The sequence below is a fragment of the Spirochaeta dissipatitropha genome, assembly GCF_054657935.1.
Genome location: NZ_BAAHXT010000005.1, coordinates 57672 through 115342, shown reverse-complemented (window position 1 = coordinate 115342; position 57671 = coordinate 57672). Strand labels below are relative to the sequence as shown.

At 48.3% G+C, this 57671-nt stretch carries 58 protein-coding genes (1 of these 58 only partly in view); 55 read left to right on the top strand and 3 right to left on the bottom strand.

What is annotated here, in order from left to right:
• The 47 genes from ACYQ2L_RS07475 to ACYQ2L_RS07245 all read left to right on the top strand — a co-directional run.
• A protein-coding gene (locus ACYQ2L_RS07475; RefSeq protein WP_460053522.1) for a UDP-N-acetylmuramoyl-tripeptide--D-alanyl-D-alanine ligase crosses the window boundary here: on the top strand, positions 1–1224 show its 3' portion. Its footprint begins 180 nt before the window's first position; 1224 of the gene's 1404 nt are visible here — the last part of the coding sequence; its start codon lies off the left edge, out of view; it ends in the stop codon at positions 1222–1224.
• Positions 1218–2297, top strand: coding sequence for a phospho-N-acetylmuramoyl-pentapeptide-transferase (gene mraY / locus ACYQ2L_RS07470; protein ID WP_460053520.1), 1080 nt, complete (start codon positions 1218–1220; stop codon positions 2295–2297). Before ACYQ2L_RS07475 ends, mraY begins: the two co-directional genes overlap by 7 nt.
• A 16-nt stretch (positions 2298–2313) precedes the next feature.
• On the top strand, positions 2314–3462 hold the full coding sequence (ftsW, locus tag ACYQ2L_RS07465) for a putative lipid II flippase FtsW (RefSeq protein ID WP_460053519.1): 1149 nt from the start codon (positions 2314–2316) through the stop codon (positions 3460–3462).
• The gene (locus ACYQ2L_RS07460; protein WP_460053516.1) at positions 3455–4336 is read left to right on the top strand and encodes a cell division protein FtsQ/DivIB; all 882 of its coding nucleotides are present in this window, start codon (positions 3455–3457) and stop codon (positions 4334–4336) included. The genes ftsW and ACYQ2L_RS07460 overlap by 8 nt, the downstream gene beginning before the upstream one ends.
• 3 nt (positions 4337–4339) lie before the next feature.
• Complete coding sequence (ftsA, locus tag ACYQ2L_RS07455) at positions 4340–5578, top strand: cell division protein FtsA (protein ID WP_460053514.1); 1239 nt, start codon at positions 4340–4342, stop codon at positions 5576–5578.
• A gap of 44 nt (positions 5579–5622) precedes the next feature.
• Complete coding sequence (gene ftsZ / locus ACYQ2L_RS07450; protein ID WP_460053513.1) at positions 5623–6807, top strand: cell division protein FtsZ; 1185 nt, start codon at positions 5623–5625, stop codon at positions 6805–6807.
• Entirely contained in the window at positions 6807–7751 is a 945-nt protein-coding gene (xerD, locus tag ACYQ2L_RS07445; RefSeq protein ID WP_460053510.1) for a site-specific tyrosine recombinase XerD, read from the top strand. The genes ftsZ and xerD overlap by 1 nt, the downstream gene beginning before the upstream one ends.
• Before the next feature lie 16 nt (positions 7752–7767).
• Complete coding sequence (locus ACYQ2L_RS07440) at positions 7768–8493, top strand: tetratricopeptide repeat protein (RefSeq protein WP_460053509.1); 726 nt, start codon at positions 7768–7770, stop codon at positions 8491–8493.
• Entirely contained in the window at positions 8490–9365 is an 876-nt protein-coding gene (gene dprA, locus ACYQ2L_RS07435; protein WP_460053506.1) for a DNA-processing protein DprA, read from the top strand. The genes ACYQ2L_RS07440 and dprA overlap by 4 nt, the downstream gene beginning before the upstream one ends.
• Positions 9355–10287: a tyrosine recombinase gene (locus ACYQ2L_RS07430; RefSeq protein WP_460053504.1), complete on the top strand. Its 933-nt coding sequence runs from the start codon at positions 9355–9357 to the stop codon at positions 10285–10287. Before dprA ends, ACYQ2L_RS07430 begins: the two co-directional genes overlap by 11 nt.
• On the top strand, positions 10284–10817 hold the full coding sequence (hslV, locus tag ACYQ2L_RS07425) for an ATP-dependent protease subunit HslV (RefSeq protein WP_460053503.1): 534 nt from the start codon (positions 10284–10286) through the stop codon (positions 10815–10817). The genes ACYQ2L_RS07430 and hslV overlap by 4 nt, the downstream gene beginning before the upstream one ends.
• A complete protein-coding gene (gene hslU / locus ACYQ2L_RS07420) occupies positions 10814–12199 on the top strand; it encodes an ATP-dependent protease ATPase subunit HslU (RefSeq protein WP_460053501.1) in 1386 nt (461 codons plus the stop codon). The genes hslV and hslU overlap by 4 nt, the downstream gene beginning before the upstream one ends.
• Before the next feature lie 37 nt (positions 12200–12236).
• The gene (gene flgB / locus ACYQ2L_RS07415) at positions 12237–12653 is read left to right on the top strand and encodes a flagellar basal body rod protein FlgB (RefSeq protein WP_460053499.1); all 417 of its coding nucleotides are present in this window, start codon (positions 12237–12239) and stop codon (positions 12651–12653) included.
• Positions 12654–12663: 10 nt separating this feature from the next.
• On the top strand, positions 12664–13125 hold the full coding sequence (gene flgC / locus ACYQ2L_RS07410; RefSeq protein WP_460053497.1) for a flagellar basal body rod protein FlgC: 462 nt from the start codon (positions 12664–12666) through the stop codon (positions 13123–13125).
• A 28-nt stretch (positions 13126–13153) separates the two neighbouring features.
• Positions 13154–13492 carry a flagellar hook-basal body complex protein FliE gene (gene fliE, locus ACYQ2L_RS07405; RefSeq protein ID WP_460053494.1) on the top strand — a complete coding sequence of 113 codons (339 nt, stop codon included), beginning with the start codon at positions 13154–13156 and terminating at the stop codon, positions 13490–13492.
• A 64-nt stretch (positions 13493–13556) separates the two neighbouring features.
• Positions 13557–15260 (top strand): flagellar basal-body MS-ring/collar protein FliF, encoded by a 1704-nt coding sequence (gene fliF / locus ACYQ2L_RS07400; protein ID WP_460053492.1) that lies wholly within the window; start codon positions 13557–13559, stop codon positions 15258–15260.
• A gap of 3 nt (positions 15261–15263) precedes the next feature.
• Positions 15264–16325, top strand: a complete 1062-nt coding sequence (gene fliG / locus ACYQ2L_RS07395; protein ID WP_460053491.1) for a flagellar motor switch protein FliG — start codon at positions 15264–15266, stop codon at positions 16323–16325.
• A gap of 14 nt (positions 16326–16339) precedes the next feature.
• Positions 16340–17251 (top strand): flagellar assembly protein FliH, encoded by a 912-nt coding sequence (gene fliH, locus ACYQ2L_RS07390; protein WP_460053489.1) that lies wholly within the window; start codon positions 16340–16342, stop codon positions 17249–17251.
• A gap of 1 nt (position 17252) precedes the next feature.
• Entirely contained in the window at positions 17253–18638 is a 1386-nt protein-coding gene (locus ACYQ2L_RS07385; protein ID WP_460053487.1) for a FliI/YscN family ATPase, read from the top strand.
• On the top strand, positions 18631–19095 hold the full coding sequence (fliJ, locus tag ACYQ2L_RS07380) for a flagellar export protein FliJ (protein WP_460053485.1): 465 nt from the start codon (positions 18631–18633) through the stop codon (positions 19093–19095). Before ACYQ2L_RS07385 ends, fliJ begins: the two co-directional genes overlap by 8 nt.
• Positions 19076–19702: a periplasmic-type flagellar collar protein FlbB gene (locus tag ACYQ2L_RS07375; protein ID WP_460053484.1), complete on the top strand. Its 627-nt coding sequence runs from the start codon at positions 19076–19078 to the stop codon at positions 19700–19702. The genes fliJ and ACYQ2L_RS07375 overlap by 20 nt, the downstream gene beginning before the upstream one ends.
• Positions 19703–19714: 12 nt before the next feature.
• A complete protein-coding gene (locus tag ACYQ2L_RS07370; protein WP_460053482.1) occupies positions 19715–21457 on the top strand; it encodes a flagellar hook-length control protein FliK in 1743 nt (580 codons plus the stop codon).
• A gap of 12 nt (positions 21458–21469) precedes the next feature.
• Positions 21470–21955: a flagellar hook assembly protein FlgD gene (gene flgD / locus ACYQ2L_RS07365; RefSeq protein ID WP_460053481.1), complete on the top strand. Its 486-nt coding sequence runs from the start codon at positions 21470–21472 to the stop codon at positions 21953–21955.
• 14 nt (positions 21956–21969) lie between these two features.
• Positions 21970–23403: a flagellar hook protein FlgE gene (flgE, locus tag ACYQ2L_RS07360; RefSeq protein WP_460053478.1), complete on the top strand. Its 1434-nt coding sequence runs from the start codon at positions 21970–21972 to the stop codon at positions 23401–23403.
• A 40-nt stretch (positions 23404–23443) separates the two neighbouring features.
• On the top strand, positions 23444–23641 hold the full coding sequence (locus tag ACYQ2L_RS07355; RefSeq protein ID WP_460053476.1) for a flagellar FlbD family protein: 198 nt from the start codon (positions 23444–23446) through the stop codon (positions 23639–23641).
• A gap of 6 nt (positions 23642–23647) precedes the next feature.
• The gene (locus ACYQ2L_RS07350) at positions 23648–24433 is read left to right on the top strand and encodes a motility protein A (protein ID WP_460053472.1); all 786 of its coding nucleotides are present in this window, start codon (positions 23648–23650) and stop codon (positions 24431–24433) included.
• Positions 24434–24465: 32 nt separating this feature from the next.
• Positions 24466–25191, top strand: a complete 726-nt coding sequence (gene motB, locus ACYQ2L_RS07345; RefSeq protein ID WP_460053468.1) for a flagellar motor protein MotB — start codon at positions 24466–24468, stop codon at positions 25189–25191.
• 49 nt (positions 25192–25240) lie between these two features.
• Entirely contained in the window at positions 25241–25786 is a 546-nt protein-coding gene (locus tag ACYQ2L_RS07340; RefSeq protein ID WP_460053464.1) for a flagellar basal body-associated FliL family protein, read from the top strand.
• A gap of 84 nt (positions 25787–25870) precedes the next feature.
• On the top strand, positions 25871–26899 hold the full coding sequence (gene fliM, locus ACYQ2L_RS07335; RefSeq protein ID WP_460053463.1) for a flagellar motor switch protein FliM: 1029 nt from the start codon (positions 25871–25873) through the stop codon (positions 26897–26899).
• 755 nt (positions 26900–27654) lie between these two features.
• Positions 27655–28005, top strand: coding sequence for a flagellar motor switch protein FliN (gene fliN / locus ACYQ2L_RS17265; protein ID WP_487247723.1), 351 nt, complete (start codon positions 27655–27657; stop codon positions 28003–28005).
• A gap of 123 nt (positions 28006–28128) precedes the next feature.
• Entirely contained in the window at positions 28129–28665 is a 537-nt protein-coding gene (locus ACYQ2L_RS07325; protein ID WP_460053459.1) for a flagellar biosynthetic protein FliO, read from the top strand.
• 33 nt (positions 28666–28698) lie between these two features.
• A complete protein-coding gene (fliP, locus tag ACYQ2L_RS07320; protein WP_460053457.1) occupies positions 28699–29481 on the top strand; it encodes a flagellar type III secretion system pore protein FliP in 783 nt (260 codons plus the stop codon).
• 11 nt (positions 29482–29492) lie between these two features.
• Entirely contained in the window at positions 29493–29762 is a 270-nt protein-coding gene (gene fliQ / locus ACYQ2L_RS07315; protein WP_460053455.1) for a flagellar biosynthesis protein FliQ, read from the top strand.
• Between the two features lie 3 nt (positions 29763–29765).
• On the top strand, positions 29766–30551 hold the full coding sequence (fliR, locus tag ACYQ2L_RS07310; protein ID WP_460053453.1) for a flagellar biosynthetic protein FliR: 786 nt from the start codon (positions 29766–29768) through the stop codon (positions 30549–30551).
• Positions 30548–31738: a flagellar biosynthesis protein FlhB gene (gene flhB, locus ACYQ2L_RS07305; protein WP_460053452.1), complete on the top strand. Its 1191-nt coding sequence runs from the start codon at positions 30548–30550 to the stop codon at positions 31736–31738. The genes fliR and flhB overlap by 4 nt, the downstream gene beginning before the upstream one ends.
• Positions 31731–33824, top strand: a complete 2094-nt coding sequence (gene flhA, locus ACYQ2L_RS07300) for a flagellar biosynthesis protein FlhA (protein ID WP_460053449.1) — start codon at positions 31731–31733, stop codon at positions 33822–33824. The genes flhB and flhA overlap by 8 nt, the downstream gene beginning before the upstream one ends.
• Positions 33825–33850: 26 nt before the next feature.
• Positions 33851–35107, top strand: coding sequence for a flagellar biosynthesis GTPase FlhF (gene flhF, locus ACYQ2L_RS07295; protein ID WP_460053447.1), 1257 nt, complete (start codon positions 33851–33853; stop codon positions 35105–35107).
• Complete coding sequence (locus ACYQ2L_RS07290; RefSeq protein WP_460053446.1) at positions 35100–35975, top strand: MinD/ParA family protein; 876 nt, start codon at positions 35100–35102, stop codon at positions 35973–35975. The genes flhF and ACYQ2L_RS07290 overlap by 8 nt, the downstream gene beginning before the upstream one ends.
• 92 nt (positions 35976–36067) lie before the next feature.
• A complete protein-coding gene (locus ACYQ2L_RS07285; protein ID WP_460053445.1) occupies positions 36068–36775 on the top strand; it encodes a hypothetical protein in 708 nt (235 codons plus the stop codon).
• 6 nt (positions 36776–36781) lie between these two features.
• Entirely contained in the window at positions 36782–37567 is a 786-nt protein-coding gene (gene whiG, locus ACYQ2L_RS07280) for an RNA polymerase sigma factor WhiG (protein WP_460053442.1), read from the top strand.
• 24 nt (positions 37568–37591) lie between these two features.
• Positions 37592–39532, top strand: coding sequence for a FapA family protein (locus ACYQ2L_RS07275; protein ID WP_460053441.1), 1941 nt, complete (start codon positions 37592–37594; stop codon positions 39530–39532).
• A gap of 2 nt (positions 39533–39534) precedes the next feature.
• Positions 39535–39858 (top strand): hypothetical protein, encoded by a 324-nt coding sequence (locus ACYQ2L_RS07270; protein ID WP_460053439.1) that lies wholly within the window; start codon positions 39535–39537, stop codon positions 39856–39858.
• 14 nt (positions 39859–39872) lie between these two features.
• On the top strand, positions 39873–40667 hold the full coding sequence (locus ACYQ2L_RS07265) for a hypothetical protein (protein ID WP_460053438.1): 795 nt from the start codon (positions 39873–39875) through the stop codon (positions 40665–40667).
• On the top strand, positions 40664–42337 hold the full coding sequence (locus tag ACYQ2L_RS07260) for an Hsp70 family protein (RefSeq protein WP_460053437.1): 1674 nt from the start codon (positions 40664–40666) through the stop codon (positions 42335–42337). Before ACYQ2L_RS07265 ends, ACYQ2L_RS07260 begins: the two co-directional genes overlap by 4 nt.
• Entirely contained in the window at positions 42324–42992 is a 669-nt protein-coding gene (locus tag ACYQ2L_RS07255) for a HEAT repeat domain-containing protein (RefSeq protein ID WP_460053436.1), read from the top strand. Before ACYQ2L_RS07260 ends, ACYQ2L_RS07255 begins: the two co-directional genes overlap by 14 nt.
• Positions 42992–44845: an ATP-binding protein gene (locus tag ACYQ2L_RS07250; protein ID WP_460053435.1), complete on the top strand. Its 1854-nt coding sequence runs from the start codon at positions 42992–42994 to the stop codon at positions 44843–44845. The genes ACYQ2L_RS07255 and ACYQ2L_RS07250 overlap by 1 nt, the downstream gene beginning before the upstream one ends.
• A 21-nt stretch (positions 44846–44866) precedes the next feature.
• Complete coding sequence (locus ACYQ2L_RS07245; RefSeq protein ID WP_460053434.1) at positions 44867–45820, top strand: aldo/keto reductase; 954 nt, start codon at positions 44867–44869, stop codon at positions 45818–45820.
• A gap of 182 nt (positions 45821–46002) precedes the next feature.
• Here ACYQ2L_RS07245 and ACYQ2L_RS07240 read toward each other — a convergent pair whose 3' ends face one another.
• Positions 46003–46998 carry a glycoside hydrolase family 5 protein gene (locus ACYQ2L_RS07240; RefSeq protein WP_460053432.1) on the bottom strand — a complete coding sequence of 332 codons (996 nt, stop codon included), beginning with the start codon at positions 46996–46998 and terminating at the stop codon, positions 46003–46005.
• Between the two features lie 81 nt (positions 46999–47079).
• Between ACYQ2L_RS07240 and ACYQ2L_RS07235 the strand changes: the two genes are divergently transcribed.
• The 4 genes from ACYQ2L_RS07235 to ACYQ2L_RS07220 all read left to right on the top strand — a co-directional run bounded on the left by ACYQ2L_RS07235 (position 47080) and on the right by ACYQ2L_RS07220 (position 50960).
• Positions 47080–48108, top strand: a complete 1029-nt coding sequence (locus tag ACYQ2L_RS07235; RefSeq protein WP_460053429.1) for a LacI family DNA-binding transcriptional regulator — start codon at positions 47080–47082, stop codon at positions 48106–48108.
• Between the two features lie 74 nt (positions 48109–48182).
• A complete protein-coding gene (locus ACYQ2L_RS07230) occupies positions 48183–49670 on the top strand; it encodes a glycosyl hydrolase (protein ID WP_460053425.1) in 1488 nt (495 codons plus the stop codon).
• 113 nt (positions 49671–49783) lie between these two features.
• Positions 49784–50500: a hypothetical protein gene (locus ACYQ2L_RS07225; protein WP_460053421.1), complete on the top strand. Its 717-nt coding sequence runs from the start codon at positions 49784–49786 to the stop codon at positions 50498–50500.
• Positions 50501–50609: 109 nt separating this feature from the next.
• Positions 50610–50960: a hypothetical protein gene (locus ACYQ2L_RS07220; protein WP_460053419.1), complete on the top strand. Its 351-nt coding sequence runs from the start codon at positions 50610–50612 to the stop codon at positions 50958–50960.
• A 136-nt stretch (positions 50961–51096) separates the two neighbouring features.
• Here ACYQ2L_RS07220 and ACYQ2L_RS07215 read toward each other — a convergent pair whose 3' ends face one another.
• Both ACYQ2L_RS07215 and ACYQ2L_RS07210 read right to left on the bottom strand, forming a co-directional pair.
• A complete protein-coding gene (locus tag ACYQ2L_RS07215) occupies positions 51097–51615 on the bottom strand; it encodes a hypothetical protein (RefSeq protein ID WP_460053417.1) in 519 nt (172 codons plus the stop codon).
• A gap of 12 nt (positions 51616–51627) precedes the next feature.
• The gene (locus tag ACYQ2L_RS07210; protein ID WP_460053413.1) at positions 51628–52752 is read right to left on the bottom strand and encodes a glycoside hydrolase family 27 protein; all 1125 of its coding nucleotides are present in this window, start codon (positions 52750–52752) and stop codon (positions 51628–51630) included.
• Between the two features lie 254 nt (positions 52753–53006).
• Here ACYQ2L_RS07210 and ACYQ2L_RS07205 point away from each other — a divergent pair, with 254 nt between their 5' ends.
• The 4 genes from ACYQ2L_RS07205 (at position 53007) to ACYQ2L_RS07190 (ending at position 57649) form a co-directional block, all read left to right on the top strand.
• Positions 53007–53627, top strand: a complete 621-nt coding sequence (locus ACYQ2L_RS07205; protein WP_460053409.1) for a hypothetical protein — start codon at positions 53007–53009, stop codon at positions 53625–53627.
• A gap of 74 nt (positions 53628–53701) precedes the next feature.
• Positions 53702–55114 (top strand): hypothetical protein, encoded by a 1413-nt coding sequence (locus ACYQ2L_RS07200; protein WP_460053406.1) that lies wholly within the window; start codon positions 53702–53704, stop codon positions 55112–55114.
• A 22-nt stretch (positions 55115–55136) separates the two neighbouring features.
• Entirely contained in the window at positions 55137–55721 is a 585-nt protein-coding gene (locus tag ACYQ2L_RS07195; RefSeq protein ID WP_460053403.1) for a hypothetical protein, read from the top strand.
• Between the two features lie 89 nt (positions 55722–55810).
• Positions 55811–57649 carry a discoidin domain-containing protein gene (locus ACYQ2L_RS07190; RefSeq protein WP_460053401.1) on the top strand — a complete coding sequence of 613 codons (1839 nt, stop codon included), beginning with the start codon at positions 55811–55813 and terminating at the stop codon, positions 57647–57649.
• The last annotated feature ends 22 nt before the right edge of the window (positions 57650–57671 follow it).

The following is a 57671-nucleotide window of genomic DNA, read 5'->3' as shown; positions in this document are numbered from 1 at the left end:
TTTATCGCACAGGCCTTGCAGTCGGGTGCCGAGCTCGTGTTGGTATCCGAGGAACGGGCGGAAGAGGTATTTCAGGCATTAAGCAGGGAGCAGCAGTCAAGATTGCTCATTGTAGAGAGTCCTCTGGCGGCACTGCATAGGCTGGCGCGTTGGTATATAAGCAGAAATGACCGTCTGATCAAGATTGCGATCAGTGGAAGCAACGGGAAAACTACTACCAAAGAAATACTATATTCTATTCTCTCCCGGGAATCGACGGTATTCAAGACTCCGGGTAATCATAATTCTGTCATAGGTCTGCCGGTGGCGTCCTTTGCCTTGACTGCTGAACATCGTTATGCAGTTTTTGAACTGGCTATGAGTGAGCGGGGAGAAATGGCAGATCTTGCCAGAATTGTTTTTCCTGACATTGCTGTTCTTACAAACATCGGGACTGCCCACATCGGTAATATCGGCTCTCAGCAGGGAATTGCTGAGGAAAAAAAACAGATTTTTTCCTGTTTTTCCGGCAGGGAACGCGCTTTTCTGCATGAAGATGAACTGTATTATGATTTTCTCGCTGAAGGGGTGAATGGACAGGTGATACCTTTCGGACTACACCACACCCCTGGAATCCGGAATATTGAAGCGGCCGGACTCGAAGGCTTTCGTCTTTCGTGGAACGGCAAGGAAATTCTGTTTCCGCTGCCTGGTCGCCACAATATGCAGAATATGCTCGCTGCAGTCAGCGTTGCTATGGAACTGGGCTTGTCTCCTGAATCGGTAGAATACGGCATTGCAAATGTTGAGAGTCCTTTCGGCAGGAATCAGGTAATACAAGGCGAGGTTGGTATTATTCTGGATTGCTATAACGCTAATCCTGACAGCATGAGTGCATCTCTGGAGTTTTTCGCTTCTCTGGAGTGGGAAGGTCGGAAGGTCGCGGTTCTGGGCGATATGCTCGAACTTGGTGATGTCAGTCAGGAAGAACACGGGAAAATTGTAGAACAGGCAGATCTCTGCGGATTTGATGAAATTTTCTGGGTCGGTAAAGAGTTCGCTGCTGCAGTCGGTCATGGAAGAGCCGGAAACTGCGCTGATAGTGCAAAGGAAATAATTCCTGCAGTTCAGAAATATATAGGAAAAGGTGATCTGCTCCTGCTGAAAGCCAGTAGAGGGATTGGTCTTGAGACAATTTCTGAAGCTCTTGCTGGTTTCAGGAATATGGGAGAAGAAAAATGCTGAAAGAGTTGCTGTTTCCATTAACAGAGTATTTTACCCCGTTCAATATTTTTCAGTATATAACATTTCGCGCCGCGTACGGGGCTGTAACTTCACTTCTGATCAGTTTTCTTTTTGGCCCCAAGGTCATTGAACTGCTCAGGAAACTGAAATTCGGCGAAGAAATCCGTTCCGATGGTCCGGAAAGTCATCAGATAAAATCCGGCACTCCTACTATGGGTGGGGTTCTGATTATTCTTTCCATGCTGGTAGCAATTTTCTTCTGGATGGATCCGCGTAATCCTTTCACCTGGATTGCTGTAACCGCGATTGTCGGGTTTGGTGCGATAGGGTTTATTGATGATTTTCAGAAAATCAAACGTAAAGAGACGGGCGGGCTTTCGGCCTCAATGAAGCTTCTTGGCCAGTTTACTGTGGCTGCTGTTGTTTCTTTTCTGGTTTTTCGTCTGGGAGGTGAGGAGTCCTCGCTGTTGTACATGCCAATGGTCAAGCAACCTCTTCTGGATCTTGGAATTCTGTATGTGCCTTTCGGGATTTTCTGGCTGGTCGGCTTTTCCAACGCAGTTAACCTTACTGACGGACTCGACGGTCTAGCTACCGGTCTGGTTCTTCTGGTCGCTCTGACCTTTGGAATGCTTGCATATGTGGCGGGTCGTGTGGATTTCTCTGCCTATTTACAGATTCCGTATGTGCAGGGGGCCGGAGAAATCAGTATTCTGGCTATGGCCGTCGTCGGAGCCTGCGTCGGCTTTCTCTGGTATAACGGACATCCGGCTGAGGTCATGATGGGAGATACCGGCAGCCTCGCGTTGGGCGGTATTCTTGCAACTATGTCTCTGATGATTAAACATGAAATTCTGCTCATAGTTGTGGGAGGGGTTTTTGTAATCGAGACATTGTCAGTAATTATTCAGGTCGGAAGCTACAAATTAACGGGCAAGCGTGTATTCAAGATGGCGCCTCTGCATCACCATTTTGAACTTGAGGGTTGGGCGGAGAGCAAGGTTGTTCTCCGATTCTGGATTCTCGGAGGGCTTTTTGCGATTTTGAGCCTTTCAACCATGAAGATAAGATGAGGATCAGATACATAGTATGAGCAGTATTTTTGCCCTAGAAACAGTACCAGGCAGGCGGAGCGACAGAGCATTACTCATGTGCACACTTCTGTTGACAGGGGTAGGTCTTGCCATGCTGTTTTCGGTGTCATATTCCAGGGCGGACATTCTGTTCCAGAATCCCTTTCACTTTGTAAAACGTCAGAGCATAATGCTGGCTGCCGGTTTGGCAGGAGCGCTTGTGCTGGCACGGATTGACCTGAAGATTGTCGAGAAGCTGTCTCCTTTTGCATCGATGGCTGGTATTCTACTGTTACTGCTTACCTTGGTACCCTTTTTCGGAGAGACTTATCTAGGGGCCCAGCGCTGGATTGTACTGTTCGGACACTCATTCCAGCCCTCAGAGCTGACCAAGATAACTATGACCGTTCATCTTGCATTTCTGCTTGGCAGGAAGCAGAGTCGCCTGGATGATGTCAAGAATACAATTCTGCCTCCTCTTTTTATTGCCTTTATTGTGCCAATGATTATTGTCCTTCAGAACGACTTCTCTACGTCAATTCTGGTGCTGGTTATTGCGATCAGTATTTTCTTCCTGGCAGGTGTGAAAATCAGATATTTTATCAGCGTTCTGATAATGAGTATTCCGACCATCGGGATCGTCGTGCTTTCGAAAGAGCACCGTGTTAACAGAATCATTTCCTTTCTGGCACCAGACCTTGATCCGCAAGGTGCAGGATATCAGGTTCTGATGTCGAGATCCGCCTTGCAGACCGGAGGATTCTGGGGTCAGGGGATAGGGATGGGTCGCTACAAGTTCGGTCTCCTTCCAGAGGCTCACAGCGATTTTATTTTCGCTATAGTCGGGGAGGAGCTTGGTTTCCTCGGTGTTCTACTTGTATTAATTCTTTTTCTGTATCTGGCATACCGAGGATATCTAATCGCCAGAGATGCAGATGACGGTTTCGTCAGGCTCTGTGCTGCCGGTCTCACCATATCAATTCTGTTTCAGGCATTAATGAACATGGCAGTTGTGAGCGGGACGATCCCTGCAACCGGGATAACCCTTCCTTTTTTCTCATCGGGCGGCACGTCGGCAATGGTGACATTATGGATGTGCGGTCTGCTGATCAATCTATCCCGAAATATGGTATATGAACGAACAGAAGGGGGACTGCGTGGCTGATTATATCTATCATCAGCAGTCATCTCTTCAGAACCAGAGCCAGAATGGCGGCAGCAGGCGGCACCCTGGGTCTTCCGGCAACACGGGTCGATCAGGTGCTGGCGGTACTGTATTCAAGATAATCCGCAGATTGATTTTCATCCTGATTTTTGCTGGTTCGGCCTTTGTAGTTGCTGAACTCCTCTTTCAGCTGGTTCTTGCTCCCCGCTTGCTCATTACCTCAATAATTATTGAAGGTGATGTCCCGATGGAGCTGGAGCGAGTTCTTGAAATAGCCGGGATATCCGAAGGCAATCTGTATTTTTCTCTGGATACCAGCAGAATAGAAAGTTTGTTGGCAGCAGTTCCCAGAATAAAACAGGTACAGGTGGAAAAGGATTTTCCTTCTACGCTGAGAATCCGTATGTTTGACAGAACCCCTACAGCTATTGCTCAAGGTCGACTAAGCGGACGCAGGCTGCCAGTAGTTGCCGATGAGGATGGTGTGCTGTTTTCCTGGGGCGTTCCTGATGATTACAAGAGTCTGCCGGTGATTTCCGGTTTTGAGATTGAAGATATCGAACTCGGAATGCGGTTGCCCTCTCAGGTTCGTAGAGTACTGCGTGATCTTGAATCACTGAGGATGCGTCATCCGGTTCTCTATAATCTGATTTCAGAGGTGCTGGTAAAACCGGTGCATGAACACAAGCTTGATCTAATAGTTTATTTCACTCATGTGCCCGTGCCGGTACTTGTCGGTGAAGATCTCAAGGCTGACCGGCTTATGAGTATCATTCGTATTATGGATGTACTCGCAGTTCAGGGGCAGCTTGATGATGTTACCGAAATTGATTTTCGTGGAAATGATGTGGTATATACCAGAAAGGAGGGATAGGCTGTGACTAAAGATGATATTATCGTCGGCTTGGACATCGGAACAACCTCAGTTATCGCTGTAATTGCAGAGTTCAACGAGTATGATAATCTTGAAATAATCGGCATCGGAAAAGCTCCCTCACGTGGTTTGCGTAAAGGTGTAGTTATTAATATTGAGTCTACCCTGCAGTCCGTAGGGCTCGCTATCGAGCGGGCTGAACAGATGGCCGGCCGTGAGGTTTATTCGGTCTTTACCGGTATTGCCGGGGGACATATCGAGGGCTTGAACAGCCGTGGTGTTGTAGCCGTTACATCCCGCGACCGGGAAATTACCAAGGTAGACTATGAGCGGGTTCTGGAAGCAGCCAAGGCTGTTGTAATCCCGATGGACAGAGAGCTGCTGCATGTGATCCCCCAGGAATTCATTGTGGATGATCAGGGTGGAATCAAGGATCCTATTGATATGATAGGAGTCAGGCTTGAAGCAGAGGTCCATATTATTACCGGTTCTGTGACCAGTGCCCAGAATCTTGTGAAATGTGTGAACCGGGCCGGTTTCAAGGTAGAAGAGATTGTGCTTGAGTCTTTAGCTTCAGGAGAAGCCGTGCTGACACGGGATGAGATGGAGCTCGGAGTCCTGCTCATTGATCTGGGCGGAGGGACAACTGATGCCTTGCTTTACATAGACGGAGCGCCATATTTCACTACTGTGTTGCCCATCGGTGGCACTCAGGTTACAGGTGATCTGTCATATGTCCTGAAAACACCGGTTGAAGCTGCTGAAAAAATCAAGATTGAATCAGCTGTCTGTCATGAGATGCATGTTGATCTGGATACTCCGGTAATAATTCCGGCAGTGGGAGGCCGGCCTCCAGTGAGTATTTCCCAGTCAGACATCTGTGCAATTGTACAGCCGCGGATGGCCGAAATATTTACCCTGGTCCGCGACAAGGTAGTTGCGAAGGGCTACCATGATCGCTTCGCTGGCGGTGTAGTCCTGACAGGTGGCGGAGCATTAATGCATGGAGCTGTGGAACTGGCTCAGGAAGTGTTCGGAACGGCTGCACGGGTCGGTCAACCCGGGGCTTACGGAGAAGTCACCGATCAGTATCGAAGTGCAGAATATGCATCGGCAGTAGGATTGGTACTGCACGGATCAAAACGGTTTCAGCATCTGGATTCAGCTGCTGTTGTCAAGAAAGCTCCGTCAAACAGCCTGTTCAAAGGTCTGGGCGGATGGATACGTAATTTTTTCGAATAGAAAACAACAAGGAATGAAGATCATACAAATCATGGGAGGGGAGTATGAAATTAGACGTAGTCGACGAAATGAATGACTTTGCACCGGACAGTCCTACGGTCATCAAGGTAATTGGTGTCGGTGGTGGGGGCAGTAATGCTGTAAACCGGATGATTGAGGCAGGACTGAGGAATGTTCAGTTCATTGCTGTTAATACAGACCTGCAGGCCCTGCAGCGCTGCCGGGCTCCGCGCAAGATTCCTCTCGGCAGGAAGCTTACCGGTGGATTAGGTGCCGGCGGCAAGCCCGAGGTTGGTGAATCAGCTGCACAGGAAGACCGTGAAGCAATTTCAGAGGCAATTCGCGGGGCTGATATGCTGTTTATTACTGCCGGTATGGGTGGTGGAACCGGAACCGGAGCCGCTCCGATTATTGCCCAGATTGCAAGAGAACTTGGTGTTCTTTCTGTTGGTGTTGTTACCAAGCCTTTTGATTTTGAAGGCAAGCGCAAGGCACGGCTGGCGGTTGAGGGAATCGAGAAACTACGGGACCATGTAGACACCCTTATAATTATCCCTAATCAGCATCTGCTGCGGGTTGTCGACAGGAAAACTCCGTACAGTGAAGCCCTCTTGATGGCCGATGATGTGCTTCGTCAGGGTGTTCAGGGTATTTCCGATCTCATTACCGTGCCTGGCGATATAAATATCGACTTTGCAGATGTCAGAACGATTATGAGTGGTCAGGGTGATGCTCTGATGGGAATTGGTGTCGGCGAAGGAGATAACCGTGCCGTGGATGCGGCAACCAACGCAATCAACAATCCGCTGCTAGAGGATGCTCATATCGAGGGAGCTGGCGGGATTCTTGTGAATATCACCGGTGGATGCGATATGGGGCTGACCGAAGTCGAAGAGGTGGTGAATATTATTGCCAATACAGCGGACGGCGATGCACTGATTATTCACGGCACCTGTATCGACAAGAATATGGATGGCAGTATCAAGGTAACCGTTGTTGCTACCGGTTTTCTGAAGGAAGGGCTTGTTGAAGAGCCTGTAGAAGATGAAGAGATGTCTGCTCCTGCTGTGGAAGAAAAGAACCCCCAGGATGAGGTAATGACGCTGGACAGCTGGAACAGGCTGCTGTCATCCCGCAAAGGCGGGGGATCTCATCATGAAGATGAAGGTCAGTTGGAGCTGCCAACAATTGTACGTCTGAGAAAAGCATCAGGTGAATCGAGAATCTGATGAAAAATGATCTGCTGGTTACCCGTTTTCGTGATTATCTCCTGGTGGAGCTGCATCTTGCAGAGGCCACGGTGGAAACCTACCATCGTGAGTGTATGCGCTTTGCTGCTTACCTGAATGATCAGGAGAGCACTATGGAAAGCGCGGATCCCCAGACAGTCGTTGACTACCTTATCCTGCGGCAGGATGAGAGTGGTATAGACGCCAGAACCGTCGCCAAGGTTGTCTCCAGTTTGCGGTCCCTGTTTCAGTACTGCATTCTCGAGCGAGTACGTGATGATAATCCAGCGATGGTGGTAGAGCTGCCGAAGACCAGAATGCACCTTCCTGGAGTACTATCGGTGGAGGAAGTGGAGCTGATTCTGGATGCTATTGATGTGAGTGACCCACTCGGGCTCAGGGACAGGGCCTTGTTTGAACTGCTCTACTCCTGCGGTTTGAGGATATCCGAGGTTGTTGATCTTGAACTCTCACAGGTGTTTCTGCGGGAGAATATGGTGCGGGTGTACGGGAAAGGGCGCAAGGAGCGCATTGTTCCGATGGGCGGAGAAGCAAATTACTGGCTGAAGCGTTATCTGGATACAGGCCGTCCTGAGCTTGCATCGCCAGCCCAGCTCAGCGTTTTTGTCGGCCGGCGTGGTTCCGGGTTATCCAGAAAGGGAATCTGGAAGCGGTTCAAGGAATTGACGGCCAGATCCGGAATCGAGGCCAAGGTGCATACCCTCCGTCATAGTTTTGCTACACATTTACTTGAAGGGGGGGCTGATCTTCGAGCTGTACAGGAGTTGCTGGGACATTCTGATATCAGCACTACCCAGGTCTATACCCATATAGATACCGGAGCACTTCAGGAGATACACCGCAGGTGCCATCCGCGGTCCGGGGCGGAAGTTCCGGCTGAATCAATGAAATCTCAAGGAATTGATGGAGAATCACAGTATTGAGTAATGGAGGTCTGCAATGAAACAGTTTATTTCTTTTCTCTTGATTACTGTGATTACCGCATCCGTTCTCTCTCTCGCTTCATGTGATTCCCGTGATCCGATAGTTGATACCCTGATTGAAATGGAGGCTGATCTGCTTCCCGGTCAGCAGGTCAGTGATGCCAGAATGCGGGAAATCGAACGTGAGGTTGCCAGATACCGGGATATTGTTGATTCAAAGGTTCAGGCTAACGGCCAATTGATGATCTATTACCGAATGCTTGGTATCCGCTACATGGAACGTGAAATGTTTGGACCTGCCATGGATGCTCTGGAACAGGCTCTGGCAATTACGCCTGCAAATGCTCACCTGCACAGCCACTATGCGACAGCAGCGGCTCAGAGTGCGAAGGCCCGTTACAATCAGGCTGAGCGGCAGCAACTCTTCACTCTGGCAGAAAAAGCGTACCTGAGAGCGATCGAGCTTGATCCGAATCATGTAAATTCACTGTACGGCATAGCTGTGCTTCTGGGTTTCGAGCTGGAGCGGCTGGCAGATGCCCTGCCTCATCTCAATCATCTGATTACCATCAGAAGGAATCATATTGAAGCAAGATTTGTCAGGGCGTATGTTCATGCAGGATTGGGGAATATGAGTGAGGCTATGGCTGATTACGATGCAATCATGGATATCTCTCCGAACCCGGAATACAAGCGTCAGGCTGCAGATTTGAGGGCTCAGTTAAGCGGAGGCGGACTATGATAGAGCTCGCTATGGCTTTACAGCGTCTGGGTTTTCTGAACAGCCGTGACCAGGGATTGCTGCTGGATGTGCTGGGGTCTGTTGAAGATTTACGGACATTGACAGCCCGTGATCTGCTGAAGATTGCGGGAAGGCCATACAAAGGACAGTCTTTTGATCCGGAGCAGCTTCTCTGTCTCGTCCGCCGTGACCTCGATTCCTTTCCGGCTATGGGAATTCAGACCGTGTTTATATGGTCTGAAGAGTATCCTGCACTGCTGCGAGAGATTCCCGATCCGCCGATTCTATTGTACCTCAGGGGGCGGATTCCGCGCATTCCCTGTGTCAGCGTTGTCGGAACCCGCAAACCGACTACAGAGGGACGGCATGCAGCGTATCGCACAGGTTTTGAGCTGTCGAGGCTCGGATACGCCGTAGTCAGCGGACTTGCTCTGGGGATTGATGCCCAGGCTCATCTGGGTGCGGTTGAAGCAGGTGGAGAGAGTCTGGCTGTATTGGGAACCGGGATTGATAATATCAGTCCCAGATTCAACCGTCATATCGCAGCAAGGATGATAGAGCAGGAGGGTGGAATTATCAGTGAATTTCCTCCCGGCACACCGGGATCCAAATTCCGGTTTCCACAGCGGAACAGGATAATCGCCGGTTTATCGCCTCTGACAATTCTGGTGGAAGCTCCTCGTGGCAGTGGAGCGCTCATAACAGCTGAATTTGCCTACGAACAATCCGAAGTCATGGTTCATCGAAGTGGTTGTGAAAGCGTATTAGGAGATGGATGCAGGGAGCTGGTATGCAATGGTGCGCGAGTGTTTGACCGAATCAGTGATGTGCTGCTTCCTGTCGATGTTCTGGAGGATGTTCATGAGCGATAATGTAATTCATGATTTCCTGGAATACCAGCAGAGAATCCGTCATGTAAGTCCGTCTACGGTTGATGCCTACAGGAATGATCTGAATGATTTTCTGGCTCATATCAGTCTGAGGGAGCTTTCGCTGGAAGAGGTTGAACGGGAAGAGATCCGCTCGTGGATTGTTGCATCGAGAGGCAATAAACTCAGTGCCCGTACGGTAAACCGTAGACTGTCCAGCCTCCGGGCTCTGTTCAGATATCTGGTTCGTGAAAGAGGGTTCAGTCATAACCCGGTAGATGGATTGAGATCTGCAAAGCTTGAAAAACCACTGCCAAAAATGCTGCAGCAGGAAGATGTCAGGGTGCTGCTGGATATTCAGGGAAGCGATTTCGCCTCATGCAGGGACAGATGCCTCCTGGAAATTCTATATGCCAGCGGTTGCCGCATCAGCGAGTTGCTGCAGTCCGACATCAGTAGTCTTCAGCTGAAAACAGGCCGCCTGCAGGTGAGTGGGAAAGGCGGAAAGGACAGGCATGTTTTTCTGGGCGAACCTGCCAGAAAATCCATACAGGACTATATTGCAATGAGAAGTGAACGCCTCAGGCGACTCGGAATGACAAATCAGATGGCACTGATCATTAATCAGCGAGGAGGGCGCTTAACCCCCCGTGGAGCTGCAATCATTGTTGATCAGCGTGTGCGTGATGCGGAAATCCGGCAGCATGTGTCGCCGCATCAGCTGCGCCACAGCTTTGCAACCCACCTGCTTGAAAACGGTGCTGATATACGGGCTGTACAGGAGCTGCTTGGGCATGCGAGTCTGTCTGCAACGCAGGTGTATACTCATTTAGGGCTTGGAAAACTGCGTTCGGTCTATGCTGCGGCTCATCCGCATGGGCGGAGATCCCGCAGCAGACAGGAAAATCAAGAGGAGAATGTATGAAAGTACGGAGCACTACCGTAATTGCGGTGTTGCGGGACGGTAAGGTAGCAATGGCTGCTGACGGACAGGTAACACTGGGAAACAGCGTAATGAAGGGCAATGCCCGCAAGATAAGACGAATCTATGATGATAAAATACTGGTTGGATTTGCCGGAGCAACTGCAGATGCATTTACTTTATTCGAGCGCTTCGAAGGTCGGGTCAAGGAGTATGCCGGTGATCTGACACGGGCAGCTGTTGAGCTGGCCAAGGACTGGCGGACAGACAGAATGCTCAGAAGGCTTGAGGCTCTTCTGCTGGTTGCGGACAAGGAAAGGACACTACTAATCTCCGGAACAGGAGATATTATAGAGCCGGAGGATGGGGCTATCGCTATCGGCTCCGGTGGAAACTTTGCATATTCGGCAGCGCTTGCGCTGCTCAGAAATACGGAAATGACTGCGTCCGAAATCGCCAGGCAGAGTCTGGAAATTGCCGGTCAGATCTGTATCTATACAAATCAGAATATTATCCTGGAGGAATTGGGATGAAAATAAACATCGAGGAAATGACACCAGCAGAAATAGTATCCGAACTCGACAAGTTTATTATAGGTCAGCAGCAGGCGAAAAAGTCTGTGGCGCTGGCTTTGAGAAACCGGGTCAGACGTGAGCGTCTGCCTGATGAGCTTCGTGATGAGGTCTCCCCGAAGAATATTATCATGATCGGACCAACCGGGGTAGGAAAAACCGAGATCGCCAGACGGCTCTCAAAACTGACCGGTGCTCCATTTCTAAAAGTTGAAGCCACGAAGTATACCGAGGTCGGGTATGTTGGACGCGATGTCGAGTCTATGATCCGGGACCTTATGGCTTCCGGAGTTGCTATGGTAAAAACTGAACAGCAGGAAAGGGTACGGGAAGAAGCCGAGCAGCGCACAGAAGAGCTGCTGCTTGATTTGCTGCTTCCCGGGGTCAAGAAAACACCAAAAACTCCCGGTTCTACCGAGGCTGCAGATACAGTCAGTGAGACCCCTCGTGAAGTGGATGCCGGCAGCAGCACCAGAGAGAAGTTCCGAATCAAGCTTCGTAATGGTGACCTTGAAGACAAGGAAGTAGAGGTCGATGTTGCCAAACAGGGTTTTCCGGCAATAGAGATATTCTCAGGATCCAGTTTTGAGGAAATGGAGATGAATCTGGGTGGTCTGAGCAATATGTTCGGGGGCGGTCGTAAAAAGAAAAAAAGAACCACTGTCCAGCGTGCCCGTCAGATACTGCTTGCGGAAGAGATGGAAAAACTCGTGGATACCGATCAGGTTGCCGAGCAGGCCCGGAACAGGGTAGAGCAGATGGGAATCATTTTTATTGACGAGATTGACAAGATAGCCGCAAAGGAAAGTCGGTCGGGTGCTGATGTAAGTCGGGAAGGCGTTCAGCGTGATATTCTGCCGATTGTTGAGGGATCCCAGGTAAATACCAAATATGGAATGATAGATACCAGTCACATTCTGTTCATTGCAGCAGGTGCTTTTCATACTTCAAAACCAAGCGATCTCATACCGGAGCTGCAGGGGCGTTTTCCTCTGAGGGTTGAGCTTGAGCCACTGGACGCAGATGCGTTTTATCTGATACTTACCCAACCGCAGAATTCGCTGATCAGACAGTATACCGCACTGCTTGCCACTGAAGACGTCAAGCTTGAGTTCAGCGATGAGGCTATTCGGGAAATCTGCAGAATCGCTGCCGAGGTGAACAGCAGTTCTGAAAACATCGGTGCCCGCAGGCTGCATACCGTTATGGAGGTACTCCTTGAGGATGTCAGCTTTACAGCCACTGAATTGAAGGGACAGACAATACCAATTACGCCTGCGTACGTGCAGGAGAGGCTGGGCACGATTATTCAGGATCAGGACTTAAGTAGGTACATTCTTTAGTCGAAGATGAAAGGGTAGAAAAGGAGATATAACTGATATGTTCGGTAATACAAGCTTTGGAAAAAACATGGATATTCTGCATCGTACAATGGATGCAAATATGCTTCGGCAGTCAGTGATTGCGAACAATATTTCCAATGTTGATACTCCTGAATTCAAGCGTTCGGAGGTCAACTTCGAGACATCTCTGCGCAAGGCCCTTGAATCCGAAAAATACGAGAGCTTTCCCCAGCGTCTGACACATGAGCGGCATATTCCCTGGCATCGGCCGATGGATTACCGTGATGTCAAACCGAGAATGAATCTGGATTTTACCACATCAACCAAGAATAACGGCAATAATGTCGATATAGAAATGGAAGCAATGAATCTTCTGAATCAGCAGTTGTCATATCAATTGATGACAGAGAGCATCAATAATCAGTTTCGCCAGCTGAATATCGTACTGAGGTAAGGGGTAAAATATGGGAATGTTCAGAGCAATTAACACTGCAGCCAGCGGATTGAGTGCCCAGCGGCTGCGGCAGGATGTAATCGCGGATAATATTGCGAATGCGAGTACAACCAGGACCCCTGAGGGAGGACCCTACCGTCGCAGTCGTGTAATAGTACGGCCGAGGGTTGAGCAGCCGTACTGGCGTAGCCCTTTTATTCCCCAGGCACTGGATAACGGTGTGGGGAATGGGGTTCGGGTAACCGGAATCGAGAAAGATATGGATGCCGAGCTGCGGTTGGTTTATGACCCTACGCATCCTGACGCAATAAAGAGTGGCCCGAGAGAGGGCTACGTTGAAATGCCGAATGTTAATCTCGTTGAAGAGATGGTAGATATGATATCCGCATCACGGAGTTATGATGCCAACAGTCAGGTTATCAACGGGGCAAAGCAGATGTTTAACCGTGCGTTGAGCATCGGCCGCGCATAGTAAGGTATAAATACGGGAGGATTATACTATGGTAGTACAGGGAGGCAGTTTAAATCTGCAGCAGATTTTCGGAGATCAGTTTTCCTTATCCAGGACACATCAGGGGCATTTTGCGGCTCCTGGAGATAAAGTACAGGAAATCGGTGAAGAGAACTTTGGAAATATGCTCATGAAAAGCCTGAATGAGGTGAATAGCCTCCAGAATCAGGCCAACGATCTTGCCCTGACTGCAGCGTTGGCTCCGGACCAGGTCGAAGCCCATGATGTGACGATAGCTGCCGCCAAGGCTGAGTTAGCCCTGAACCTCACTAAAAATGTGGTTGATAGAGTAATACAGGGATATAAAGATATTATTAATCTACGCTAATATGTAGTAGTATTATGTAGAAGATTGGTGATTCACCATGACGTTCGTAGTTCTGGGAGGGGATATGAACGAATTTATGCAAAAAGCAGTTGCTCAAGTGAGGACTGTTTGGGGAAAATGGACTACTGTCCAGAAAATTATCTTTTTAGGAATAGGGGCGATTCTTGTAGTCGGCATTATTTTGCTGGCCGGACTCAGCTCATCCTCACCGTATGTCCCTTTGTTCAGTCAACCGGTCAGAAATCAGGCAGAGCTTGACCGCATCCGGAATAGACTGGATCAGGAAAATGTAATATCAAGCATCAGCACTGAAGGTGTAATCATGGTGCCGGATGCAGCGACTGCCCGGCGGATGAGAACCATCCTGACCCGCGAGGATCTCGTTCCTTCCGGAACCGACCCCTGGGAACTCTTTGATATTGACCGCTGGACACAAACCGATTTTGAACGGAATGTGAATCTACGCCGTGCGATTACCAGACAGCTGCAGGATCATATTCTATCTCTGGATGACATTGACTCAGTCAGTGTGATTCTGGAAATTCCGGAGCGGGAGCTTTTTGCTGAAGATCAGAAGGATATTACTGCCTCGGTAATCCTTACTCCAAAACCTGGATCGAATATAGCCGAAGACCGTCGGCAGATTGAAGGCATAGAAAAACTGATACAGTTCGCCGTTTCCGGTCTGCGGCCGGAAAATATTACTATAACAGACAGAAACGGAAGGGTTCTGAATGATTTTGTGAATCTTGCTGATTTCGACAGAATTGAACTTACAAGACGTGAGCTTGAGCTGGTTCGTAATCGGGAACGGGAATTCCGTACTGAAATTCAGCGGGCGCTTGCCGCAATATACACGTCAAGCCGATTTGTGGTTACCAATATCAATGTTGATATGGACATGGGAAAACGGACAGAAGAGACCGAGGAGTTTTTTCCTATCGAAATTCGGCCCAACAACCCCCGAACCCCATTTGATGACAGTGAAAGAGTTATGTCAGTAACCCGCAGTGTTCGCAGCTTCGATGAAAATTATCAGGGGACCGGATTTAATCCTGAAGGTCCTCCCGGGCAGGAAGGGCAGATGCCTCCCGGATATCGCGATCTTGAAGGTCTTGTTGGCCAATATAGCCGCAGTGAGCAGCAGGTAAATAACGAAATTAACCGGCGTTTCATTCAGGAAGAGAAAAGCCCTGAAATACGCAGGGTGACGGTGTCCGTAGCACTCGATGGTGTTTGGCGCAAGGTCTACGATGACCGCGGTAATATACAGATTGAGAATAATCGGGTAGTGCGCGAGTATATTCCAGTGGAAGCCGATGAACTTGCCAGAGCACGCGAGTTGATTGAAGCTGCTGTTGGCTTCCGTACTGATAGGGGAGACATAGTTACCGTTCAGCATATTCAGTTTGACCGAAGCTCCCAGTTTGAAGACGAGGATGCAGAATTCCTGAGACGGCAGCAGATACAGTCGCTTGTACTTTATGTTATGATTGGTATAGCAGTACTGCTGGTTTCATTTATTGCTTTCCGGCTTATATCCAGAGAGATCGAGCGCCGTCGCCGTCTGCGTGAAGAAGAGCTGGCTCGCCAGCATCAGGCAATGCGTGAAGCAGCACTCAGAAGTGCTGAGGAAGAAGGTACAGAGGTTGAGATGTCGGTTGAGGAACGGGCCCGGCTTGAGCTGCATGAACATGCTATTAACGTTGCACGTGAACACCCTGAAGATGTTGCCCAGCTTATCCGTACCTGGCTGATGGAGGAATAGGATATGGCAAAAAAACCTGTAGCTCCCAATAATCCTGCACCTCAGGCTAAAAAATCTTCCAGCAAGAAGGATCTTACCGGCCGTCAGAAAGCTGCTGTGTTTCTTGTCTCTCTTGGATCGGAAATCTCCTCGGAAATCTTCAAGCATTTACGTGAGGATGAAATCGAGACTCTGACCTTCGAGATCGCCAGGCTGGAATCCGTCGATTCTGAAGACCGTGACCGGGTGTTGATGGAATTCCAGGAACTCATGATGGCCCAGGATTTCATTACAACGGGTGGTATCGATTACGCACGTGAACTACTGGAGAAATCCCTTGGCAGTCAAAAAGCTGTAGATATTATTAACCGCCTGACATCCTCCCTGCAGGTGCGACCTTTTGACTTTATCCGAAGGACTGATCCGACCCAGCTTCTGAACTTTATTCAGCAGGAGCATCCCCAAACCATAGCACTTATTCTTGCGTATCTTGATCCTCCCAAGGCCTCGGTTATTCTTGCTCAGCTTGAGCATGAGGTTCAGTCAGATGTAGCGAAGAGAATCAGTACCATGGACCGTACAAGTCCGGAAGTACTGCGTGAGGTTGAGAGGGTTCTCGAGAAGAAACTATCGACTCTCTCCTCTGAAGACTATACAGCAGCTGGTGGTGTAGAAAGCATCGTAGAAATTCTTAACCTTGTAGACCGTACAACAGAGAAGAGCATCATTGAGTCACTGGAAGAGGAAGATCCCGAACTTGCTGAAGAAATCAAGAAGCGGATGTTCGTATTCGAAGATATTGTTATGCTTGATGACCGCGCTATTCAGAAGGTTATGCGTGAGGTGGACACAGCTGAACTTGCCAAAGCGCTCAAGTCGGTAGAAGCAGAGGTTCAGGACAAGATTTACCGGAACATGTCCAAGCGTGCCTCTACTCTATTGAAGGAAGACATGGAATACATGGGTCCGATCCGCATGAAGGATGTCGAGGAAGCCCAGCAGAAAATCGTTTCAATTATCCGTAAGCTCGAAGAACAGGGAGAAATCGTTGTTGCACGGGCAGGCGAGGATGAACTTGTTGTATAGGATGGAGGTACTGCATGGCTAAAAATGTGTTTCGGGCATATGAAATCTCCTCTTCCTCGGCCAAGGTTCATATTCCACCGCCTGGATTTGTGGTTGAGCAGCCAGTTGACCTGGAGGAAGTTGAAGAATATTCCGGGCCGACTGCAGATGAGCTCAGGCGTGAGGCGGAATTGTTCCGTGAAAACTGGGACAAAGAAAAGGAATTAATGCTGGAATCAGCCCGCAAGGAGGCTGAGGAAATTATCCAGGAGGCTGAAAATACGGCCTTTGAGGAAGTGAAACGGAAGACCGAGCAGGCTACTCAGGCTAAAATTGATGCCGAGGCCGAAGTTGAGCGTATTCTTGCTGATGCACGGGCTGAAGCTCAGCAGATTGTAGAGGAAGCTCGTCAGAATGCCAAAACGGTTGAACTCGAAGCTATGAACCGGGGAATAGAATCCGGAAAATCCGAGGGATTTGAGCAGGGCAGGGCAGAGGCAGAACGGCTCGTTGAGCGCCTTCATCTTATAATAGATGCCGCTATAAGGCGGCGGACGGATATTATGGAAGAGTCCGAAACCCAGATAATCCAGCTTGTACTGCAGATTGCCAGGAAAGTTATCAAGGTAATCAGTGAAAATCAGAAAAATATCGTGATTAACAATGTAGTTCAATCGCTCCGCAGGATGAAAAAGCGTTCTGATGTAGTAATCAGGGTTAATCTGGCTGATCTGAAGCTGACAACCGATCATACCCGCGAGATTATGGCAAAAATAGAGACCGTTCAGAATGTGAAGGTTCTCGAAGATTCTACCGTTGATCCCGGTGGTTGTATTATCGAGACTGACTTTGGTCAGATAGATGCCAGGATTTCTACACAGCTCCAGGAGATAGAGGATCAGATACTGAAACTGGTACCAATCCAGTCACGCAGCAAAGGGGCTTGATATGTCCCTGTTTGATAAGTACACCCAAGTTCTGGAAAATATAGAACCTGTGAGATACAGCGGTGAGGTTGTATCTATTAAAGGGCTTCTGATTGAAAGCCATGGGCCGCAGGCTGTGCTCGGTGAACTCTGTCACATCTACATTGATCGCACGGATACGGTAATTGCTGCCGAGGTAATCGGAATTCAGGACGCTACTGTTCAACTTATGCCATATCAGGAACCGGAAGGTATAGAGTTGGGCTGCCGTGTGGTTGCCAGTGGTGTGCCTCTTCAGGCCCCTGTGTCCAACCATCTGCTCGGACGTGTTATAGATGCCATGGGCCAACCAGTCGACGGTAAAGGGCCGATTCAGCTGGAGGGTAGTTATCCGGTATTCAGCAAGTCACCCAATGCCATGCAGCGAACGGTAATCCATGAGCAGCTGCAGACCGGGGTAAGAGTCATTGACGGGCTTTGTTCTGTCGGAAAAGGCCAGCGTCTCGGGATTTTTGCCGGCAGTGGTGTTGGTAAATCAACGATAATAAGCATGATTGCCCGAAACACGTCTGCAGATGTCAATGTCATAGCTTTGATCGGGGAACGTGGACGTGAGGTGCGGGAATTTATTGAAAACGACCTCGGTCCGGAAGGTCTTGCCAGATCGGTTGTTGTTGTTTCAACCTCGGATACACCGGCGCTGGCACGCCTGCGCGGTGCCTATGTGGCTACCGCAATCGCTGAGTTCTTCAGAGATCAGAGCAAAGATGTAATGCTGCTCTTTGATTCTGTTACCAGATTTGCGATGGCCCAGCGTGAAATAGGGCTAACGCGCGGTGAGGCTCCTGCCAGCCGTGGATTTACACCATCTATGTTTGCTGAACTTCCCCGGCTTCTGGAGCGCACAGGTACCTCGGAAAAAGGCAGTATAACCGGATTTTATACAATTCTTGTTGAAGGTGATGATATGAACGAGCCGGTCTCGGATACTGTTCGCGGTATTCTGGACGGCCATATAGTGCTTAGCAGGGCTCTGGCAGAGAAGTACCATTATCCTGCAATTGATGCACTGGCGAGCCTCTCGCGTCTTGCTGCCAAGGTGGCATTGCCTGAGGTGCAGAAAGCAGCTGGAATAATACGACGGATGCTTGCAGTCTATCGTGATGCCGAGGATCTCATAAATGTCGGAGCTTACAACAAAGGCAGTAATCCTGATATTGATGCAGCAATCGACAGGCTCCCGCATATAAATGCATTTCTTCAGCAGGATGTCAATGAAAAAAGCAGTATTGCCGATGTGAGCTGGTATCTACAGCAGATCAGTGGAGTGGAAATTCCAGGTGCGGAGGATCCGTCCTTGAGGGATTCGGCTTCCGCTAGCGGCAGTGGAGAGCGGAATAATGCGTAGATTCAACTTCCGTCTGCAGCATATTCTCAACATGAGAAGTCATGAGCGGAAGGAAGTCGAGCATCGTCTTGGTTCCGTTACTGCTGAATGCAACCTGCTTGATGATCAGCTGCACGGCCTTCAGGCACGGAGACAGGCTGCGCAAAAACGGACAGATCCCGCAGTGGCACGGAATGTCCTGCTCGAATTGAACAGCCGTACCGGTTATTTTGCCTGGATTGATCAGGAATTCAGCCGTATCAAGCAGAAGCGAAGCAGTCTCGAGCAGAAGCGTTTGAGCATTGTTGCTGAATACCATGAAGCCCTGCAGCGGGAAAAGGTTCTGGATAATCTTCGCGAGCGTCGGGAACGTGAATACTATTTCGATGAAGCGCGCAGGGAAGAGAAGGATGTAGAGGATGCAGTTATTGATCGCTACATCCGTGGAGGAGGAATAAATGGCCAAAAGATACAGTAAAACCGGGCCGGGTGTGAAAATTCTTGGTCTGCTCTTTCTGATAGTTGTTTTTCTGATAGGCGGGTCACTATGGTTTGACTATCTGGGAATAATAGATGCTGGGTCTTTCTATGCACCGGTATTCCGACTATTCGGATTGGCTGCCCGGGGAGATGCAATTCCTGCTGACGATCCCGGGCTTCTGGATAATCTGCGGCTTGGTAAGGAAAGAGAAGCCCTTGATTTGCGGGAACAGGAACTCATCCAAAGACGGCAGGATCTGTCTGAAGAGCAGGAACGCCTGCAGCAAATAGAGGCTGAGCTGAGCGAACGCGAAGCAATGCTCGAAGAAAGAGAAAAAACATTTAATCAAACGCTCTCACGGTACGACAATAGAAGAGAGAACCTTATACAGAATGCAATGGACCTGAACAATATGCGGCCTGAAAATGCCGTAGGTATTCTGCGAAGCTATGATGATCAGTTGCTCATCGACACTTTGCGTATTGCCGAAGAATTGGCCAGGGAACAGGGTGAAATGTCACTTGTATCTGTTTGGTTGTCACAATTGCCCCCGGAGCGTGCTGCTGATATACAGCGGAAAATGGCTATGCGTCCCGGAGGTTAATGGAGGTGCATAGTGGTCCTGGAAAACATCCAGGTGAGTTCCATTCGAAGTCCCGTGCTCGCCAGTCCTGGCAGTTTCGGGTATCTGCCGGCAGATACCAGCATTAGTTTTTCCGAGATGCTGCTTTCTCCGGCCGATTCATGGAGGAATGAACCCTCAGTTACAAATACCGGTCCTGCCTACAGCGGTCAATCGGCGGCAGATGCCGGGTACATCGACATGTATGCTGTAGATAAACTCCTGCAGGAAGCTGACGCACAATCAAGTCATAATACTGACCCTGCATCCAGCAAGGAAAATGCATCCGGACAGGATAGTGATTCTCAGGTCTCTGAGAACAATATAGACGATCCGGATGATAATGGGAGTGATCGTGCAGTAGATCAGCGTGCCAGATCCATGGACATTGCTGTTTCATTGGATCCCGGGAGAACAGAATCCACACCGTCCGTAAGAGACCGGGATTCCAGGGTGAAGACAGACAGTCCTGTTGTAGTGGATGCAGAGGCTGTCTCGCTTCTGCTGGAGCGCAGTCGTTCATTGACCGGCAGCGGTAATGGAGAAGGCAGCGAAGCTGAAAAGGAAGCAACCGGGGCTGAAAGCCTGCTCAGGTCTGCATTATCTGCCGGATCGGATTCTGTTACGAAAGAGAACACCGGTGAGGCAGTCGGACTGAAGTCTGAAGAAAGCGATGAATCCAGCGCTTCAGAATCCAGGAAGAAACAGCAGGCACAGAATCTCGCAGATAAAACAACCGGGACAAAAGGAAAAGAATCTCTTGATTCGCAAAGCGGTACGGCTGCAGATACAGCAGCGACATCCAGAGTCAGGACCGCTGCGGACTCCTCGCAGGCCGGGCAAGGTGTGCAGCAGCAGGATGATTCCCGAACAGATGCCGGTAGTCAGTCATCAGCAACTGAACGGCAGACTGCTGACGGAAAATCCAGAAAATCAGTGCTGCAGGTTGTTGATTTGAGGGAGACCCGCCATGCGGAGCAGGCTGACAAACCCAGCAGGATCGAAAGATTCAGGGCACAGCTACGTTCTGAAGGCGGAAGTTCACAATTGCGTGTATCTTCATCCGGAAGCGCTGAGAATCATGGTGGAAGTAATTCCGGAAGTAATTTCTCAGGACGTGATGGCCAGCAATTTCAGCAGGGACAGAGTCTTCGTGAATCAGCGGACAGCTGGTTTCGGGGCGGGAGCGAGCAGTCTGCTTCAAACACTGACAATTCCGGAGCCTTTCAGTCGGTATTGCAGAGAATGATCGCGAATCCTTCACATATGCCGATGGCTGATTCAGCCAGATTGCTCGGCGCCCGCATGCAGGAACATCTGAACAGTGACATTGTAAAGCAGGCAAAGTTTGTCCTCAAGGATGGAGATGCAGGCGAGATTCGCTTGCGTCTACGGCCGGCAGATCTTGGATCGGTGCATATTCAGCTTGATTTGCAAGATAATGTTATAGCTGCACGGATTTTTGTCGAGAATTCAAGTGTAAGGCAGGTCTTCGAACAGCAGATGGCTGAACTGGCTGAGGCTTTCGCCGAAGCCGGTCTGGATCTTGGTAGTGTTGAGGTTTCAGTGAACAACGGAGAAACCTCGGGAGAACATCAGGAACCAGGGCAGGCACGCGATAGTGCCCGGGTTCTGGCCGCAGATTCGGATCGCCGGGGAATTGAAGCCCTTGGAGACAGTGTTCAGGATTTAAGCCTCCTGTACACACCGGAACGATTGATCAACTTGATGGCATAGGAGGAGCAGCATATGGAAGTTTTTGCGGGGAGTTCAATCTCCACCCAGCTCAGCAGTACAGACATGCAGGAGACACAGCGGCGGGCTGAAGCGGTAAATATCGCACTCGCCGGTAAGCGCGAGGTTTCCAGCGATTTAGGCAAGGAAGATTTTTTGAAGCTGCTCATCGTTCAGTTGTCAAATCAGGATCCGACAAACCCTATGGAAGATCGCGAATTTATTGCACAGATGGCTCAGTTTTCATCACTGGAACAAATGACCAACCTGAATACAGAATTCAAGGAACTGAGTTCTATGCTCGGAGGTAGTCAGGCTCTTCAGCTGGTTGGAAAAGATGTGGCCGTTTTTGACGGGAACAACAGGATTGAGGGGCGGGTAACCGAGGTAACCACTGGAAGTGCTCCAATGGTGATGGTTAATGATCGGTATTACTCCGTTAAGGATGTACAGTCTGTGAAATCAGACGTATCTCAGTCAGCCTCAGCAGATATGAATTAAAAAGGAGCCTCGTTATGATGAGATCATTATATTCCGGCGTATCGGGATTACAGAACCACCAGATCCGTATGGATGTGATAGGTAACAATATTTCAAATGTGAATACTACTGGATTCAAGAAAGGCCGGGTAAATTTTCAGGATCTGCTGAGTCAGAATATGAGCGGTGCGGCTCGTCCTACTGAAAGGGTTGGTGGTGTGAATCCACAGCAGGTCGGACTTGGTGCAAATATTGCGTCAATCGATACCCTGTTTTCACAGGGATCCCTTCAGACTACCGGTAATAAAACCGACCTGGCTATCCAGGGTGAAGGTATGTTTATTATGCGTTCCGGCGAGCAGCAGTTTTATACACGTAATGGTGTATTCAGCCTGGATGCAGAAGGAACTCTCGTTAACCCGGCTAATGGTATGCGTGTTCAGGGATGGCAGTCAGAGCTCGTGGATGGCGAGACCATGATCAATACATCCGGAAGTATCGGTGACCTTCGAATCCCTGTCGGAGGAAAAGATCCTGCTCGTGCTACAAGTCTGGTTGAACTCGCGTCCAATCTTAACAAGAATACTCCAGTTATTCAGGATGGAGCATCGGAGCGTGAAGTTCGTGAAGGAACCTGGAGTACTACTTATGATATTTATGATTCCTTCGGTAATACTCATGAGTTGAGAGTCGATTATGTGCGGGATCCGGAAACCCCGAATCAGTGGATTGGTAGTATTGAAATCAACCCGAATCAGGAAGGGATTATTCCCCAGATTCTGATTAATGGTATTCCGGCAGCCGAGGGTGACAACAGCTTTACCGTAAATTTCAGTAATTCAGGGACCCTTGAGTCGATCAGCCATGGAGCCGGTGGAATACTTGATGACGGTGATATTACACTTGAACTTGCGTTCCAGGTGCCTGAGACAGCTATTCCCGACGTACTGGATCCAGAAACAGTCGATCCTTCCTTCGTTGGTGAACCCGGTCAGCCGGTGACCCAGACCCTCAGCCTGCAGCTAGGCCGGGTCGGAGCCTTCGAAAATTCCACTACCCAGTACAGCAGTGAAAGTACCAACAAGATATTCCGTCAGAATGGCTATAACATGGGATATCTCGAGGATTTCCGGATTGATCAGAGCGGTCAGATTACCGGAGTATACAGCAATGGTACAAACCGTGCCCTTGGGCAGGTTGCGTTGGCAAGTTTTGTGAATCCAGGTGGACTGGAAAAGATTGGTGAAACCAGTTTCCGGACAACAATCAATTCAGGTGATCCTGATGTGAGTCCAGCAGGAATCATGGGCAAGGGGCAGTTCATAGCCGGGGCACTTGAGATGAGTAACGTAGATCTCTCGGAAGAGTTTACCGATATGATCGTAACCCAGCGTGGTTTCCAGGCAAACAGTAAGACTATCCAGACATCGGATCAGATGCTGCAGGAAGTCTTAACACTGAAGCGATAATAAGAGTATAGTTTGGGCAGTGTAGTTAATCGGAGGCAGAATGATTGAGGTAAGCAGGCTGGATGGCAAGCAATACTTCGTAAATCCTCATCAAATTGAGGCAATCGAAAAAAATCCTGATACTACACTGATCATGCTGTCGGGTAAACGGCTGATAGTTCGGGAGGATAGTTCCTCCATTATTGACCGGATCATAGAATACCGTCGCCGCATTGGCGGCTTCAAGAACGAGGAGTAATCAGGCATGGATCTCGGCACCGTCATTGGTCTTGTATTAGGTTTTGTCATGGTACTCTTGGGGATTCTGCTTGGCGGAGCGGGCTTCGGTGTATATTTGAGCCCGGATTCTGTCTTGATTGTTATCGGCGGATCTCTCGGGGCCATGTTTGTCGCTACTCCAATGAGCCGGGTGCTTGGAATGGGAAGTTTTCTCAAGCAGGCTTTTTTCGTGGCGGACTGGAAAGAGGAAAAGATGATCAGTGATCTGGTCGCATTTTCCGAACGAGCACGCCGTGAAGGTCTGCTGGCCCTTGAGGATAATCTTGATGAGGTCGAAGACGAGTTTATGCGCAAGGGTATACAGCTGGTAGTTGACGGAACCGATCCTGAGGTAATCAAGGATATCCTTTTTACCGATCTGAATCAGATACAGAATCGTCATGAAAGCGGTATACAGTTCTTTTCTGTCTGGGCGACCATTGCTCCGGCCTTTGGAATGATCGGAACACTTCTTGGTTTGATTGCGATGCTTGTCAACATCGGTGGTGATACCTCGATTATTGGACAGGGTATGTCAACCGCACTTATTACGACTCTATACGGTTCGTTTTTTTCCAACCTGATTCTTATTCCGATACAGCGCAAGCTTGAAGACCGTGACAAGGTTGAGACCAGGGCCCGTGAAATTACAATTGAGGGGATTCTCTCGATACAGTCTGGTGATAATCCGCGTATACTTCTCGAGAAACTGGTTTCGTTCCTTCCGCCAAAGCAGCGCGAAGCTATTCGTCAGGAAGGTTCGAACGATTAGTTCGAAACGGGAAGGGGTGTCTAATGGCCGTAATGCCGAAAAAAAAGAAGAAAGAGGAAAGTGGGGCCCCTGAGTACATGCTTACCTACGGGGATATGGTTACACTGCTGCTGACTTTCTTTGTTATGATTCTTACAACAGCTACTGTTGACGGCTATGAGCTCCAGCTGATTCTTTCTGCGTTTTCAGGGGTCGGTTCTTTCGATGGAGGCAGTACCCTTCAGGAAGGCAGGCTTGTTGAACTCGGTAATACAGTAATGTCCCTCCCCTCCATGGACCGAGGAAGGGCGCTAGACCGGGCTCGCCGTACTGCAGTGTCCATGTTCGAGCCGGAAATCCGCAGTCAGAAAGTCAGGGTAACCGAGGATGAGCGGGGGCTGATTATTACACTCGCCGCAGATGCCTTTTTCGATGTGGCGAGTGCTGAGGTTCGATTTGAGGAGACCAGGGATCTGCTTCAGCGGCTGGCACGGCTGCTCTCCACGGAGGAACTCCGTGAACGCAGCTTCCGGATAGAAGGTCATACCGACAGTGACCCTACGGATCCTCAGGTCTGGCGCAGCAACTGGGAGCTTTCGGTTGCCCGTTCACTGAATATTTTCTGGGCAATCATGGGCTATGCAAATCCGGCAATTGAGGAGCAGTTTCAGATACAGGGTCTTGGTGAGACCCGCCCCCTTGTAAGCAACAATACCCCGGAGGGCAGAGCTTACAATAGAAGGGTCGATTTGGTAATTCTAAGTGACGGACATCTCTAAGGTCTGGTCAATCTGAATTTTCTCTGCTACATTAATATCGGGAGGGTTTATGTCCGACGACATGTTTGATGCTGATGAGGAAGTCTCCTCGGAGGAGTCCAGTTCCAGATCGGGAGGCTTTCTCCCGAGTATAGTCGTACAGATACTGAAGTGGGTTGCCATAGCGCTTGGCGTAATCATGTTTATTGTCACCGTTGTGGTTATAACTGTCAGCCTGCTGTTTGAGGGCCGGGACCAACAGACTGGACTTATGGCAAGCGAGTCATACCGCAGTGCACCACCCAGACGATCCTGGTCACCAGATATCGGGGAAGTCAGAACCCGTACTGCCGACGCAAGTCCGGCTACCGTCATTATCATGGTTAACCTTGGTTTTGAAGAAGGAGCTACCCAGATCCAATCCGAAATTCTTGCCAGAAGGCCACAGCTTCGTGACCTGGTACGGAATTATTTCAGCAGTAAAACTTCCAGAGAACTCAGGCCGGAAAACGAACAGGTCATCAAGGATGAATTACGAAGGCTGATAAACGATGCGATGCCGGGAGAACCGGTGCGAGAAATTGCATTTGACAGATTCGAGGTGGTGGAATTCTAGATGCAGAATGCATTTAGGCTATTCCTCAGTCCCGAATCTTCCGATAATGGATACTATGCGAAGAATATCCGGAGGTATTTGTAGATGACAGAAGTATTGTCCCAGGATGAGATTGATCAGCTTTTGACCGCAATCTCCTCCGGGGATATCGAGACAGAGGAGATACGCCAGCCTACTGATCAGCGCAAGATCAAGATCTATGACTTCAAGCGCCCTGATAAGTTCAGTAAAGAGCAGATCCGTACTGTATCGATTATGCATGAGACCTTTGCGCGGCTTTCAACGACATCTCTGTCCGCTCAGCTCCGGAGCATGGTCCAGGTTCATGTTGCTTCTGTAGATCAGCTCACGTACGAAGAGTTCATTCGTTCTATTCCTAATCCAACTACTCTGGCCGTTATTAATATGGATCCTCTCAAGGGATCGGCCATCATGGAAATCGATCCTTCCATTACTTTTTCGATTATCGACCGCCTCTTCGGTGGACAGGGCGAAGGTGCCAAGGTTACCCGTGATCTTACAGATATCGAGCAATCCGTTATGGAAGGAATTATCGTACGGATACTCGGCAACATGCGTGAAGCCTGGGCTCAGGTAATCGATCTGCGGCCCCGTCTCGGCCAGATTGAAACCAATCCCCAGTTTGCCCAGATCGTTCCGCCAACGGAAATGGTCGTGCTGGTAACACTTGAAACTAAGGTAGGTGAGGTAGAGGGTATGATGAACTTCTGTATCCCCTACCTGACAATCGAACCTATTATTGGAAAACTCTCTGCGCAGTACTGGTATTCAACCGTGCGGCGTGGGGCAACTACCGAGAACCTGAATATTCTCAGAGAACGTCTTTCATCCATCGAGGTTGATCTGGTAGCCGAGATCGGCAGAATGAGTCTGACAGTACGTGATGTATTGTCGCTCAGTCCTGGCGATGTTATACGGCTGCAGAACACCCGGACTGGTGATCCGTTCTCTCTGAATATCGGAAACAGACCCAAGTTTCTCTGCAACCCCGGTCAGGTCGGCAATAAACTTGCTGTACAGATCCTGAGAAAACTTGAGGATGTGCATGTTCAGGATTTTGAGGAGTTGGATGATGTGGAAGGAGAAGATTAATGAGTGACGGCAGCCTCTCACAAGACGAAATTGATGCTTTGCTCTCAGGTTCTGGAGGAATGGATTTCGATTCGGCCCCGCCGTCAAGTGGCGACGTCGATATTTCGGGTCTGCAGTCTGTTCTGAATGACACGGTCGATACTCAGGCCTCAAATCTGGCCGCCCTGACCAGCTCTTCAGTCAGTATGGATCCTCCCACAGTCGAGGTAAGTAACAAGGAAGCGTTCCTGGGAATGCTCTCTGATGAAGTAGTTATAGTAACCATGGACCTTACAGAAGGCCTGCATGCAGATCATGGCTACGTGATCTCATCGGATGCCGCTCTGAGCATTGCCAGCGCAATGATGGGACTGGACGGCGTCGAGCTCGATGATGCTTCAATTAATGCCCTGCAGGAAGCCCTGAGTAATCTGGCGGGTCCTGTTACAACAGGAATCGGCGATAAGACCGGTACCACTGTAATGACCAATCCGCCGGAGGGGCAGCAGAGTCCCAAGGCAATGATCAATCTGCCCTCAGGCAATTTTATTTCTGCCAGCTACACAGTCAACATGGATGGAAATACCATACAGATGTATGAATTTTTCGGCCTGCCTGTCGCTGAAGCCCTGAGTCCCCAACAGCCGGCTGGACTCGATGAAATGATGAATAATAACAGCCCGCAGATGCAGCAGTCACCTCAGCAGCAGCAACAGCAGCAAATGGGTTATCAACAGCCCCAGCAGCAGTATATGCCGCAAATGCAGCAGCAGCAGATGTATCAGCAGCAGCCTCAGCAGCAGGGAGGACTGAACGTGCAGTCGGTACAATTCCCCGGATTGCAGCAGGGACCGGCACATCAGGAGCAGGGAAACATCAGCCTTCTGATGGATGTCTACATGGAAATGACGGTAGAACTCGGTCGTACCCGGAAACTGATACGAGAAATTCTGGGTATGGGTGAGGGTACAATCATCGAACTTGACAAGCTCGCTGGTGAACCCGTCGATATTCTGGTCAATCACAAGCTGATTGCCAAGGGTGAAGTCGTAGTTATTGACGAAAACTTTGGAGTTCGTGTAACAGAAATCGTTTCACCACTGGAAAGAATGAGTAATATGACGTAAAATATATACAAACCATGCGTACGGTTTGACGGGAGGGGAAAGCTGAAACGCATTGTCATTATTTTAACCGCTCTTCTGGTCTGCGCTGCTGCATTGACAGCACAGCAGGGATCAGAGGAGGAAATGGCTTTTGAGTTCGAACAGACAGACGATTCTCTAAACGGGCAGGACCCTGTTCTTGATCCATCTCTGGATGATCAGGATCAGGGTATAGCTGTTGGCGGAATCGGGGACTTTGTTCGAATGCTGCTGGTGCTTGTTCTTGTGGTAGTGTTGATCTACCTGAGTCTTGGATTTCTGAAAAGGATGCAAAGACCTGCAGTATCTGAATCCAGTCTGATCCAGATAGCTGCCAGTCAGAGTCTGTCGGGAAACCGCAGCCTGCATCTTGTTCAGGTCGGGCAGCAGGTCTTTCTGGTCTCTGAAGCTGAATCAGGCACGCAGCTGATTTCGGAGATCACCGAAAAGGAAAGCCTGGACGAGATTCGTCTCCGGGCACCTGCAGAACAAAAAACCGCCGGCAAATCATTCAGTGAAATTCTGGGTTCAATGCTGGGCAGCGGAAAACGATCAGCTTCCGATGCTGATGCCATAATTGATCAGGAAAGTCCCTCCCTCGATTTTCTGCAGAAAAGGCGCGAGCGCCTGAAGGATCTGTAATATGAATCGTTATATATACCGGGGGAGGGGACAATGGGTAAATCGCGCATATTGTTGATTGTCCTTGTGATATTCGGGGTCGGTATTCTGCAGCCGGTTGAAGGGCAGCAGGCAGTACCTGGCATGGAGTCTCTGGAAATTCCCTTTGTGGACGTGTCTATACGTAATCCCCAGAGTGGCGAGGAAGCAGCCTTCGGCATACAGGTGCTTCTGCTCCTGGCAGTACTGAGTCTGGCCCCATCGATCCTGATTCTTACCACATCCTTTTTACGGATAGCTATAGTCCTCGATTTCATTAAACGGGCGCTCTCTCTTCAGCAGGTTCCTCCAAATCAGGTTCTGATGGGGATTGCTCTTTTTCTTACTCTTTTTGTCATGTGGCCAACTCTGAATCAGGTCTATGACAATGCCTATGCACCGTTCCGTGATGGCGAGATCGGTCTGGAAGAGGCATACAGTAATTTTGAATCACCGATGCGGATATTCATGTATCGGCAGATGTCCGGGAATGCAGATAATATCCGCTTGTTCATGAGTATGAGCAACCTGCCGAGGCCGAATAATTTATCTGAAGTGCCGACCTACGTACTCATTCCGGCATTTATTCTCAGTGAACTGACAATTGCATTCAAGATAGGAATTCTTCTTTTTATACCATTTATTGTTATTGATATGGTGGTCTCATCAGCCCTTATGTCCATGGGTATGATCATGCTACCGCCGGTCATGATTTCTCTGCCTTTCAAACTGATTCTGTTTGTACTGGTGGATGGCTGGACACTTATAACGCAACAGGTTGTTGCGAGTTTCGTATAGGAGGTGCATGAATGAGTTTGGGATATGTAATACTGCTTGTGAGAACTTCAGTGCTGCAGATATTAATGTTGGCAACTCCAATTCTCCTGGTTGCTATGTCGGTCGGGCTTATTGTCTCGATTTTTCAGGCTACGACATCAATACAGGAGCAGACATTGACCTTTGTTCCGAAAATAGTTGCTATTCTGGCTGTTCTTGTGCTGGCGGGGCCGTGGATGTTTGCTTCGCTTTCGCAATTTACAATAAGTCTGTTTCAGCAGATTCCCTCGGTGGTACGCTAAAAAATGATATTAAATGAGATGGTCCTTAATATACAGCTGGTGTTTCTCATATTCGTGCGGGTTTTCGCACTTATGCAATCAGCGCCACTGTTGTCATCTCAATCTGTTCCCGGTATTGCCCGGAGCGCTCTCAGTCTTATGATTGCTGTACTGCTGTTTACCTGGGTGGATTATCCGATTCCGGATACCGGTCTCGGGTATCTGTTTCTGCTGATTGGCGAGATGTTGGTCGGGATCATTATGGGGTTGTATCTGACCATAATTTTCAGTGCCTTCCAGACTGCCGGTCAGTTCTTCTCACTGCAGATGGGGTTCGGTGCTTCCCAGGTTTTTGACCCATTGGCACAGATTGAACTGCCGCTGATGGGGCAGTTTTTTAATCAGATTGCCATGCTGGTTTTTGTTGCTGTTGGCGGTTTTCAGATGACCTTTCAGATTGGTATATACCGAAGCTTCCAGGCTATGCGCGCCGTTGATATTGTTGGAGTACAGGAAGATCTTGCCTGGTTCATGCTGAGTGGACTGACCCGTTTGTTTGGACAGGCCCTGGTTATTTCCTTTCCGGTAGTAGCGACGCTTTTTCTGGTCTCGGTATCCATGGGTCTGCTTGCGAAAGCTGCACCACAGATGAACCTTCTTATGCTTGGTTTTCCTATTAACATCGGCGTTGCATTCCTTATGATCTTTCTGGCTACACCCCTGATCGTCTATGTATTCTCTTCAATAATCGAGAGTGCCTATCACAATCTGAATTTGATGATTATCCAGTTCTGGGGAGGTCGTTTATGATCAGTCAAAACCCTGTCAGTCAGGTTCAGATGCAGAATGATTTCGAGACATTGCTGCTGCGTTCCCGGTTTCAGTCAATGCACCTGCAGTGGTTTGCTGCTGAGGATGAAGGGCGGACCGAAGATCCTACTGAACGGAAGATACAGAAGGCACGTGAGGACGGTAAAGTAGCCAAGTCCCAGGATGTTACCGGTGCGATTATCCTGCTTTTATCTATAATGGCCGTATGGCTCTTGTCTTCGTATCTGTTCGAGCAGTTCCGATCGATGATGTTTTATTATTTCAGCAGGGCCGGTGAAGTGGATGTAACTGAATCCGGAATTCTGGGACTCAGTTTCTATCATTTCTATTTTCGATTATTTGCACCGATTGCCGCTGTTGCATTTACAGCCGCTGCCGCCGGTAACATTCTTCAGGTCGGATTTCTGTTCAGTACCAAGCCGATCACGCCTGACCTACAGAAGGTATCTCCGAATGTCGGTAAATGGCTGAAACGAAGTTTTGCCGGTGCAGAAGCCGGCTACAACCTTCTGAAAGCTATCGGGAAGGTAATTATAGTCGGGATCATTGCATTCACCAATATCTATAACAATTCCGGCCGACTGGTTAATCTGGTCAATGGAACCTACCTGCAGGGTTTTCAGCTGATGGCAACAATCGCTTTTCAGATTCTTATGCAGACATCTATTATTATGCTTCTCATCAGTTTTTTTGATTACCGTTTTCAAAGAAAACAGCACATTGAAAATCTCAAGATGAGTGTTCAGGAAGTAAAGGAAGAGCGGAAAACCTATGAAGGGGATCCTATGATCCGTGGAAAGATGCGTCAGCGAATGCAGGAAATGATGAGCCGGAATATAATGAAAACAGTTCCGAAAGCTGATGTAATCGTAACGAACCCGACTCATTTCGCTGTAGCCCTGGAATATGACCGGGTAAGCATGACCGCTCCCATGGTCAGTGCGAAAGGACAGGATGAAATGGCTTTTCGTATCCGGCGGATTGCACAGGAGAACGGTGTGCCGATTGTGGAAAACAAGCCACTCGCACGGACCCTTTATGCTGAGGTGGAGGTCGGGGATTCAATACCTGCTAATTTCTACATGGCTGTCGTTACGGTACTGAAGCAGGTATATCAGATGAAAGGCAGGAATCCCGAACGGGAAAGGAGTGCAGTAAATGGCTGACGTTCAGCTTGGGCGCAACAGAGCAGCCGCCCTGTTCGCAGAATCCAGCGATATAATGGTAGCGGTCGGTGTAATCGTCATCGTGATGATGATGATAATACCGCTCCCCACTGTTCTGCTGGATGTGTTTATGACTCTCAATCTCGTGCTCGGACTGCTGATTGTGCTGATTGTACTGTATACCACCAATGCGCTTGATTTTTCGGTTTTCCCCACGGTGCTACTTGTAACAACAGTATTCGGCCTGGCGCTGAACGTCTCATCTACCAGGCTGATTCTATCGCAGGGTGCTGACTTTGACGGACGAATCGTCCGCGCCTTTGCCACATTCGTTGTAGGTACGGCAGGAACAGAGGGTCTGGTAATCGGTATTATAATCTTTCTGATTCTGATTGCCGTACAGTTTCTGGTCATCACCAAGGGTGCTACCCGTGTCGCCGAAGTTGCTGCCCGATTCACTCTGGATGCAATGCCGCAGAAGCAGTTCGGAATTGAAGCTGAATTTAACGCCGGTGCTATTACCGAAGAAGAAATGGCACAGAAGAAGGAAGATCTTCAGCGTGAGGCAGCCTTTTACGGGGCAATGGACGGAGCTAGTAAGTTTGTTTCCGGAAATGTCAAAATAGGTATACTTATAACATTCGTGAATATTATCGGGGGAATTATCGTAGGCGTCTCGATTCATGGCGAACCCTTCGGAATGGCAGCCAATAATTACATAAGCCTGACGATCGGGGATGGTCTGGTATCACAATTCCCTGCGCTCCTGATTTCAACCGCAACCGGTTTGATTGTAACGAGGTCAATCAGTAACTCGACATTCGGCAAGGATGTTACCAAGCAGTTTTCAACCCAGGGCAAGGTCTACTGGATTGCAGGCGGGTTTCTTTTTATTCTCGGTTTTCTTCCAGGCTTTCCCTGGTACGTACTTCTGCCAATGTCGGGTCTCTCATTGTATCTGGCCTATAGTCTGCAGGGCCGGGACCAGAAGGTAAAGCGCCTTGCTGATGAAAAAGCCGGGGCAAAAAAGCCTGCTGAGAAACCACAGGATTTTACCACGGTTGCTCCGCTTGATCCGATTTCGCTTGAGCTGGGTTATGGCCTGGTTCCCCTTGTCGATAAAGACCGCGGAGCTGAACTGCTTGAGCGGGTTACCCGGATAAGGCGTGAAGCTGCCCTGGATCTAGGGGTAGTAATTCCCAGAATCCGGATTATTGACAATATGCGTCTGGAACCACCTGAGTACTGTCTCAAGTTGAGAGGTGTCGAAGTCGGACGCGGTGCTATAAGGCTGGGTTGTTATCTTGCAATCAACCCGGGCGGTGCGGCTGATGATATTCCCGGTGAGGAAACCGTCGATCCAGCATTCCAGCTGCCGGCACGCTGGATAACCGAAGATACACGTTCCCAGGCAGAGCGCTCCGGATACACAGTCGTCGATGCTCCATCAATAATTGCGACTCATCTTACGGAACTGATCAAAGCGCATGCAGCTGATATTCTTGATCGGCAGGAAGTTCAGAGTATGCTGGATAATCTCAGACAGGATTACCCAGCCGTTGTCGATGACGTCATCGGTGCACTTTCTCTTGGTGAGCTCCAGAAGGTTTTACAGAATCTGCTCTCGGAACAGGTTTCAATTCGAAATCTCGTCTCGATCTTCGAAACCCTGGCTGATTATGGGAAAGTAACCAAAGATCCTAACTTCCTTACAGAAAAAGCCCGTCAGCGTCTTGCACGGCAAATTTGTCTCCAGTATTCTGAGGATCAGAAATATCTGCGGGTAATTACCCTTGAGCCGAAACTGGAGCAGATGATCATAGATTCGAGGGTAGAGACATCTACCGGAGTACATCCAGGTCTGGATCCGGATGTCTACCGTAAGTGGATCGCTGCGCTCATGAATACCGTTCGGGACATTCGGAATCAGGGGATTTTTCCGATTATTCTGACCTCTGAATCTGCTCGTGCCCTGGTAAAGTCGAGCACGAAGCGGGATATTCCGGATCTGGTTGTGTTATCCAATCTGGAAATTATCCCGGATATTCAGGTTGACGGCATCGCAGAAATTAATATAGAGGGCTAAGAGGATGAGTTCTAACGAGGGGATGTATGGAATATTTTGTTGAGACAGGAACCAGTCACCAGGATGTTATGCAGACAATTTTTCATAAATACGGTGACCAGGCCAAGGTGATGCATACCCGGCATGTGAGAATTCCGGGATTTCTGGGGATTTTCTCCAGGGACGGTATTGAGGCGACCGGGTATTTACCACGTGAGCCGGTGCAGCGTCGGAAGATCGATATTGAGGATGAAAAACGTAAGATACTCAATTCGGTTAGTGACAGAAATGCTGAGCGGAACGGTGATAAGAATGGTGAAAAAAAGAATGGGGAAGCAGATCAGCAAGCCTTGCAGCAGATACTCAGCGAGGTCCAGTCACTGAAGGAACAGCTCGGCAGCAAACGTCAGGATAGTTCTACAGCTGAGCATCCAGCAATCAGCCATATAGAAGAACTGCTTCTTGAAAATGACTTCAGCCCGCGGTATATCCGGGCGATGCTTGATCGGGTAACGAGGGCCTGCTCCATGGAGGATCTCAAGGATGTAGAGGCAGTCGAGCAGCAGGTGTTTACCTGGATTGGTGAGGACATCACGATTTATCCCAGGGAACGGGCCAAACGGCCGGAAGTATTCATTCTGGTAGGTCCTACAGGAGTTGGAAAGACGACTACCATAGCCAAGCTCGCAGCGATGTACGGCCTCGGCCGTGGGGGTGAACAGAAAACCTCTGCCAAGGTCAGGATTCTTACCATCGATAATTATCGTATTGGTGCCAGGCAGCAGATAGAGACCTATGGTGATATTATGGGTATTCCTGTAAATAGTATCGAAAGCAAGGAAGAGATGAAGAAATATCTGGGTATGTACCAGGATGCGGATATTATTTTTGTTGATACAATCGGTAAAAGCCCCAGAGATTTTGAACGCCTTGGTAAGATGCGGGCTCTGCTTGACGGCTGCGGTGCAACGTCGTCTGTTCATCTGGGAATGAGCGCTACAACAAAGGCTTCCGATATGCATGAAATAATCCGGCAATTCGAGCCATTTGGATATAAATCTGTAATACTTACAAAACTTGACGAAACGAACCGGATCGGCAACATAGTCAGTGTATTGAAAGAGGCTGGAAAACAGGTGAGTTATGTTACCTACGGCCAGAAGGTTCCTCAGGATATCGAGCGGGCCACAGTGCCGTTCTTGCTCAAGCATATCAGCGGATTCTCCGTTGACCGCGGCAGGTTATATGAACATTTTGCGGAAGCTACCGCACATACTACATTCGAGGGAGAATTACATGGCTGATCAGGCAGAAACCTTGCGTGAACTGATGAAATCCTCACCTGAATCAAATTCAGGTACTGGATCCAAGACTAGAATAATTACAGTAGCCAGTGGAAAGGGCGGAGTAGGGAAGACCAACCTCAGTACCAACCTGGCTATTGCTTACGGGCGGATGGGCAAGAAGGTGGTGCTGATGGATGCCGACCTCGGTCTGGCAAACGTCAATGTCGTAATGGGGATAATTCCGAAATATAATCTGTATCATCTGATACGCAAGCAGAAAACCATGCGTGAGATCATTATGGACACCAACTATGGAATCCAGATCGTCGCAGGAGCTTCCGGCTTTGCCAAGATTGCAAATCTTACAGATGATGAGCGTGACAATTTTATTCATGAAATTGCTGAACTAGCAAATGCTGATATTATTATTATCGATACCAGTGCGGGAGTTTCCAGTAATGTTATGTCATTTGTTGCTGCAGCCGATGAGGTGCTGATTGTAACTACGCCTGAACCGACTGCAATAACAGATGCCTATGGTCTCATAAAGATCATAGCAACCGAAATCGAAGACTCGGGACTGGGTCTCAAGCTGATTGTGAACAGGGTGAAAAGTGTCACTGAGGGAAAAAAGGTAGCTGAACGTGTAATCAACATAGCAGGACAGTTTCTGAACCTGAAGGTAGATTATCTGGGCTATGTATATGAGGACCCAATTGTGCACCAGGCAGTACTGAAACAGAAGCCGTTTACAATTCTTGATCCTAAAAGCAAAGCCTCTGCTTCAGTTTTCCAGCTGGTCAGCAGACTGGAGAAGGTCGAGTACAGGGAAGGCAAGGGCGTCGGAAGCTTTTTGCGTAAATTTTTCAGTACTCAGAGTGACTGAGCATGTGATGAGGCATTGATCAGATGGTATAACTTGACGGTTGCCGTCTTTTCACCTAATCTTTAATATTGAATGGGGAGTGGGATAATTTCATGAGTTTCCAACTGCGTTTTACCAGTATACTCGCGGGCACTGCGTTTATTATTGCCTTTCTGGCAGGAATAATTGCTGGTATACCCTTTGGATATATCCTGCTCCGTAGTCTAATCGGCTCAGTCGTGTTCGCAGTTGTCGGTCTGCTTGTATCATTCATTGTCCAGCAGTTCCTTCCCGAGCTCCTTGAAGAGCAGACTGATTCCGAGCTGTCCGTAGATATTTCTGTAGGTGAAGATGATGATGATGCATTGCGCCGCAGTGTTCGAAGCAGTGACGAAGATTCTGCAGCTCCTGAAAGAGAAAGCAGACAGAAAAACAGTAACGATGAATTTGATCAAGCACAGGATTCTGATGAAATCCGGGATAATGATTATGGTGACGACTCCAGCCCACGCTTTCGTCCCGGTATAGAGGCAGATCTTGTAGAAGAAGTGCAGGAGTACAGGGCGGTAGCTGATGATGCAGGATCCCGAGCTTCAGCCTCTGAAAGCCAGGGATCAGGTTATTCTGCAGACAATGAAGCGGATGAACTAGATGTCGATGAATTGCCGGACATGGGGGCAATGTCTGATGCATTTATTACGACAGAAAGCGGTGGTGAGGGAGAAGATTTTTCGGGATCTGCCGGTGAGGCAGATGGAGAACAGGCATTGGAAATGGCAAAAGCAATCCGCACAGTATTACATCGGGAACAGCAAGGATAAGGTGGTATGGAACAACAAATAGCCGGCAAAACAGAGGAAGAACTCTGGCGGGAATATCGGAAAGCCAAAGATCCGGCAATACGGGACCACTTGATACGACAGTACTCCCCATTGGTTAAATATGTAGCAGGCAAAGTGGCTGTCGGTATGCCGCAGAATGTAGAATTCGATGATCTGGTTGGTTACGGGGTTTTCGGTCTTTTTGATGCTATCGAGAAGTTTGATCCGGACAAGCATGTAAAATTCAAGACCTATGCCGTAACACGTATCCGCGGTGCAATTTTTGATGAGCTCAGGTCGATTGACTGGGTACCTCGTTCTGTACGGCAAAAGGCCAGAGAGGTCGAAACAGTCATGCGGGATCTTGAAGCCAGCCTCGGGCGTTCTGCCAGTGATGAAGAGATGGCTGGAGCCATGGGAATCAGCGTAAAAGACTTTGAAAAAACGCTGATCAAGATCAGCGGTACATCCATGCTTTCTCTGAATGATGTGTGGTATACCGGCGATGAGAGCGATAATGTCTCCATTGCAGACAGCATTGAGTCCTCACCTTCCATGAATCCGGATGTAATTGTAGAAAAAGACGAGATTCGCAGAGTAATAGTTCAGGCAATCCAGGAATTACCCGAAAAGGAAAAGAAGGTACTGGTGTTGTATTATTATGAAGATCTTACGTTGAAGGAAATCGGAGTTATTCTCAAGGTTACTGAATCACGGATTTCCCAGTTACACACCAGGGCTATTATGCGGCTCAGGGCTAAACTTACCAATATAAAAAAGGGAATCCTGTAAGGCCGCCTTGATCTCGGAGGGCCAATGATCACCTATGATAAAATCCGCGATTTTATGCGGGCCATGCATGATGAGGATCAGCAGCGGCGTTCGATTACCGTTAGTGGTGCCACTCTTCAGGAAGCGCTTGAGCAGGCAAGTATCGAGCTTCAGGTGCCTGTCTCGGAAGTTGAATATGAACTTATAGACAAGGGAAGTGCAGGCGTGCTTGGTTTCGGGAAAAAACCGGTAACCATGCTTGCCTATGCAGCACAGAAGCAGAGTCTTTCCATGGACAGTTTCGACGGAGACATGGGATTCGACCTTGGTTTTGATGATGTATCATCGACCAACAGGCCAGGTGAAGCCCTGGTCAAGTTCACACCCCAGGGAATAATGCTGAAAATCAAGCCTCCCGTTGGCGAAGGAGATCTGGTTACTGTCAGGAAGGCTATGGATATTATATCCGCCAGGACCGCTGACAAGGTCAACATCGGAACAGTTGAAAAGGCCGTGAAGCGGGCAGAGAATGAGTTCATCAAGATTGCTGACTATGCCTATAACCCTGCTAACGATGCCGCTCTTTCAGTGGAATTTGCAGAATCAGAAATGAAAGCCTATCTTACCCTGTTTCCTCCTGGTCCCGGCGGGGCAGATCCGATGCGTCGGGTTCTCGAACAGTTCCTGAAGTCCAGTGATGTGGTCCATGGAATCAAGACAGAGGTAATCGAACGCCTGGACGAAAATCCATTGTATAAGGAACCTATTCTGGTTGCAGAAGGAACTCCTCCTCAGAACGGCAGAAATGCCAGTATACAATACACCTTTCAGACAGATACCAGCCAACTCCACCTCAAGGAAGATGAAAAGGGTAAGGTTGACTTCAAGGAACTGAACATTATCCAGAACGTAGTGGAAGGACAGGCCCTTGCCAAGCTTATTCCCCCGGAACCCGGTAAGGATGGATTGACCGTTACCGGTAAATCCCTGCCAGCAAGCGACGGCAAGAATCTCCGGCTTGAAGTCGGTAAGAATGTGAAACTTTCTGATGACGGAAGGACAGCAATCGCCCTGATCAACGGGCAGGTAATTATGCATAATAACAAGCTATCCGTTGATCCTGTGTATACCGTAGACGGTGATGTCAGCCTCAAGACCGGAAACATTACGTTCCTTGGTACAGTAATAATTTCTGGCAGTGTAGCAGACGGATTTGCTGTCAAGGCATCCGGCAATATTGAAATCCTGGGAACTGTCGGAAAGGCAGATATTGATGCCGAGGGAGATGTAATTGTACACCAGGGCATTACGGGGCGTAATGAGGGCCGCATCCGCTGCGGTAAAAGTATATTCGCGAAGTTTATAGAGAACTCCAATGTTCAGGCGGGAGAGTTTGTTGTTGTAAGTGATGGAATAATCAACTCCCAGGTGAACTGTAACCGCAGAATACTCTGTCAGGGTAAGCGTGCTTCAATTGTCGGCGGTCATTTACGGGCCTCTGAAGAAATTGCAGCCAAGACACTGGGCTCGGTTGCCGGTGCGGAAACCATTCTTGAAGTAGGATACGATCCCCGGAAGAGAGAAGAACTCGAGAATCTTCAGGCAGATGAGTCACGTCTGAAGAAGGAGCTTGATGAAGTTGCTCTGAATGTCGCCAATTTCGAGGCGGTACTCAAATCCGGAAAGAAACTCAGCGAAGACAAGCAGAAGGTATATAAGGAACTCCGGCGTCGGAAAGCAGATCTTACTATGGAGCTGCAGGACATTGATCAATCCATCGACAGTGTCAAGAATTATCTGGCTCAGCTCAAGAATCAGGGAAGGATAAGTGCCTCCGGAACCGTATTCCAGGGTGTGAGAATAAATATCAGGGAAGCAGTTCAGGAAGTAAGAAGCGAGTACAAAGCCGTGACCTTTGTGAATGAAAATGGAATGGTGAAAATAACCAAGTATGTGCAACCGGCAGAAATACCGGTGGGGAGGTAGCTATGTCACTGCAGCCGCTTGACCTGCAGACCCTGTTCTCCCGCATGAACCAGATCGGGCGTGATCAGGCTGCTATGAAAAATGCTGAGGTGCACAGCCAGGAAGCTGCCGGTCGCGAGATTGAGCAGAAAACAGCTCAGAAGAGCCATAGCGTGCAGCAGAGCGAAGAAATACAGGATGGCCCTGAAAAGGTTCACGATGACGATGAAGCAAAAAATGAGCATCGTCAGGGTTTCCAGAAGCGTCAGACAAAAGAAGATGAGGATGAACAGAAAGCAGCATTGAAGGACCCGGATCTCGGACAGAATATTGATTTTACAGGATAGGATATACTAATTACATGAGTACTCTTTACAGCTTGCTTGTTTCATTAACTGTCACTTTCGGCATGAGCATAGTATTGCTCAGACGGATCGAGGTGAAAACCCGTTCCAGGAAGATGATGGATGAACTCAGATCAGAGATTGGCGGCGTCATTGTCGAAATGAATGCCAGTACAGACCGGAATATCCAGCTTATCGAGGACCGCATCCAGCAGCTCAAGGAAATCATTGCAACTGCAGATTCACGTATACAGCTTCTGAATGCTGAACTTGCAAAAGCTAAGAAAGGTGATGAGCTGTATGTTCAGCTCCGGGGGTCAAAACGCGGAGCTCCCATGACCACAACAGCTGCAGTAGAGAAAAAAACAGATCAATCCTCAGATACTCCTCCCGACACTTCTGAAGCAAGCTCCGCAGATGTCCCGGATCCTGCGAGTATTGAAGACGCTGCAGATGTATCGAATTCTACAGCTGATTCTACTGCATCTTCAGACGTGGGGGTTGTAAGAGGAACAGAATCAATTGCAGTGTCTGCAAGTGATTCCGGACCTGATTCTGCTTCCAAAGGCAATCCAGCACCGGAGGATTCCGGAGGATCTTTACAGCAGGTTGCAGGGCAGCCGGCATCAGATCGGCCGTCAACCGGACAGGATGCTGCGGGGCAACAGCCTGCGGGACAAACGCCTTTGAGGATGCGGGTATGGGAGATGTATGCCGCAGGGGAAAAAATCGAGCGTATAGCTGCCCGTATAGGACGGACTGAAGGTGAAGTCGAGCTTATGATCTCATTATTACCCAAGGATGAGACATGAAATATGTCATTGGAATCGATCTGGGAACTACAAATTCAGCAATGGCAGTCTGGAACGGGAGCAGTGCAGACATAATCCCGAATGACAGGGGAAACAGAATTACTCCTTCGGTTGTAGCCATGACAGACTCCGGTGAGATTCTGGTGGGTGAATCAGCGGTCAATCAGGCTGCGGTTAATCCCTCGCAGACAGTTTTTGCAGTTAAACGAAAAATGGGGACCTCGCACCGTTTTGTCCTGAATGGTATGGAATTCAGTCCCACCGAGATCAGTTCATGGATTATCAGCAAACTGAAGCAGGACGCCGAGTCGTTTCTTGGTACCGAGCTGCATGAAGCAGTAATAACTGTGCCAGCCTATTTCAGCGAGCAGCAGAGACGGGACACAGTCAACGCCGGTGTGCAGTCCGGTCTTCGGGTGCTGCGGGTTCTGAATGAACCGACAGCAGCGGCCCTGGCATATGCCAGCCGTGAGGAAAACAAGCGTACCATTCTGGTGTATGACCTCGGCGGAGGAACCTTCGATGCTAGCTGTCTGCTTCAGGATGGGGACAGATTCACAGTGTTGGCTACTGCAGGTGATACCGAGCTTGGGGGGATCGATTTTACCGATCGGCTGTTCTCCATGGTCTATGATGACTTCCGTAAGCAGGCTGATACTGATCTTGCGGATACTATTATCAGACAGCAGCTGTATGAAATGGTAGAGCGCTGTAAGATCGAGCTCTCATCCCGCGAGGAAGTGGATGCAGCAATTCCCTTCATTGGAGCCGCCGGAAAACCTCTGCATCTACAGAAAAAAATCAGAAGAATTGAATTGAATGCGATGATTTCAGACCTGGTTGAACGCAGTCTGCAGATTACCCGTCAGGTACTGTCAGATGCAGCTGTTGAGCCATCCCGAATTGACTCTCTTGTCCTCTCCGGGGGATCGAGCCGAATTCCATTGATTCGACACCTCTTGAGTGAATCTCTGGGTTGCAGTCAGGTTTCTCAGGTGAATCCGGACGAAGTTGTAGCACTTGGAGCTGCGATACAGGCCTCAATGATCAGTGAAGATCGGCAGCTGTCTCTTCGGGATGTCACAGCTTTTGATCTTGGGGTGGAAATTGACAAGGGCCGCTTTGCAGCAATAGTGAAACGAAATTCAACTCTGCCCGTCAACGCCCGGCAGATGTTTACCACTATTTCCGATCATCAAACCGCAGTTGAAATTCATGTTCTGCAGGGAAATCATCAGAAAGCAGCCGAGAACAGCAGTCTTGGTCGTTTTCTACTTTCCGGAATCAGGCAGGATAAACAGGGGCAGCCCCGCATTCAGATTGATTTCAGCGTAGATGTGGATGGTTTTGTTTCGGTGAAAGCAGCAGACAAGGATACTTCTGTCAGTCAGGGTGTAGTGCTTTCAAGCAGTACCGCAGAACCGTATGAGGCGGACACCGGTTTGCGTTCAAGGGTTCAGTCGCTTGTGTTGAGGCTGGAGGATGGCTGCCGGCAGCATGGGACGGGACTTGATGATGACTATATGCGGGAGGCGCGTGAACTTTGCTCATTAGCGCGCAGGGCAGTGCTCCAACAGGATAGTGAAGGCTTGCTTCAGGTGAAAGCTGCACTTGAGACAATGTGCATTGAATTGCAGGCAATGGGAGGAATCACTCGTGAACAGAATTAACGGCCAGAATCCTGTATGCGGTGAGAGCGCAATGAGACGCCGGCTTGGAGTATCTGATGACGCTGATCTGCAGGAAATCAAGGCAGCATTCAGGCACAAAATCAAGAAGCTGCATCCAGATAAAACCCGCAGCAACGGTCAACATTGGGCAATCAATCAGCTTATTGAAGCGTATGCAGGACTGAGCGCATTATATAAAACGGGGAAGCCTTCCCGTACTTCTGGCATCATGAACCCGGATATGGAAACGGCAATCAGTGATATCTTTGCAATCGGTGAACTCTCTCAGGCGAGTACAGATCCGGAAGTAAGGATTGCGGCTATACAGGCTCTCGGTAGAAGCAGGAAGCGGACTGCGTTTATGTTTATCCGGAAAGCACTGTTTGATTCCGAGCCCGACATTGTGCGGGCTGCCGTTTCTGCTGTCGGTGCTCTTCGTATGAAACAGGCCATTGGTGATCTTGCTGTCGTTTTCAGCAAGGGAGATCAGCATACAAGACTTCTGGTACTGAATGTGCTGTCTTCCATGGATTTCGCTGAGGGCAGCCAAGCTGTCCTTGATCTTGCCCTTGAGGATCCTGACCGGATGATCCGGCAGGAAGCAGCGCGTATGCTGAAATCAGATGAAACCCTCCACCTGCGAAGGAGAGCATGATGCCGGCAGCAGATTTTTTCTGGCGTGACACAGAACAGTTACTGTCTTCACTGGTTCAGATACTTCCCGGTATATCCGGAAAACCAGTCAGTGTTAACCAGGCTTTTCGCTATGTTCACTCAATCAGATCCCAGGCGGAATATCTGCGCATCAGCGAACTGATCTGTCCTGCAGGTGATCTTGAGGACAAACTTGGTGCCCTCAGACTTGAGAAAGCAGAAATAGAGGGTGATGAGCTTGCTGAATTATGCCGGGTCGCACAGGACCTGCAGCAGATATTCCTTCAGCTGAAAGAGACCGGAGGCGAGTCATCAGGAGCTGGAAGCAGGGATATTGAAGCGCTGGTTGATTCCCGATCATTCATGCCTGCAGAAAATGATTCTGATTTATTCAGCCGTCTGATTGACGGAGCGGATCAGAATACCTTGAGGCATGCAGTCCGCACGGCAGAGCGTAATGCTGAACATATGTACTGGCTGCATCTCAAGCTTCGTGAGCAGCCTGAATTCAGAAAACACAGGAAATATTTAATACTTCATACAGTCGAGCAGAATCTGCATGTGTGCCTGAACTCGGATATTGATGATGGGAGTTCAGATGATTTTGCAGTGTTGTTTTCGGGCAAGCAGGATGAGGAAGAAGTGAACAGACTTCTCCGCAGCAGCGGGATTAAAGCCATGCAGTTGCAGAGACTTGAATTCAAGCAGTTCCTGCAGAGAATAGGTGAAAGTCCGGCCTGCGATCCTGGATTGCTTGGTCAGGCTGACCGTGTCAATTTATCTCTCAGTAGCCGTTCCTATGAAAGCTTTCTGCTTGGGCTGCATCTTATCAGGGAACGTTTTGATGAACGATCGAGAGCAATCAGCCAGGAGCTTTTAGGCTTGCTTTCAGCCTCAGGAATGGTACCAATAACGGATATAATCTCGGAACTTGTCCCTATGACAGAGCAGCTTGCTGATCAGCAGAAAAAGATGGTTCAATGCCGCTTGATGCGAAGTGAGGAAAAAGTACCAGCGACAGTCGCATCTGTGCTGCGTGAGGCACTGGTTCACCTGCTGCGGAATGCTGTGGATCATGGAATCGAACTGCCTCAGGAGCGCTTGAGAAAAGGGAAAAAAGCCGCAGGAACGCTCAGAATCGAGCTATCAACTGATGAGGATTGGCTTGATATTCTCATTCAGGATGATGGGCGCGGTATCTCTATTCCCGGGATGCCGGAAGATACCGGTGAACTTCTTGATATGCTTTGTCAGCCTGGTTTCAGTTCTGTTGCAGGCGGGAGTACGGTGAATTCGGGAGGGAGCGATTCTGATCCAGGTAGCGCTAAAAGTTCTGCAGCAGTGATTTCCGGTCGCGGGGTCGGTATGGATGCTGTCCGTCATAGTATAGAGAATCTTCTGCATGGTAAAATCGAATTGATTACCTCAGCAGTGAGCGGTCAGGAAGGCACTGGATTCCTCTTGAGAATACCCCGGAATCCAGCTGTACTGAGTGTTTTGATTGTACGTGACCTGAAGCAGGAACTCTGGGCAATTCCCGGTCTCTGCATATATGACCGTTTTCGTCTTTCTTCGAACATTGTCAATCAATCTGCTGACTTAAATCTGTACTGTCAGTATGAAGACAGGATGATTCCCTTACATGATCCTGATGGTTCACGCAAGTCCAGTCTTCCTGAAAATCAGCTGGTACAGGCTGTCAGATTGGCATACAGAGGCTGCGAGCATCTTCTGGTAATCACCGAAGCAATCGCGGAGGAAGGTGTAGTATTAAGCGCAGACCGGGTCTTTTCCGAACTGCTTCAAAAGCACGTCCAGTTGTGGGATCCCTGGGAATTTATCGAACGGATATAGATCAGTCGGCGGGAGGAAATTTTGAAAAACGGGAAGTTAATATATGGTTGTATGGAGATCGGTGGCGACTGGAGCAGTGATCAGGTCAGTCCCGGCACAGTAGATGCTGCAGAAGAGTTAATCATTCCCTTGATTGAGGATGGAATTACAGATTTCGATCATGCAGACATTTATTGCAGGGGTAAGTCTGAACTGGTTTTTTCACAGGTTCTTCGCCGTCATCCTTCCATAAAAAGGGAGAGCCTTTACATTCAGAGCAAATGCGGAATTCGTTTTCCGGATGACGACTACCCAGGAGCGCCTGGTCGTTATGACTTTTCCTATGATCATATTGTGCGGTCCGTGCATGAGATTCTGGAGCGACTTGATACCTCTTACCTTGATATGCTATTGCTTCATCGACCCGACCCCCTTGTGGAAGTTGAGGAGATTTCCAGGGCCATGGAAGATTTGGAGAATGAGGGTTTGGTGCGTTCTTTTGGAGTAAGCAATCATTCTGCATCACAGATTGCTCTGCTCCAGTCAGCTACCGGAGACAGAATTGAAGTGAATCAGATGCAGTTCAGTCTTGGACATCCTGATCTTCTTGAAGCTGGAATAAGTATAAACCAGAGAGAACCGGGGTATCGTCTCTTTTCCATGGATACGCTGGAATACTGCAGGCTGAATAAAATTACCCTGCAGGCCTGGTCACCTCTGCACCGCGGCCGCTTTACCCGGCAGGACATAAACGATCGAACTGCGGCCGAGGCTGCTGCGGGAGAATACATCCAGTATTTGGCCAGGGAGAAAGAATGCAGTCCGGAAGCCATCTTGATCGCCTGGATTTGCCGTCATCCCGCAGGAATTGTGCCGGTGGTAGGAAGCACAGATCTTATACGCGTCCGCTCGGCTGCAATGGGCTGTACCCTTGATTTAAGCCGAGAGGAGTGGTATCAGCTGTTTATTCTGGCCCGTGGAGCTGTACTTCCATAGTTCTTTTTTTGAGTCGTTAGAAAACCCCACAATTGAAATTCTGTAATTGTTTTTCCTGCTGGGACTTAGGATAGAAAAGCCTGCATTATTTTCTCGAAAAGCTTATGTATCGATATAATTATCAGCAGGAAAAGAGAATACAAGCAAGATTTGTGGGGTTTTCTAACGACTCATAGTGCAATTCAGGCGGATATGCTGTTTTTCACGATTTGCCAGAGATCGGCATCGATATTGTATCCGTTTATCCTGGTGTAGCGCGCTCCAGAACGTCCATGTTCACATATGCCGAAGGGCCCGTCAAAATTCCAGAATGCCCACCCCCAGTTGTTTTGGCGGAGAACGGTGAACAGGTCCTCAAACCATCTTAGCGCAGAGCTGTTCGGGACAGTATTATAGCAGCCTAGTTCACCGATATGCACTGAAGATCCCATGTTTTCCAGATTTTCCCATGGGCGGAAATGATCACGAATGGTTTCAATTGTCCAGATTTTTCCATCATATTCAGTGCCGGGATAATCCTGAATCTTCATACCGTGTGTTTCCTCGCACCATGATGCATTATAGTGGGTAAGGCGCATTGGTTGGTATGCTCTGCCGCTCTGAATAACTCCTGGCTGGATTAATTCGGGTATCGGGATATTGCCACCGGATAGTCCATCTACTACAATGATTCGATCAGGGCTGACTTGTTTGATTGTCTGGATCGTTTCTGCTATCAAGGAGTTATGGCTTTCCAGAGACATGTTGTATTGTCCGATCCGTGGAGGTTCATTCAGGAGATCAAAACTTAGTTGTTCAGATGTGTAACTGGAATAGCGTTCAGCCAGGAATTTCCAGTATGCGATGAACGCAGTTCGCGCCGGCGCATCAGTCCAGAGGTTATGAGCCTCCATCTCAGCTCCGTTTATGCAGTAGCCTGGAGCTCGGTGAAGATTAAGGGAAGCATGCATGCCCCGCTCGGTGATTGCTGAAATGTAGCGATCTATTTTTTCAAGCGCCAGGAGATCGAGAGGGAAATAGGAGAAATCATGATTCAGATACCAGTAATTTACGGGGACCCTGATAAAAGAGAATCTATTTGCAGCTGCAAAGTCCAGCATCCTGAAATCAGGTTCAAGAGCCGGTTCAGGATAGCTATACATCCACTGAACATTAAAACCGGTATGTCTGAATTTCATTTTATCCTCCAGATTTGCAAAGAAACCGGTTTCAGCTTATTATAAGGAATACAAATTGTCAATCTTGAATGAGGAGAGGGAATGAGCAGTGAATCAAAAAAAATGCTGACAATTGAGCATATTGCCCGATTAGCCAAGGTATCCAAGGGTACGGTTTCGAAGGTACTGAATAATCGTCCCGGTATCAGCCAGGCGACCCGGGAACGTGTGTTGGCTTTGGTCGAGGAATTCGATTTTACTCCAAATTCCGCTGCTCAGGCTCTGGCCAATCAGAAGACAGGGAATATCGGTATTATTGTTCCTCATGAGGCCGGGCATTCTCTGAGCGGCGCATATTGGTCGCTGCTAATTACAAGTGTTGCATCTACTGCGATCAATAACGGATATAACCTCCTTGTACTTACGCCAAAACATGAAGGGGCAATTGAAGATGCGTATGAACCGGTACTCAGAACCAAAAAGGTGGATGGATTGATTATTGGTTCTGAGCATCTGGATCGCAAGAGTATTTCCCGTCTTCTTTTGCAATCTATTCCATTTGTGATGATAGGCAGGAATCCTGAATTTCTGCATTATCATGTAGATGTCGAGAACTATCAGGCTGCATTTGATATCGTGTCTTATATGTTTGATCATGGCTATAAAAGTCCAGCTATACTGACTGGACCAGGCCAATACCATTATAATCAAAGACGGATAGCCGGTTACAGGGCTGCTCTTCAGTCTCATGGTGTAGGTAGTGAATTCATTCATTCAGTACGTGATTATGAAACTGAGGACATTCGCCGGCATACACGTGAAATGTTCGAAACTGGTGGCTTTGACAGTCTGTTTATTGGAGCTGGAGGCGCATTTCTGTTTGATGTCATTGACGAGATGCGTGAGCTTGGTATCCCGTTCTCGGATTACGGGTTGACTGTTTTTGATGACTATCGATATCTGGATTTTATTGAACCTCGGATGACTGCAGTTCGACAACCTATATCGGATCTAGGATCTTCAGCAATGGAAATGCTGCTTACACTTATGTCAGGTGAAGATCCGGATGAATCAGAAGTAATTATACCAGCATCTATTATACCAAGAAGCTCTTGCGGTGAGGACAGGTAACATTTCTGCTTGACGCATATAGAATCATGGCATACTCTTGTGAAACCGGTTTCTATTAAATCAGGGGGTGTGTTATGAAAAGAAATATATTGTTATGTCTTGGACTGTTATTCGTCGCAACAGCTTGTGCTGTATTATCGGAAGCTGGAGATCGTATAGATTCGGATGTATCAGTGTCAGAGGCTGAAATCTTCAAACTTGAAGACCTGCCTGCGAGTTTATCGGTTACGTTGGCAGGGGCTCAATCGCTTGCTGAAATTGGTGATTATGCGCGTTTTGAAGACAGAGGGCGGCTGGACTTTGTTATAGATGCTGTTGAGGATATGCGGCTTTCTCTCGCTGTAGTATCGAGAGTTCAGGCAGGTTGGGGGAGTAAACACAACGATGTGCATGTGAATGATGAGTACATTGGTGAGTTTATCAGTAAGGACTCAGGCAACTGGATGGAAATTCTGGTAGGTGATGTGCTCCTGGTACAAGGGTTGAACAAGATATCTATCCGCCCGCATTGGGGTTATTTCGATGTTCAATCTATCAAGCTAGATTATCCAGAGGATTATTCCTGGATCTTCAATGTGGAAGCTTCACTTGTAAATCCTGATGCTAATGATAATACACTTCGTTTGATGCAGTTTCTTGTAGATAACTATGGTAAAAAAGTGATTTCAGGGCAGATGGATCTGACCTGGGACGATTCCATCGACATGTTTTCTCGTGTATATGAGGACACTGGACATTATCCAGCCCTCGCGGGCTATGATTTTATGAACTACACCCGGGATGTTGATGGAGGCAGTGGTCTGCTACAGGTTGAAGAAGCGAAGCAGTGGTGGGCTGATAATGGAATTGTATCTTTTATGTGGCATTGGCGTGATCCAGGTAGAGCCACCTATGAATTCTACAGCGATAGAACTGATTTTTCCTTGCCGTATGATATTGAAGCGGCAGAGTGGCTGACTGAAAGCAGTGATTATTCCCATATGATTGAGGATATAGATCTGATCTCCGGGGAATTACTGCGTTTGCAGGATGCGGGAGTTCCGGTGTTATGGAGGCCTCTGCATGAAGCCAGCGGCAGATGGTTTTGGTGGGGAAGAAGTGGTCCAGATGCGCATATCGCTCACTGGAAGTTGATGTACAGGCGGATGACAGAGCATCATGGACTCAATAATCTTATCTGGGTCTGGAACGGCCAGCATCCGGATTGGTATCCGGGAGATGATTATGTAGACATTATTGGTGAGGATGTATATCCGGGAAGAAACGAATACGGCAGTCAGTCTGCCAGGTTTCTGCAGGCGGCGGCCATGATTGAGGATCGGGATAATCCGAAATTAATAGCCTTGACAGAAAACGGATCGATCCCTGATCCTGATCTTATCAGACGCGACGGAGCCTGGTGGTCCTGGTTTATGGTCTGGAATGACGGAAGAAGCACGAATACCGACAGCAACAACTTCTGGTCAGGAGAATGGCATAACGATCAGCAGCACAAGCAGCATGTATACAATCATGAATTGGTAATAACCCGAGATGATCTACCGGAGTTGTCTTCCTATTGAGTCGTTGGAAAATTCCACAAAGAATTACCGGTTATAGTCGCCTTATTCACAAGGCTCAATGAAATACCATGTAGTAGTAATGGGTATGTACACAGCGAAAAAAGGAGTTTCGTATGCATACCCCTCCATTCTGTCCCAACAAGCATTGTGAGCATCACAAGCATCACAAGCGTAGCCGATCAGAGAAGCAGAAAACCGGCACCTGGTTCTGGCTGAAAGGCAAGGGCTGCTCAGCCTGTGCTGGTAGTTTCCAGCAGTTTCAGTGTAAGGACTGCAGGCGTTATTTCTCTGAACGTACCTTCTCAATCGATTATCGCGTGCACCGAATTGTGTCATACAATGATCTGTTGAAGGATGTCCGCAGCCGCTGTAGCCTGGCCGCAACCCAGCGAAACCGCGGGATTTCACCTGCCATCTGCCGCAACAGAATCAGCCGGCTAGCCCGCAACTGCATTGCGCTGCACGCTGAGCTCAGTCCCTACCTGAACAAGCCCGAGGATCTGATCGCTGATGGCTTTGTATCCTTTGAGGTGAGCCAATATTACCCGAGTAACCTGCATATTCTAATTGGGAAGGAAAGTGAGTATCTCTATACTATGGATCACGTTACAATCCGCAGGACAGGGGTTATGACTGATGTCCAGAAAAAGAAACAAGCCCGTTTGGAGAAGGTCTACCGGCCTGAATCTCGAGGGATTGTGAACTCATTCGGGCGGATTCTGAACACCATGAGTGACCGTATAGAGCAATGGAATCCACCGAAAATACCCGATATAAACCTGCCTGTATCGGTGTGTTTAATCACCGACAATAAAAAAAGAATATCCTGACGCAATAGGCAGAAGCGAGCTGACGCATCAACAGATAGCCTGTAGACGACTTACCTGGGAGCACATCAGTTCTGATCATAATCGTGGGCCAGGTGGGCCGATGTTTGCCATGGATAATTTTGATCGTGAGCTGCGAAAGGACATTGCATCGTATGTCAGGGAGACGGTCACCTTCAGGCGGAATGTGGTGAATGCAATGGAATCGGTACATGTGTACCGCATGTATCATAACTTCATGAAGCCGTATCGTAGCAGGGATTCTCTGAGACAAAAGCGCTGGCAGCGGGCAGGATTACCGGAAAAAATGGTCAAAAGCAGGTTGAAAAGGCTGTTTACCCAGCGGGCATTTCTGAGTCATCTGAAGGGGGTACCGGAGGAAGATATTAGGGTCTGGAAGCGACAATTATATACTCCGGGACAATTGCATCAGAGATTGCCTCAGAGGTATATACTGGGCTAATGGAGAAATATATTCTCCATTAGCATTCGCAAGATTAAAAAAAAGCTCAAGTAGTTTAAATATAACAACTTAAGTGTTTGCCATTGCGAAGTGGAAATTGCAGGGAATTCCGTAATTTCCTCTGTTTAACTGAGGTTTAATGTGGTGTTTTATTATCACTAATTAAGACCTCAACAAAATCCAGGGTTATCACGCCGTCCCCCGTGGTGGTAACCCGGATCCGGTGGTCACCATGTTCAAGATCTGGGCTTTCATACACCAGGCGCTGATAAGCGCGCCGTTCACCGAAGAAGCTGATCTCATCCTGTACCTGATCTCCGTTTATGTTGACAGTAGCCGAGCCATGGTGGGCATCTACAGTACCGTATATCCGCACCTTACTACCTTCGAAACGAATCTGGTACCATGAGCCAGCAGTTCCATTATAATGATCATCTCCGTTGAATTTGTTTTCATCGTCTGCAGCATATGTCCAGCCGGAACTGTATTCAATCTGGTGAATTCCATCGCCGGTCTGGTTGTCATTGATCAGTATTGCTCCCCGGGTTCCTCTGTCTGCACTACTGGCACATGAAGAGAGCATGATCATAACTACACATGCTGCGCTTGTCATAACATACAAAACTGACTGTTTTCTGAAATCCTTGTTCATCATTTGTTTCTCCTTTTATTTTCTTAACTGTAAGTGAATTATTCTGCAGGTATGGGCTTCAAGCATGCAGCTGTAGCGTTCCTGAATGAACTCACTGCTATCTGGATTTAGGACGTCATGGATTTCGACTTTGTGTCCCGAATTTGCTGGTATGCCGATGTCCCAGAGATGTACGGCAGTTTCGCTCCTGGTTTCACCAAGATTAAAAAGTCCGATTGCATAGCTTCCATCCGATAGCAGTTTTACATATGTTCTGCAGTCAGAATTGTTCCAGTGTGGAAGTACGTAGCAGGGTCTACCCTCGGAGTCCTGGTTTATCCTGATGAGACCTTTGTTTGTAAAGAGTTTTTTGCTTGATTCATCCAGGTTGCGGATATCGCATCCGAGCATCAGTGCGGAGCTCATAAGACTCCATAGGGAAAAGTGTGTTTCATATTCCTTTTCACTGCACCCCCCACGGGCGACATTTCCTTTTCCCTGCATGCCTGCAACAAGCATGTCCATATCGTTCCAGCATTGCGGGGCTGTATAGGGTTCAAGTCCATCCTGCAGCAGGATCAGTTCTTTTATTGAACTCCAGGAATCGAAAATATCTCCGGTGGATCTCCATATATGAGCACCTGCAGAACGCATCCAGAGTGCAGCGTTGTCATTTCCCCAGTTGCAGGCTGCAAAAAGAATGTCCCTGCCTGAGTTTCTCAGTGCTGCAGCCATACGCCGAAACAGAATTTCGCCTGGTATGCCGTCAGGTTTATAACAATAATCGTATTTCAGATAATCAATACCCCAGGCAGCGAAGGTCCGGGCATCATCGAATTCATGTTCGAAACTGCCGGGATACCCTGCACAGGTTCTGACCCCGGCACAGCTGTAGATGCCAAGTTTCAGATCCATGTCATGGAGCCTGCCTGCAAGCGCTGCAATTCCATTCGGAAACTTGATTCTGTCAGGTACGAGCCTGCCTGATTCATCGCGTTCACGCTCTGACCAGCAGTCATCGATTACAACATATTTATAACCGGCGTCCTTCAAGCCGCTGGATACCAGTGCTTCTGCTGATTCGATGATCAGCTGCTCGGTTATGTCAGACCCGAAGGTATTCCAGGAATTCCAGCCCATTGGTGGTGTATTGCATAACATGAAAAGGGTTTCCTCCGTTTTAGTGTGGCTTGATCCAAGCATATCATGCTCATGGGCTGCGCACAAGTAAAATATCATATCCTGCTTTAATATGGATAAAATTGATTAATTACTGTTTGAAATAATGAAATTCATTATTAAAATTTTGATTCATTCGATAAAATCGAAATAACAGAAAATTCTGATTGACAGTTTCCGAAAGCGGATGTAGCATCATCATAAGAAACCGGTTTCTAATAATCAGGAGGTTTTATATGAAGGAGTTTGGAAGAAGGTTGTTGTCGTTCTTGTTTGTATTAAGTTTAGTGTTTGTACTGGTTGCTTGTGATAGCACAGGAATTACTACTGAGCTGCCTGCAGATACAGAAAGTGAAAGTAATAGCGAGGAAACAGCTGAACTCAGTCTTATTGAGTTGTATGAATGGACTATCGCCGATTACAAAAACACGGCTGATGGCTGGTCAGATGTGGAAGATACAGATCCTGTTGGTCTTCTCCAGGACGATGGTGTTATTACATTCAATATCAAGCAGAATCGGAATGTAGAGCTTGCGATATTTAATCTTGCAGACGAGGATGCAGTTGATCTTGGTGCATATAGTGGATTTGAGTTGATATTCGAGCATCCAGTTCCTGGCGAAGGGCTGCAGTATACCGTTTATTTTGGAGATCTCGACAGTGGCTATATTACAGATACTGAAGAGGATTTCAAGGATGTGTGGTTTGAACAGAATCAGAATATAACTATTAATTTTTCAGACTATGACATGGACACAGAGAACATTATCAAGATTATTGTGCAGGTTTATAACCAGCAGGCATATGATGCTGATGGTTTCAGGATTACAAAGGCTGAGTTGATTCCGATTGATTAAGAGTCTGCTCTCGGTATTCATTGGCCGCCTGTTTTCTGGCGGCCAGTATTTTCAGGAATAGAAGGAAGGTATGGATGCAAAGCAGAAAGATTATTGCTGCTGTTGTCGTGCTGATCATGTCAGGCAGTAGTGTGCTGTTCTCACGTGAATGGACCAATGAGAGCAGTAAAACCATATTCAAGATTGAGGGAGGAACAAGGATTGGGCTTAATCTCGATCACAATGCCTTTGGTGTAGAAAACTATATACGCGAACTGGGTTTATGGTATGAGGTTCTGGAGCCAGATGACTTTCGGGATGCCCCGGGAGATTCTGCAAGGGATTCCCTGCAATTAAGTATACGACTGGAGGGGCTCAAGTTTGCTCATAAATTCTTTCGACAGAATCTTAATTCGACACCTAACGCTTCACTTGAATTTCCGTTTGAAGTGGGTGTTATAGATTTTTCGCTTTTCTGGAAGGGTTTTAGTGCAACAATTCTCAGTAATCAATTAGGGATGAATTTTAATCATGCGGCCCGGAGTGGTCTGTTTGTTCCAAGGAATGACTGGATGAATAATCCTCATCAGTTTGCTCCCAGGGCATCGTATTATACCCTGAATTCTCCTCTAATTAGCGGTCCTGCATCTACGGCCTTTACTTTAGGGCCTGCTTCACAATGGGGGTTATTAGGTTTTGGTTACAGTGCGGATACATTGAGAGTGAAGCTGCAGTTGGGAACTCCCAATGGCGGGTATAGTCTGAACAGTGATCCTGCAGAGCTTAATACTGACAATGTATTTGCATTCTCGGGTGATATTGAATTGAAACCTGTTGAGGGATTTATTTTCGCCATGGATGCGGTTGGAGGTGTTAACCTTGATCCGGATCGCTATGGAGTCGGGGCTGGTGTTGAGTATGAAATCAGCGCTGGTACTGAAGCTTACCTTGTACCCTTTATCGGCAGTGATTATTCCCGGACAAATGAAATCGATACCATCGGTTTGAACGGAGGGTTTAAATTTCTCTGGAAGGGAACCGGAAATGCGGGTCGTAACCCCTTGAGCGGTGATGAAAATCCTCGTGGACTCAGTATTACCGCTTTGTTCAGCAGGATAGGTGATAGCGCTGGACAAGCTGATCTGAGATTAGGTTATTTTGATCCTGCAGGAGCAGGGTCATTAGTTCAGAACCTTGGTTTTGCATTCTTTGCGGAAATGAAAAACATAAGCGGTGAGAGTAGTTTAGAGGAAGGAAATCGTCCCTTTGGTGCAGTAGCAAAACTGAATTATGTGCTGCCGGCGTATAGTCTTGCTCCTTATCTGTATGGGCATTACAAGCAGGCTGCTTCGGGTGGTACCGATGAATGGCTGGCTCGAATTGGTGTCCGCCATAGCGGGATATCCAGCAATCTGGTGATTGATGGATATTATGTTGTCAGTCAGGCAGATATGTCAGCTGATCAGAATACAGGAAATTTTGTTTTGGAAACCAGGGTAACCTGGTAGTTAAGAATACAGGAGGATATTTATGAAAAAAGCACTAGGTATATTGCTTGTCGTTTTTGCTGCGCTGGCTGTTGGATGTGCTACATCCACAGGTGTTCCTGCAGATGGATTGTTCGAGGATTTTGAAAGTGATGCAGCTTTCTCTGCCTGGAATGTATTCGACTGGCAGGAAAACGCCTTGAATGCTGGAGAAACAGATCAGGCAACCAGAGGTAGTCGTGCACTTCGTGTGGATTTCCGGCTTGATGGTAGTTCATCTGCTCAATTTGGCATTGATGAGCCTGCAATCTCGAACTGGCATAATGTAAGCAAGGTTGTTGTAGATATCAATAATCTTGCAGATAGTCCAGTAATGATGACTGTCGCTCCGAATACCGGAGATGGCTGGACCTGGTACGAGTCATCGGATGTAGAAATACAACCTGGTCTTAATGAATCTGTTGAGTTTGATATCCGTAATAACGTGAAATCAGAAGCAAGCAACTGGGCAAACACTGGTACTACAGAAAATCTACATGATGTTAAACGAGTTGCATTTAGCATTCATGGAGCCGCAGGGATCCGCGGGGCGGTTGTGCTTGATAATATCCGTTTGATCACGGAGTAAGTACAGGAAACTGCGTGTCTGCAGTTTTTCAATTTTATGCTGTCATCTCTACACAGCAGTGAGGGTGGCAGCATTTTCAAGAGGATAACATGAAAAAAATCAATTCATTTATTAGCATAGGCTTGCTCGCTTTCGTTTGTTCTGTTCTCGCAGTTTCATGTGCCACAGGGGCGGCAAGGGAGAGCAAGTCCTATGAGTTTAATCGTATAAATCATAATGGTCAGGATCTGTTTCTGAGCGGAATGAACCTTGCCTGGATCAATTTTGCATCCGACCTTAATAATTTCAATGAGGCGCGTTTTACTGAAGCGGTTGAGGATGTAGCTTTTTCCGGCGGGAATTCGATCCGCTGGTGGATTCATGTTAACGGCGCACACAGCCCAACTTTTGACGGGCATAAGGTCTCCGGTTTGCCGTCTCAGGCAATTCCTGTCATGCGACGTGCATTGGATATAGCCTGGGAACGCGGCGTTCTCATTATGCCTGTTTTGTTCAGCTTTGATCTTCTTCAGGTTGACACAATCGGACAGGAAATGGCTGAGCGGAACAAGCTATTTGTACAGGATACTGAGGCGATCCAGTCTTATATAGATAATGCTCTGATACCCTTGGTTGAGGAGGTGGGACGGCACCCAGCACTCGTTGCATGGGAAGTGTTTAATGAGCCTGAGGGTATGACTGAATATGGCTGGACACCGATCAAGGTTCAGATGTCAGATGTTCAGCGCTTTGTGAATATGGTCGCGGGGGCGATACACCGCACTAATCCGGATGCACTGGTAACTAATGGTGCCTGGAATGTACGGGTTAATTCGGATATAGAAAACTTCAACAATTATTATAGTGATGAGCGATTGATTGCTGCAGGCGGTGATCCTGATGGGTATCTGGATTTCTATCAGATCCACTATTATCCTGAGCATTTCGGTGAGAACCAATCACCTTTTCATAACCATGCTTCGCACTGGGGCCTGGATAAACCGATTCTGATTGGTGAGTTTTCTGCCAAGGGAATAGACAGTCCACGGATCAGTACATCGCTCAGCCCGCGTGAGGCATATCAGTTTGCACTTGAAAATGATTATGCCGGTGCTCTGGCCTGGACATGGACTGGTCACGATGGTCATGGGAATGTGTTTTCTGCTGCACCGGGAATGCAGTATATAGCTCAGATTATTCCAGATGCAGCCAGGGTTGATCGTTCATTAGCCGGATCAATTCCAGGTGTGGTTAATCCGATCGGGACCCAGGTTGTTCAAATGGGTGCCGGTCTCATAGCTGATCTGACCGATCTTACTGAGGTTTTTTATGATGAGGACTTCGGCACTGATCTTGAATTTGGCGTATTCCAGAATACTCGTGAAGATTTAGTGACTGTACTGATCGAGGATGGCATTCTTGGTCTTGCCGTTGAAGATGGTATGTCGGGTATTGCCGAGATTACTGTTGAAGCAGCGAATGCGAACCTCAGTAAGACCAGTACCTCGTTTCTTGTATACGTTATTGATCCCGTAGACGGTGACCTGGCGTTGCTGAAACCTGGGCGAGCCAGCTCGGTGGAAGCCAGCCAGCACGATCCCCGGTTTGCATTTGACGGTCTTCCCACCACCCGCTGGTCAAGTTACTACGAGCCAGATGCTGAGAATCCTGATGATGAATGGATTCAGGTTGATCTTGGGGATGAGCATGCAGTGAATCGTGTGGTGCTCAATTGGGAAACTGCTCACGGTCTTATCTACGATATTCTGGTCTCGTCTGATGGTGAGGACTGGACGATTGTGGCATCAGAGACAGAGGGGGTTCCCGGTGTAATCGAATATGAGTTTGATCCGGTAGCTGCCCGTTACGTCAGGATCCACGGAGAGAAACGTGGCCGTGAATGGGGCTACTCACTCTGGAATTTCGAGGTATACGGTCAGCCACGCTGAATCCGGTGCCGTTAAACAGGAT

Excerpts from the sequence above, each read along its gene's own strand:
- flgB (WP_460053499.1), top strand. The coding sequence starts at position 12,237 with ATGTTCGGTAATACAAGCTTTGGAAAAAACATGGATATTCTGCATCGT.
- ACYQ2L_RS07205 (WP_460053409.1), top strand. The coding sequence starts at position 53,007 with ATGAAGGAGTTTGGAAGAAGGTTGTTGTCGTTCTTGTTTGTATTAAGT.
- fliE (WP_460053494.1), top strand. The coding sequence starts at position 13,154 with ATGGTAGTACAGGGAGGCAGTTTAAATCTGCAGCAGATTTTCGGAGAT.
- flhA (WP_460053449.1), top strand. The coding sequence starts at position 31,731 with ATGGCTGACGTTCAGCTTGGGCGCAACAGAGCAGCCGCCCTGTTCGCA.
- flgD (WP_460053481.1), top strand. The coding sequence starts at position 21,470 with ATGGAAGTTTTTGCGGGGAGTTCAATCTCCACCCAGCTCAGCAGTACA.
- flhB (WP_460053452.1), top strand. The coding sequence starts at position 30,548 with ATGATCAGTCAAAACCCTGTCAGTCAGGTTCAGATGCAGAATGATTTC.
- fliM (WP_460053463.1), top strand. The coding sequence starts at position 25,871 with ATGACAGAAGTATTGTCCCAGGATGAGATTGATCAGCTTTTGACCGCA.
- fliJ (WP_460053485.1), top strand. The coding sequence starts at position 18,631 with ATGCGTAGATTCAACTTCCGTCTGCAGCATATTCTCAACATGAGAAGT.
- mraY (WP_460053520.1), top strand. The coding sequence starts at position 1,218 with ATGCTGAAAGAGTTGCTGTTTCCATTAACAGAGTATTTTACCCCGTTC.
- ACYQ2L_RS07325 (WP_460053459.1), top strand. The coding sequence starts at position 28,129 with ATGGCTTTTGAGTTCGAACAGACAGACGATTCTCTAAACGGGCAGGAC.
- fliQ (WP_460053455.1), top strand. The coding sequence starts at position 29,493 with ATGAGTTTGGGATATGTAATACTGCTTGTGAGAACTTCAGTGCTGCAG.
- ACYQ2L_RS07270 (WP_460053439.1), top strand. The coding sequence starts at position 39,535 with ATGTCACTGCAGCCGCTTGACCTGCAGACCCTGTTCTCCCGCATGAAC.
- motB (WP_460053468.1), top strand. The coding sequence starts at position 24,466 with ATGCCGAAAAAAAAGAAGAAAGAGGAAAGTGGGGCCCCTGAGTACATG.
- ACYQ2L_RS07350 (WP_460053472.1), top strand. The coding sequence starts at position 23,648 with ATGGATCTCGGCACCGTCATTGGTCTTGTATTAGGTTTTGTCATGGTA.
- ACYQ2L_RS07430 (WP_460053504.1), top strand. The coding sequence starts at position 9,355 with ATGAGCGATAATGTAATTCATGATTTCCTGGAATACCAGCAGAGAATC.
- fliR (WP_460053453.1), top strand. The coding sequence starts at position 29,766 with ATGATATTAAATGAGATGGTCCTTAATATACAGCTGGTGTTTCTCATA.
- ftsZ (WP_460053513.1), top strand. The coding sequence starts at position 5,623 with ATGAAATTAGACGTAGTCGACGAAATGAATGACTTTGCACCGGACAGT.
- ACYQ2L_RS07190 (WP_460053401.1), top strand. The coding sequence starts at position 55,811 with ATGAAAAAAATCAATTCATTTATTAGCATAGGCTTGCTCGCTTTCGTT.
- fliG (WP_460053491.1), top strand. The coding sequence starts at position 15,264 with ATGGCAAAAAAACCTGTAGCTCCCAATAATCCTGCACCTCAGGCTAAA.
- ACYQ2L_RS07210 (WP_460053413.1), bottom strand. The coding sequence starts at position 52,752 with ATGTTATGCAATACACCACCAATGGGCTGGAATTCCTGGAATACCTTC.
- ACYQ2L_RS07355 (WP_460053476.1), top strand. The coding sequence starts at position 23,444 with ATGATTGAGGTAAGCAGGCTGGATGGCAAGCAATACTTCGTAAATCCT.
- fliP (WP_460053457.1), top strand. The coding sequence starts at position 28,699 with ATGGGTAAATCGCGCATATTGTTGATTGTCCTTGTGATATTCGGGGTC.
- ACYQ2L_RS07195 (WP_460053403.1), top strand. The coding sequence starts at position 55,137 with ATGAAAAAAGCACTAGGTATATTGCTTGTCGTTTTTGCTGCGCTGGCT.
- hslU (WP_460053501.1), top strand. The coding sequence starts at position 10,814 with ATGAAAATAAACATCGAGGAAATGACACCAGCAGAAATAGTATCCGAA.
- fliN (WP_487247723.1), top strand. The coding sequence starts at position 27,655 with ATGTATCAGCAGCAGCCTCAGCAGCAGGGAGGACTGAACGTGCAGTCG.
- whiG (WP_460053442.1), top strand. The coding sequence starts at position 36,782 with ATGGAACAACAAATAGCCGGCAAAACAGAGGAAGAACTCTGGCGGGAA.
- hslV (WP_460053503.1), top strand. The coding sequence starts at position 10,284 with ATGAAAGTACGGAGCACTACCGTAATTGCGGTGTTGCGGGACGGTAAG.
- ACYQ2L_RS07375 (WP_460053484.1), top strand. The coding sequence starts at position 19,076 with ATGGCCAAAAGATACAGTAAAACCGGGCCGGGTGTGAAAATTCTTGGT.
- ACYQ2L_RS07290 (WP_460053446.1), top strand. The coding sequence starts at position 35,100 with ATGGCTGATCAGGCAGAAACCTTGCGTGAACTGATGAAATCCTCACCT.
- ACYQ2L_RS07225 (WP_460053421.1), top strand. The coding sequence starts at position 49,784 with ATGCATACCCCTCCATTCTGTCCCAACAAGCATTGTGAGCATCACAAG.
- dprA (WP_460053506.1), top strand. The coding sequence starts at position 8,490 with ATGATAGAGCTCGCTATGGCTTTACAGCGTCTGGGTTTTCTGAACAGC.
- ACYQ2L_RS07220 (WP_460053419.1), top strand. The coding sequence starts at position 50,610 with ATGGATAATTTTGATCGTGAGCTGCGAAAGGACATTGCATCGTATGTC.
- flgC (WP_460053497.1), top strand. The coding sequence starts at position 12,664 with ATGGGAATGTTCAGAGCAATTAACACTGCAGCCAGCGGATTGAGTGCC.
- ACYQ2L_RS07265 (WP_460053438.1), top strand. The coding sequence starts at position 39,873 with ATGAGTACTCTTTACAGCTTGCTTGTTTCATTAACTGTCACTTTCGGC.
- xerD (WP_460053510.1), top strand. The coding sequence starts at position 6,807 with ATGAAAAATGATCTGCTGGTTACCCGTTTTCGTGATTATCTCCTGGTG.
- ACYQ2L_RS07200 (WP_460053406.1), top strand. The coding sequence starts at position 53,702 with ATGCAAAGCAGAAAGATTATTGCTGCTGTTGTCGTGCTGATCATGTCA.
- ACYQ2L_RS07275 (WP_460053441.1), top strand. The coding sequence starts at position 37,592 with ATGATCACCTATGATAAAATCCGCGATTTTATGCGGGCCATGCATGAT.
- flgE (WP_460053478.1), top strand. The coding sequence starts at position 21,970 with ATGATGAGATCATTATATTCCGGCGTATCGGGATTACAGAACCACCAG.
- ACYQ2L_RS07260 (WP_460053437.1), top strand. The coding sequence starts at position 40,664 with ATGAAATATGTCATTGGAATCGATCTGGGAACTACAAATTCAGCAATG.
- ftsW (WP_460053519.1), top strand. The coding sequence starts at position 2,314 with ATGAGCAGTATTTTTGCCCTAGAAACAGTACCAGGCAGGCGGAGCGAC.
- ACYQ2L_RS07440 (WP_460053509.1), top strand. The coding sequence starts at position 7,768 with ATGAAACAGTTTATTTCTTTTCTCTTGATTACTGTGATTACCGCATCC.
- ACYQ2L_RS07285 (WP_460053445.1), top strand. The coding sequence starts at position 36,068 with ATGAGTTTCCAACTGCGTTTTACCAGTATACTCGCGGGCACTGCGTTT.
- ACYQ2L_RS07215 (WP_460053417.1), bottom strand. The coding sequence starts at position 51,615 with ATGATGAACAAGGATTTCAGAAAACAGTCAGTTTTGTATGTTATGACA.
- ACYQ2L_RS07250 (WP_460053435.1), top strand. The coding sequence starts at position 42,992 with ATGCCGGCAGCAGATTTTTTCTGGCGTGACACAGAACAGTTACTGTCT.
- fliF (WP_460053492.1), top strand. The coding sequence starts at position 13,557 with ATGAACGAATTTATGCAAAAAGCAGTTGCTCAAGTGAGGACTGTTTGG.
- flhF (WP_460053447.1), top strand. The coding sequence starts at position 33,851 with ATGGAATATTTTGTTGAGACAGGAACCAGTCACCAGGATGTTATGCAG.
- ACYQ2L_RS07340 (WP_460053464.1), top strand. The coding sequence starts at position 25,241 with ATGTCCGACGACATGTTTGATGCTGATGAGGAAGTCTCCTCGGAGGAG.
- ACYQ2L_RS07240 (WP_460053432.1), bottom strand. The coding sequence starts at position 46,998 with ATGAAATTCAGACATACCGGTTTTAATGTTCAGTGGATGTATAGCTAT.
- fliH (WP_460053489.1), top strand. The coding sequence starts at position 16,340 with ATGGCTAAAAATGTGTTTCGGGCATATGAAATCTCCTCTTCCTCGGCC.
- ACYQ2L_RS07230 (WP_460053425.1), top strand. The coding sequence starts at position 48,183 with ATGAAAAGAAATATATTGTTATGTCTTGGACTGTTATTCGTCGCAACA.
- ACYQ2L_RS07385 (WP_460053487.1), top strand. The coding sequence starts at position 17,253 with ATGTCCCTGTTTGATAAGTACACCCAAGTTCTGGAAAATATAGAACCT.
- ACYQ2L_RS07235 (WP_460053429.1), top strand. The coding sequence starts at position 47,080 with ATGAGCAGTGAATCAAAAAAAATGCTGACAATTGAGCATATTGCCCGA.